At 69.5% G+C, this 57,412-nt stretch carries 54 protein-coding genes (1 of these 54 cut by a window edge); 27 read left to right on the top strand and 27 right to left on the bottom strand.

Annotated elements, in window-relative coordinates:
* Positions 1-293, bottom strand: the 5' end (the start) of a protein-coding gene (locus L2K70_RS01770) for a saccharopine dehydrogenase family protein (protein WP_236398123.1). 880 nt of this gene lie to the left of the window's left edge; only the first 293 of its 1,173 coding nucleotides appear in the window; the start codon lies at positions 291-293; the stop codon falls past the left edge of the window.
* A gap of 88 nt (positions 294-381) precedes the next feature.
* Here L2K70_RS01770 and L2K70_RS01765 point away from each other — a divergent pair, with 88 nt between their 5' ends.
* The 4 genes from L2K70_RS01765 to L2K70_RS01750 all read left to right on the top strand — a co-directional run bounded on the left by L2K70_RS01765 (position 382) and on the right by L2K70_RS01750 (position 3,685).
* Positions 382-657, top strand: a complete 276-nt coding sequence (locus tag L2K70_RS01765; protein ID WP_236398120.1) for a hypothetical protein — start codon at positions 382-384, stop codon at positions 655-657.
* Positions 630-2,213, top strand: coding sequence for a beta-propeller domain-containing protein (locus tag L2K70_RS01760; RefSeq protein WP_236398116.1), 1,584 nt, complete (start codon positions 630-632; stop codon positions 2,211-2,213). The genes L2K70_RS01765 and L2K70_RS01760 overlap by 28 nt, the downstream gene beginning before the upstream one ends.
* A gap of 324 nt (positions 2,214-2,537) precedes the next feature.
* A complete protein-coding gene (locus L2K70_RS01755) occupies positions 2,538-2,807 on the top strand; it encodes a DUF2277 domain-containing protein (RefSeq protein WP_236398113.1) in 270 nt (89 codons plus the stop codon).
* Positions 2,804-3,685, top strand: coding sequence for a Sir2 family NAD-dependent protein deacetylase (locus L2K70_RS01750; protein WP_236398111.1), 882 nt, complete (start codon positions 2,804-2,806; stop codon positions 3,683-3,685). Before L2K70_RS01755 ends, L2K70_RS01750 begins: the two co-directional genes overlap by 4 nt.
* A 74-nt stretch (positions 3,686-3,759) precedes the next feature.
* Here L2K70_RS01750 and L2K70_RS01745 read toward each other — a convergent pair whose 3' ends face one another.
* Entirely contained in the window at positions 3,760-4,440 is a 681-nt protein-coding gene (locus L2K70_RS01745) for an iron-dependent transcriptional repressor DtxR (RefSeq protein ID WP_236398108.1), read from the bottom strand.
* A gap of 63 nt (positions 4,441-4,503) precedes the next feature.
* On the opposite strand from L2K70_RS01745, the gene L2K70_RS01740 reads away from it, so the two are divergent.
* Together L2K70_RS01740 and L2K70_RS01735 are read left to right on the top strand one after the other, a co-directional pair.
* Positions 4,504-5,295: a hotdog family protein gene (locus tag L2K70_RS01740; RefSeq protein WP_236398105.1), complete on the top strand. Its 792-nt coding sequence runs from the start codon at positions 4,504-4,506 to the stop codon at positions 5,293-5,295.
* Between the two features lie 33 nt (positions 5,296-5,328).
* Positions 5,329-6,909: a glycoside hydrolase family 13 protein gene (locus tag L2K70_RS01735; RefSeq protein ID WP_236398102.1), complete on the top strand. Its 1,581-nt coding sequence runs from the start codon at positions 5,329-5,331 to the stop codon at positions 6,907-6,909.
* Positions 6,910-6,911: 2 nt separating this feature from the next.
* Here the strand turns inward: L2K70_RS01735 and L2K70_RS01730 are convergent, their stop codons facing one another.
* The 7 genes from L2K70_RS01730 to pdxH all read right to left on the bottom strand — a co-directional run bounded on the left by L2K70_RS01730 (position 6,912) and on the right by pdxH (position 15,559).
* Complete coding sequence (locus tag L2K70_RS01730; protein WP_236398099.1) at positions 6,912-7,388, bottom strand: MarR family winged helix-turn-helix transcriptional regulator; 477 nt, start codon at positions 7,386-7,388, stop codon at positions 6,912-6,914.
* The gene (locus tag L2K70_RS01725; protein WP_236398096.1) at positions 7,385-8,938 is read right to left on the bottom strand and encodes an MDR family MFS transporter; all 1,554 of its coding nucleotides are present in this window, start codon (positions 8,936-8,938) and stop codon (positions 7,385-7,387) included. Before L2K70_RS01725 ends, L2K70_RS01730 begins: the two co-directional genes overlap by 4 nt.
* 460 nt (positions 8,939-9,398) lie before the next feature.
* A complete protein-coding gene (locus L2K70_RS01720) occupies positions 9,399-11,387 on the bottom strand; it encodes an ABC transporter ATP-binding protein (protein WP_303645845.1) in 1,989 nt (662 codons plus the stop codon).
* The gene (locus tag L2K70_RS01715; protein ID WP_236398093.1) at positions 11,387-13,120 is read right to left on the bottom strand and encodes an ABC transporter ATP-binding protein; all 1,734 of its coding nucleotides are present in this window, start codon (positions 13,118-13,120) and stop codon (positions 11,387-11,389) included. Before L2K70_RS01715 ends, L2K70_RS01720 begins: the two co-directional genes overlap by 1 nt.
* A gap of 20 nt (positions 13,121-13,140) precedes the next feature.
* Positions 13,141-13,713, bottom strand: coding sequence for a TetR/AcrR family transcriptional regulator (locus tag L2K70_RS01710; protein ID WP_236398090.1), 573 nt, complete (start codon positions 13,711-13,713; stop codon positions 13,141-13,143).
* A gap of 188 nt (positions 13,714-13,901) precedes the next feature.
* Positions 13,902-14,849, bottom strand: a complete 948-nt coding sequence (locus L2K70_RS01705; RefSeq protein WP_236398087.1) for an ATP-binding protein — start codon at positions 14,847-14,849, stop codon at positions 13,902-13,904.
* A 71-nt stretch (positions 14,850-14,920) separates the two neighbouring features.
* A complete protein-coding gene (gene pdxH, locus L2K70_RS01700; RefSeq protein ID WP_236398084.1) occupies positions 14,921-15,559 on the bottom strand; it encodes a pyridoxamine 5'-phosphate oxidase in 639 nt (212 codons plus the stop codon).
* 58 nt (positions 15,560-15,617) lie between these two features.
* On the opposite strand from pdxH, the gene L2K70_RS01695 reads away from it, so the two are divergent.
* Complete coding sequence (locus tag L2K70_RS01695; protein ID WP_236398082.1) at positions 15,618-16,721, top strand: citrate synthase 2; 1,104 nt, start codon at positions 15,618-15,620, stop codon at positions 16,719-16,721.
* 330 nt (positions 16,722-17,051) lie between these two features.
* Here L2K70_RS01695 and L2K70_RS01690 read toward each other — a convergent pair whose 3' ends face one another.
* The 3 genes from L2K70_RS01690 to L2K70_RS01680 are packed head-to-tail and all read right to left on the bottom strand — an operon-like array spanning position 17,052 to position 18,698.
* Positions 17,052-17,429, bottom strand: a complete 378-nt coding sequence (locus tag L2K70_RS01690; RefSeq protein WP_236398080.1) for a thiol-disulfide oxidoreductase DCC family protein — start codon at positions 17,427-17,429, stop codon at positions 17,052-17,054.
* Positions 17,430-17,438: 9 nt separating this feature from the next.
* Positions 17,439-18,101 (bottom strand): VldE C-terminal domain-containing protein, encoded by a 663-nt coding sequence (locus tag L2K70_RS01685; protein WP_236398078.1) that lies wholly within the window; start codon positions 18,099-18,101, stop codon positions 17,439-17,441.
* A gap of 51 nt (positions 18,102-18,152) precedes the next feature.
* Positions 18,153-18,698: a GNAT family N-acetyltransferase gene (locus tag L2K70_RS01680; RefSeq protein WP_236398075.1), complete on the bottom strand. Its 546-nt coding sequence runs from the start codon at positions 18,696-18,698 to the stop codon at positions 18,153-18,155.
* A gap of 50 nt (positions 18,699-18,748) precedes the next feature.
* Here L2K70_RS01680 and serC point away from each other — a divergent pair, with 50 nt between their 5' ends.
* Positions 18,749-19,870: a phosphoserine transaminase gene (gene serC, locus L2K70_RS01675; protein ID WP_236398072.1), complete on the top strand. Its 1,122-nt coding sequence runs from the start codon at positions 18,749-18,751 to the stop codon at positions 19,868-19,870.
* A gap of 10 nt (positions 19,871-19,880) precedes the next feature.
* Here serC and L2K70_RS01670 read toward each other — a convergent pair whose 3' ends face one another.
* Both L2K70_RS01670 and L2K70_RS01665 read right to left on the bottom strand, forming a co-directional pair.
* A complete protein-coding gene (locus L2K70_RS01670) occupies positions 19,881-20,876 on the bottom strand; it encodes a DNA topoisomerase IB (RefSeq protein WP_236398069.1) in 996 nt (331 codons plus the stop codon).
* Positions 20,877-20,926: 50 nt separating this feature from the next.
* Complete coding sequence (locus L2K70_RS01665; RefSeq protein ID WP_236398066.1) at positions 20,927-22,231, bottom strand: M4 family metallopeptidase; 1,305 nt, start codon at positions 22,229-22,231, stop codon at positions 20,927-20,929.
* 94 nt (positions 22,232-22,325) lie between these two features.
* Between L2K70_RS01665 and L2K70_RS01660 the strand changes: the two genes are divergently transcribed.
* Both L2K70_RS01660 and typA read left to right on the top strand, forming a co-directional pair.
* Positions 22,326-22,781, top strand: coding sequence for an SRPBCC family protein (locus L2K70_RS01660; protein ID WP_236398063.1), 456 nt, complete (start codon positions 22,326-22,328; stop codon positions 22,779-22,781).
* Between the two features lie 116 nt (positions 22,782-22,897).
* Positions 22,898-24,793 carry a translational GTPase TypA gene (typA, locus tag L2K70_RS01655; protein WP_236398059.1) on the top strand — a complete coding sequence of 632 codons (1,896 nt, stop codon included), beginning with the start codon at positions 22,898-22,900 and terminating at the stop codon, positions 24,791-24,793.
* Between the two features lie 70 nt (positions 24,794-24,863).
* Here typA and L2K70_RS01650 read toward each other — a convergent pair whose 3' ends face one another.
* Positions 24,864-25,427: an SGNH/GDSL hydrolase family protein gene (locus L2K70_RS01650; RefSeq protein ID WP_236398056.1), complete on the bottom strand. Its 564-nt coding sequence runs from the start codon at positions 25,425-25,427 to the stop codon at positions 24,864-24,866.
* A gap of 171 nt (positions 25,428-25,598) precedes the next feature.
* On the opposite strand from L2K70_RS01650, the gene L2K70_RS01645 reads away from it, so the two are divergent.
* The gene (locus tag L2K70_RS01645) at positions 25,599-26,255 is read left to right on the top strand and encodes a hypothetical protein (protein WP_236398053.1); all 657 of its coding nucleotides are present in this window, start codon (positions 25,599-25,601) and stop codon (positions 26,253-26,255) included.
* A 10-nt stretch (positions 26,256-26,265) separates the two neighbouring features.
* On the opposite strand, the gene L2K70_RS01640 is transcribed toward L2K70_RS01645, so the two are convergent.
* Both L2K70_RS01640 and L2K70_RS01635 read right to left on the bottom strand, forming a co-directional pair.
* Positions 26,266-27,621 (bottom strand): MFS transporter, encoded by a 1,356-nt coding sequence (locus L2K70_RS01640; RefSeq protein WP_236398050.1) that lies wholly within the window; start codon positions 27,619-27,621, stop codon positions 26,266-26,268.
* A 67-nt stretch (positions 27,622-27,688) separates the two neighbouring features.
* A complete protein-coding gene (locus L2K70_RS01635) occupies positions 27,689-28,420 on the bottom strand; it encodes a hypothetical protein (protein ID WP_236398047.1) in 732 nt (243 codons plus the stop codon).
* Between the two features lie 459 nt (positions 28,421-28,879).
* On the opposite strand from L2K70_RS01635, the gene L2K70_RS01630 reads away from it, so the two are divergent.
* Entirely contained in the window at positions 28,880-29,506 is a 627-nt protein-coding gene (locus L2K70_RS01630) for a hypothetical protein (RefSeq protein ID WP_236398044.1), read from the top strand.
* Positions 29,507-29,559: 53 nt separating this feature from the next.
* Here the strand turns inward: L2K70_RS01630 and L2K70_RS01625 are convergent, their stop codons facing one another.
* Positions 29,560-30,600 (bottom strand): acyltransferase family protein, encoded by a 1,041-nt coding sequence (locus L2K70_RS01625; RefSeq protein ID WP_236398042.1) that lies wholly within the window; start codon positions 30,598-30,600, stop codon positions 29,560-29,562.
* A gap of 39 nt (positions 30,601-30,639) precedes the next feature.
* On the opposite strand from L2K70_RS01625, the gene L2K70_RS01620 reads away from it, so the two are divergent.
* From L2K70_RS01620 to L2K70_RS21480, 3 genes are read left to right on the top strand one after another with little or no spacing between them, the layout of a single operon-like run.
* On the top strand, positions 30,640-31,656 hold the full coding sequence (locus L2K70_RS01620; protein ID WP_236398040.1) for a DoxX family protein: 1,017 nt from the start codon (positions 30,640-30,642) through the stop codon (positions 31,654-31,656).
* Positions 31,657-31,678: 22 nt separating this feature from the next.
* Positions 31,679-33,520: a glycosyltransferase family 2 protein gene (locus L2K70_RS01615; RefSeq protein WP_236398038.1), complete on the top strand. Its 1,842-nt coding sequence runs from the start codon at positions 31,679-31,681 to the stop codon at positions 33,518-33,520.
* Positions 33,517-34,584 (top strand): glycosyltransferase, encoded by a 1,068-nt coding sequence (locus L2K70_RS21480; protein WP_236398036.1) that lies wholly within the window; start codon positions 33,517-33,519, stop codon positions 34,582-34,584. Before L2K70_RS01615 ends, L2K70_RS21480 begins: the two co-directional genes overlap by 4 nt.
* Position 34,585: 1 nt before the next feature.
* Here the strand turns inward: L2K70_RS21480 and L2K70_RS21475 are convergent, their stop codons facing one another.
* Positions 34,586-35,797: a glycosyltransferase gene (locus tag L2K70_RS21475; RefSeq protein WP_236398034.1), complete on the bottom strand. Its 1,212-nt coding sequence runs from the start codon at positions 35,795-35,797 to the stop codon at positions 34,586-34,588.
* A 63-nt stretch (positions 35,798-35,860) separates the two neighbouring features.
* Here L2K70_RS21475 and L2K70_RS01600 point away from each other — a divergent pair, with 63 nt between their 5' ends.
* Genes L2K70_RS01600 through L2K70_RS01590 form a run of 3 tightly spaced genes read left to right on the top strand, consistent with a single transcriptional unit; the run spans position 35,861 to position 38,432 of the window.
* The gene (locus tag L2K70_RS01600) at positions 35,861-36,481 is read left to right on the top strand and encodes a PIG-L deacetylase family protein (RefSeq protein ID WP_236398031.1); all 621 of its coding nucleotides are present in this window, start codon (positions 35,861-35,863) and stop codon (positions 36,479-36,481) included.
* The gene (locus tag L2K70_RS01595; protein ID WP_236398028.1) at positions 36,478-37,125 is read left to right on the top strand and encodes a WbqC family protein; all 648 of its coding nucleotides are present in this window, start codon (positions 36,478-36,480) and stop codon (positions 37,123-37,125) included. The genes L2K70_RS01600 and L2K70_RS01595 overlap by 4 nt, the downstream gene beginning before the upstream one ends.
* A gap of 20 nt (positions 37,126-37,145) precedes the next feature.
* Positions 37,146-38,432, top strand: coding sequence for a glycosyltransferase (locus L2K70_RS01590; protein ID WP_236398026.1), 1,287 nt, complete (start codon positions 37,146-37,148; stop codon positions 38,430-38,432).
* Here L2K70_RS01590 and L2K70_RS01585 read toward each other — a convergent pair.
* The 3 genes from L2K70_RS01585 to L2K70_RS01575 all read right to left on the bottom strand — a co-directional run bounded on the left by L2K70_RS01585 (position 38,416) and on the right by L2K70_RS01575 (position 41,524).
* Positions 38,416-39,126 (bottom strand): class I SAM-dependent methyltransferase, encoded by a 711-nt coding sequence (locus L2K70_RS01585; protein ID WP_236398023.1) that lies wholly within the window; start codon positions 39,124-39,126, stop codon positions 38,416-38,418. The two genes, L2K70_RS01590 and L2K70_RS01585, sit on opposite strands and share 17 nt — an antisense overlap.
* 239 nt (positions 39,127-39,365) lie before the next feature.
* Positions 39,366-40,526, bottom strand: coding sequence for a glycosyltransferase 87 family protein (locus L2K70_RS01580; RefSeq protein WP_236398020.1), 1,161 nt, complete (start codon positions 40,524-40,526; stop codon positions 39,366-39,368).
* A gap of 47 nt (positions 40,527-40,573) precedes the next feature.
* Positions 40,574-41,524: a beta-1,6-N-acetylglucosaminyltransferase gene (locus L2K70_RS01575; protein WP_236398017.1), complete on the bottom strand. Its 951-nt coding sequence runs from the start codon at positions 41,522-41,524 to the stop codon at positions 40,574-40,576.
* A gap of 59 nt (positions 41,525-41,583) precedes the next feature.
* On the opposite strand from L2K70_RS01575, the gene L2K70_RS01570 reads away from it, so the two are divergent.
* On the top strand, positions 41,584-42,900 hold the full coding sequence (locus tag L2K70_RS01570) for a glycosyltransferase family protein (RefSeq protein ID WP_236398015.1): 1,317 nt from the start codon (positions 41,584-41,586) through the stop codon (positions 42,898-42,900).
* A gap of 27 nt (positions 42,901-42,927) precedes the next feature.
* Here L2K70_RS01570 and L2K70_RS01565 read toward each other — a convergent pair whose 3' ends face one another.
* Positions 42,928-43,974 (bottom strand): acyltransferase family protein, encoded by a 1,047-nt coding sequence (locus tag L2K70_RS01565; RefSeq protein ID WP_236398012.1) that lies wholly within the window; start codon positions 43,972-43,974, stop codon positions 42,928-42,930.
* 125 nt (positions 43,975-44,099) lie between these two features.
* A complete protein-coding gene (locus tag L2K70_RS21470; protein WP_236398011.1) occupies positions 44,100-45,182 on the bottom strand; it encodes a glycosyltransferase in 1,083 nt (360 codons plus the stop codon).
* A gap of 105 nt (positions 45,183-45,287) precedes the next feature.
* On the opposite strand from L2K70_RS21470, the gene L2K70_RS01555 reads away from it, so the two are divergent.
* Together L2K70_RS01555 and L2K70_RS01550 are read left to right on the top strand one after the other, a co-directional pair.
* Positions 45,288-46,415 (top strand): glycosyltransferase family 2 protein, encoded by a 1,128-nt coding sequence (locus tag L2K70_RS01555; RefSeq protein WP_236398008.1) that lies wholly within the window; start codon positions 45,288-45,290, stop codon positions 46,413-46,415.
* A 90-nt stretch (positions 46,416-46,505) separates the two neighbouring features.
* The gene (locus tag L2K70_RS01550) at positions 46,506-48,329 is read left to right on the top strand and encodes an ABC transporter ATP-binding protein (protein WP_236398005.1); all 1,824 of its coding nucleotides are present in this window, start codon (positions 46,506-46,508) and stop codon (positions 48,327-48,329) included.
* A gap of 12 nt (positions 48,330-48,341) precedes the next feature.
* Here the strand turns inward: L2K70_RS01550 and L2K70_RS01545 are convergent, their stop codons facing one another.
* Entirely contained in the window at positions 48,342-49,055 is a 714-nt protein-coding gene (locus L2K70_RS01545) for an alpha-1,2-fucosyltransferase (RefSeq protein WP_236398003.1), read from the bottom strand.
* Between the two features lie 197 nt (positions 49,056-49,252).
* On the opposite strand from L2K70_RS01545, the gene L2K70_RS01540 reads away from it, so the two are divergent.
* Together L2K70_RS01540 and L2K70_RS01535 are read left to right on the top strand one after the other, a co-directional pair.
* A complete protein-coding gene (locus tag L2K70_RS01540) occupies positions 49,253-50,125 on the top strand; it encodes a glycosyltransferase family 2 protein (RefSeq protein ID WP_236398000.1) in 873 nt (290 codons plus the stop codon).
* Between the two features lie 522 nt (positions 50,126-50,647).
* Complete coding sequence (locus L2K70_RS01535) at positions 50,648-51,190, top strand: acyltransferase (RefSeq protein ID WP_236397997.1); 543 nt, start codon at positions 50,648-50,650, stop codon at positions 51,188-51,190.
* A gap of 1 nt (position 51,191) precedes the next feature.
* Here L2K70_RS01535 and L2K70_RS01530 read toward each other — a convergent pair whose 3' ends face one another.
* Positions 51,192-52,109, bottom strand: a complete 918-nt coding sequence (locus tag L2K70_RS01530) for a glycosyltransferase family 2 protein (protein ID WP_236397994.1) — start codon at positions 52,107-52,109, stop codon at positions 51,192-51,194.
* Positions 52,110-52,191: 82 nt separating this feature from the next.
* Between L2K70_RS01530 and L2K70_RS21465 the strand changes: the two genes are divergently transcribed.
* Positions 52,192-53,196 (top strand): CgeB family protein, encoded by a 1,005-nt coding sequence (locus L2K70_RS21465; protein ID WP_236397991.1) that lies wholly within the window; start codon positions 52,192-52,194, stop codon positions 53,194-53,196.
* Between the two features lie 80 nt (positions 53,197-53,276).
* Here the strand turns inward: L2K70_RS21465 and L2K70_RS01520 are convergent, their stop codons facing one another.
* On the bottom strand, positions 53,277-53,501 hold the full coding sequence (locus L2K70_RS01520; protein ID WP_236397988.1) for a hypothetical protein: 225 nt from the start codon (positions 53,499-53,501) through the stop codon (positions 53,277-53,279).
* 6 nt (positions 53,502-53,507) lie between these two features.
* Between L2K70_RS01520 and L2K70_RS01515 the strand changes: the two genes are divergently transcribed.
* From L2K70_RS01515 to L2K70_RS01505, 3 genes are all read left to right on the top strand, one after another.
* Positions 53,508-54,272 (top strand): hypothetical protein, encoded by a 765-nt coding sequence (locus L2K70_RS01515; protein ID WP_236397985.1) that lies wholly within the window; start codon positions 53,508-53,510, stop codon positions 54,270-54,272.
* Positions 54,269-54,949: an acylneuraminate cytidylyltransferase family protein gene (locus L2K70_RS01510; protein WP_236397982.1), complete on the top strand. Its 681-nt coding sequence runs from the start codon at positions 54,269-54,271 to the stop codon at positions 54,947-54,949. The genes L2K70_RS01515 and L2K70_RS01510 overlap by 4 nt, the downstream gene beginning before the upstream one ends.
* 62 nt (positions 54,950-55,011) lie before the next feature.
* A complete protein-coding gene (locus tag L2K70_RS01505) occupies positions 55,012-57,285 on the top strand; it encodes an N-acetylneuraminate synthase family protein (RefSeq protein ID WP_236397978.1) in 2,274 nt (757 codons plus the stop codon).
* Positions 57,286-57,412 lie beyond the last annotated feature (127 nt).

Genomic DNA, 57,412 nt, shown 5'->3' with positions numbered 1-57,412 from the left:
CCGTGCTCGAGGTAGGGGCCGATGGTGGTGATCACGACGCGGGTACGACGGGCCACGTCGGACAGCGCGGCAGGGTCGCTGGCGTCGGCCACCAGCACCTCGACGTCCGCGCCCGCGGCATCGGCCAAGCGACGTCGTACGGCCTCGAGCTTGTCGGCGTTGCGGCCGGCGATCGCCCAGCGCAGCCCGGCGGGCGCGTGCTCGGCGAGGTAGTCGGCGGTCAGCCCGCCGGTGAAGCCAGTGGCCCCGAAGAGCACGATGTCGAGGTCACGTTCTCCTGGGGCGGCGCTCATCGCGCCATCGTGCCACGCGGAACCGCGCTCTCCCGCCCGGCGTCCCACGGCCATGAGCATCCGCACTCTTGTCGGTGGCGTGGCAGCCGTGGCTTCCCTCGCCGCGGCGGTCGGCGCGGGCTACGCACTGGGCGCGGGCCACGAGCCGAACGTGCCGCCGGTCGTCGCGCCGCCCCTCGTGCTCGCCAACGCGGACCTCACTGCCACGCCGAGCTGCGACGAGCTGCTCGACTCCTACGTCGAGCGGGGTCTCGAGCAGGTCGGGCCCTACGGATGGGGCTCGGGCATCGTCATGTTCGACTCCGCTGCCGGCTCCGACGCCTCCTCCCCGACGGCGTGGAGCGCTCGGCCGGCTCCACGGTGACCACGTCGCGCTCGGAGAGCAACGAGTCGGGCACCAACGTCCAGGAGCTGGGTGTCGACGAGTCCGACGTGGTGAAGGTCGCCGGACCGCTGCTGGTGCGGATGCGCGACGGCGAGCTCCTGGCCTACGACGTCTCGGGCGAGGAGCCGGCCCTGCTGTCGACGACCCGGATCGAGGACGCCCGCGGCACCGGCTACCCCGGCGACCCGGGCGGGGAGCTGCTCCTGGTCGGCGGTCGCGCGGTGGTGCTCGGCACCTCGACCGACGGACTGTCGACGACGATCACCACCGTCGACCTCGCCGACCCGACCTCGCCCACGGTCGTCGACGCGACCACCGCCACGGGACGTGCCTCGGCGGTCCGCCTGCACGGAGACGTCGTACGCGTGGTGCTGCAGACGGGTCTGCCCGCGCTCGACTTCTCGTCCCCCAGCGGGACCTTCGGGCAGGTCCGCGCGACGCTGCACAACCGCGCGGTGGTGCGGGGGACCACGCTGTCCGACTGGGTGCCGACGGTCGACGGCCAGCCGCTGGTCGACTGCGCGGACGTGGCCGTGCCCGCCGACGAGGCGGCTCCGCTCGGCACGACGACCGTGGTCGCCTTCGACCCGGCCGCCCCGACGGACCGGACCACGACAGCGGTCGCGACGGACAGTGAGACGTCGTACTTCTCCACCGACCGCTTCTACCTGGCCGCCGGCGGCCCGAGCTGGGGCTTCTGGGGCGACTGCCCGGACTGCGGTCGTCCGTTCCCGGGCAGCATGGCGACCGGGACGACGCCGCTCTACGCCTTCGCGCTCGACGGGACCGGGACGACGTACGTCGCCTCGGGTGAGGTCGAGGGCACCATCGCGGACCGCTGGTCGATGGACGCCGTCGGCGGTTCGCTGCGGGTGGCCGTGGGGCCGAGCAGCGAGACGGGGAACTCCAACTCGGTCGTCACCCTGCGCGAGGACGGCGCCTCCCTCGTCGAGGAGGGCCTGGTCGACGACCTCGGTGTCGACGAGCAGATCACGTCGGTGCGATGGTTCGACGACCTCGCGATCGTGGTGACCTTCCGGCAGACCGACCCGCTCTACGCGATCGACCTGAGCGACCCGGCCGCGCCGCGGCTGCTCGGTGAGCTGAAGATCCCCGGCTTCTCCGAGTACCTCCATCCGCTCGGCGAGCACCGCCTCATCGGGATGGGCCAGGACGCGACGCCTTCCGGCGTCACCCGTGGCGCACAGGCGGCGCTCTTCGACGTCACCGACCTGACCGATCCGCGCCGGATCGACGTCGTCCGCTACGACCGGGACACGTGGGCCGGCGCGGCCGGCGACCCGCGCCAGTTCACCTGGCTTCCCGAGCAGCGCGTCGCGCTCACCGTCGTCTCCCAGGGCTGGGACGGCACCACCGGCTGGGTCTCGGTCCTGTCCCTCGACGACGGCTCGATGACCAACCGGATGGTCGAGGTCGAGCGCGGCAGCGACGTCGCCCAGGTACGGCTCGTGCCGCTCGCCTCGGGCAGGGTCGCCCTCGTGACCGGCGAGGACGTCTCCTTCTTCACCGTCTAGGTCCGGTCTCGTGACGGGACTCCGTCCCTCCTCGACCAGCGGCATCACCGCTCGGGACCACCCGCTGGTCGAGGAGGGCGCCCCGCGCCCGTCACGAGACCGAGGTTCTCGCCGTTCCTCGGTCTCGTGACGGGACTCCGTCCCTCCTCGACCAGCGGCATCACCGCTCGGGACCACCGCTGGTCGAGGAGGGCGCCCCGCGCCCGTCACGAGACCCAAGGTCTCCGCCTCCCTCCTCGACCAGCGGATGATCTGCCATTGCTGGTTGAGGTGCGAGCGCAGCGAGCCTCGAAACCTGCCACGCCGTCGACGTACGGTGGCCACATGTGCCGCAACATCCGCCCGCTGAACAACTTCGAGCCGCCCGCAACGAGCGACGAGGTGACGGCCGCCGCGCTGCAGTACGTGCGCAAGGTCGCCGGGACGACCAAGCCGTCACAGGCCAACGAGGCCGCGTTCTACGCCGCGGTGAAGGAGATCGCCCACATCACCGAGCACCTGCTCGAGGACCTCGTGACGACCGCGCCGCCGAAGAACCGCGAGGTCGAGGCGGAGAAGGCGAAGGCCCGGGCGCGGCTGCGGTACGGCACGTGACGCTGAGCCGCTCGTCGTACGCCGTCGCGCCGGCCGAGTCGTCGGCCCGCGAGACCGATCCCGCGACCACCGAGGCCGCGCTCGACCTGCTCGCCGGGCGGACGCTGGTGGTCCTGACCGGCGCGGGGCTGTCGACGGACTCGGGCATCCCGGACTACCGCGGGCCGGGGGCGCCGGTGCGCGCGCCGATGACCTACCAGGAGTTCGTCGCCACGCCCGAGGCGCAGCGCCGCTACTGGGCGCGCAGCCACGTCGGCTGGCGGCGGATGGGCCGCGCCGAGCCCAACGACGGACACCGGGCGCTGGCCGCCCTCGACCCCCTCCTCCTCATCACGCAGAACGTCGACGGCCTCCACGAGGCCGCGGGCTCGCAGCGGATGGTGGCGCTCCACGGCCGGGTCGCCGACGTCATCTGCCTGGCCTGCCGCGAGACGTCGTCGCGCGCGGCGCTCGAGCGGGTGCTCGACGAGCTCAACCCCGGGTGGATCGAGCGGCACGGCTCGGCGATGACCAAGCCCGACGGCGACGTGGAGCTCGACGAGACCGAGGACTTCGTCGTCCCGACCTGCGGGTGCGGCGGGCCGCTCAAGCCGGACGTCGTGTTCTTCGGCGAGAACGTCCCACCCGACCGGGTCGCCCGCTGCTACGCCGCCGTCGAGGCCCTCGGCACGAGCGGGGCGCTGCTGGTCGCCGGCTCGTCGCTGACGGTCATGAGCGGGCTGCGGTTCGTCAAGCGCGCGGCCGCCGGAGGGACGCCGATCGTCATCGTCAACCGCGGTGCGACCCGGGGTGATGCGCTGGCGTCGTACAAGCTCGAGGTGGGGTGCAGCGAGTTCCTGGGCGAGCTTCGTGACCGAGTCCTACGGTTGTCGGCCTAGATCTCGGCTGACAACCGTTGTGGTCACCGGACATCCGGTGACTCCAGCCACCGCCGCCGACCGCTCCCGGACCGTCAGCGGCGGACGAAGATGTGCTCCGCGGCCTCGACCACGAGCTCGGCGGTCTCGCCGCCGGAGCCGATCAGGATGCCCTCGTCGGTCCGGGCGATGGTGACGGTCTTGCCGGGCAGCGCGCCGACGCGGCGGAGCATGCCCATCAGCTCCTCGTCCTTCTGCATCTCCTCGGAGATCCGCTTGACGTGGACCAGCTGGTCCTCCGCGACGGCGGCGTCGGAGAGCGGCTCGACGTCGGTCATGAACTCCTCGCCGGTCGTGTCGCCGAGCTCCTCGAGCCCCGGGATCGGGTTGCCGTACGGCGACTCGGTGGGGTGGTCGAGCAGCTCGAGCAGCCGCCGCTCGACGGTCTCGGACATCACGTGCTCCCAGCGGCAGGCCTCGACGTGCACCAGCTCCCAGTCGAGGCCGATGACGTCGGTCAGCAGCCGCTCGGCGAGCCGGTGCTTGCGCATCACCCGGGTCGCCAGGAGCTGGCCCTCCTCGGTGAGCTCGAGGTGGCGGTCGCCCTCGACCGTCAGCAACCCGTCGCGCTCCATCCGTGCCACCGTCTGCGACACCGTCGGACCCGACTGGTGCAGCCGCTCCGCGATCCGCGCGCGCAGCGGGACGATGTCCTCCTCGACGAGCTCGTAGATCGTGCGGAGGTACATCTCAGTGGTGTCGATGAGGTCACTCACGGGCGCCATTGTTCCCCATCGGCCCAGTGCCACGCCTCGCTGTCCCGTGGCACAGTGAGGCCGGTGAGCGAACTCATCGTCCCGCGCCGGTTCTGCGGTCCTCCGGACTCGGGCAACGGGGGCTGGACGGCCGGCGCGCTGGCCGCCCTCGACCCGGCGGACTCCCCGGACGACCACACCGACGGCTGGCCGGCGATCGAGGTCTCGCTGCGCCGGCCGCCGCCGCTCGACACCCCGATGCCGGTCCACGTCGAGGGCGTCGTCACCACGGCGTCGTCCGGCGACGCGGTGGTCGCGACCGCCCAGCGCGCCGCCCGCGACCTGCTCACGGTCGAGCCGGTCCCACGCGAGGTCGCAGCGGCCGCCGAGGCGTCGTACCCCGGACACGACTTCCACCCGTTCGCGACCTGCTTCGCCTGCGGTACGGCGCGCAGCGAGGACGACGGGCTGCGGATCTTCCCGGGCCAGACCGGCGACGGGCCCGACGGTGCGCTCGTCGCGGCGACGTGGACCCCGCACCCGAGCCTGCACGAGGACTGGCAAACGTACGTCGACGAGACGCCCCGCGCGTCCGTCGCCACCACCTGGGCGGCGCTGGACTGCATCGGCGGCTGGGCGGGCGACCTCACCGAGCGCCTGATGGTGCTCGGCCGGATGACCACCCGGGTCGACGACCTGCCGGTGATCGGCGAGCCGCACGTCGTCGTGGGCGAGGGGCGCGGCCAGGACGGGCGCAAGACCTTCACCGCCTCGACGCTCTACGACGCCGACGGCCGCGTCGTCGCGACCGCGGAGCACACGTGGATCGCCGTCGACGCCGAGCTGTTCGGCGGCCGCATGCCGTCGGTAGTTTGACCGCCCCTCCCCCGGCGCTGAGAGCATGGGGACATGGCTGACGCGAACGATCCGACCACCGCGTGGTGGCGCAACTCGGTCGTCTACCAGATCTACGTCCGCAGCTTCGCGGACAGTGACGGCGACGGCATCGGCGACCTGCCCGGCATCACCGCGCGCCTGCCGCACCTCGCCGACCTCGGGGTCGACGCCCTGTGGCTCACGCCGTTCTACACCTCGCCGCAGCACGACCACGGCTACGACGTCGCCGACTACACCGACGTCGACCCGCTCTTCGGTCGGCTCTCCGACGCCGACGACCTCGTCGCGCGCGCCCACGAGCTGGGCCTGCGGGTGATCGTCGACGTGGTGCCCAACCACACCTCGAGCGAGCACGAGTGGTTCAAGGCCGCGCTGGCCGCCGGCCCCGGCAGCCCCGAGCGCGCCCGCTACATGTTCCGCGACAGCGAGGACGGCAACCCGCCGAACAACTGGGAGTCGGTCTTCGGCGGTCCCGCGTGGACGCAGGTCGAGGACGGCCAGTGGTACCTCCACCTCTTCGACTCCTCCCAGCCCGACCTCGACTGGCGCAACCCCGAGGTCCACGAGATGTTCGAGGGTGTCCTCCGCTTCTGGCTGGACCGCGGCGTCGACGGCTTCCGCATCGACGTGGCCCACGGGCTCTACAAGGAGGAGTCGCTGCGCAACCAGGTCGTCACCGCGGGCGTCAAGCCGGCGAGCAGCGCCCACGAGATGGTCGAGCGCTCGCTCACCGACGAGCCCATGTGGGACCAGCCCGAGGTGCACGACGTCTACCGCTCGTGGCACAAGATCCTCGACGAGGCCGGGCCGGACCGGATGGCCGTCGCCGAGGCCTGGACGCAGACGGTCGAGTCGATGGCGGCGTTCGTCCGGCCCGACGAGCTCGACCAGACGTTCAACTTCGCCTGGCTCCTCGCGCCGTGGTCCGCGGAGTCCTTCGCCACGGTCATCGCCGACACCCTCGCCTCCGTCGCCCCGGTCGGCGCCTCGCCCACGTGGGTGCTCAGCAACCACGACGTCGTACGGCACCCCTCGCGTTACGGCGGCGGCGAGCAGGGCCTGGCCCGTGCCCGCGCGGCCACCCTGACGATGCTCGCCCTGCCCGGCTCGAGCTACCTCTACCAGGGCGAGGAGCTCGGCCTGCAGCAGGTCGACGTCGCGCCCGAGTTCCGCCAGGACCCGTCCTACCTCCGCACCGGCGAGGTCGGCCGCGACGGCTGCCGGGTGCCGATCCCGTGGGGCGGCACCGAGGCGCCGTACGGCTTCGGGCCCGGCGCGGGGCAGCCGTGGATCCCGCAGCCCGACGATTGGGCGCCGCTCACCGTCGAGGCGCAGACCGGCGACGAGACGTCGACGCTCGAGTTCTACCGCGAGGCGCTGCGCGTGCGGCGCGAGTTCGCCTGGACCGCGGGCGACTCGGTCGAGATCGTCGGCACGAACGACCACGTGCTGACGTTCCGGCGCGGCCCGCTCACCGTCGTCCTCAACTGCGGCGACCACCCGGTCGAGCTGCCCGACGGCGAGGTCCTGCTGGCCAGCGGCCCCGCCGAGGGCGGCAAGCTCGCCCCCGACACCGCCGCCTGGCTCCGCTGACGTCAGTCGTCGGAGAGGGCTGCGTTGTACGCCGCCAGCTGGCGGGCGAACTGCGCGAGCTCCTCGTCGCTCCAGCCGGACAGCCGCCGGTCGAAGCGGTCGCTGCGGGTCCGGCTCATCCGCTCGAGGCGCTGACGGCCCTCGTCGGTGGCGTCGAGCAGGATCGCGCGCCGGTCCTCGCTGTCGGGTCGGCGCTCGACGAGGCCGAGGTCGACGAGCGACTGCACCTGCCGGCTGACCCCGCCCTTGTCCATGCCGAACGCGTCGGAGAGATCCGCACCGCGCATCGGGCCGTTGGCCGCGAGGTGGGTGAGGATGAAGTAGGTCATCGGGTGCAGCTCGGGGTGGACCTCGCGGGCCCGCTCGCCGATGACCCGCTTGACGCGCCGGATCAGGCTGCCGACCTCGGCCTCGATCCGACGCAGGTCGTCGTGCCGGGTCGAGGTCGTCGCCTGGGCGGCGTCGGTGGCGGTGGTCATGCCTGCGGGGAGGTCGGGGAGATCTCGGCCATGAGCTCATCCTCGCGCTTCACCGACGTCCGCAGCGGGACCTCCTTGATGAAGAGCACGGCGATCAGCGCGCCGAGCGCGAAGGGCAGCGCCACCAGGAAGATGTGACCGGTCGCGTCACCGAAGGCGCTCTCGAACACCGCACGGAGGGGTGCGGGCATCGTCGAGACGTCGGGGATGCCGCCGGTCTGGTGCCCGACCGCGTCGGCGTACTCCGGGTGCGTCTGCAGCAGCGCTGCGAGGCCGGTCTTGACGGAGTCGGCGACCTGGTGGGCGAGCACGGCACCCAGGGCGGCGATGCCGACCGAGCCGCCGAGCGAGCGGAAGAACGCGACGACCGACGAGCCGGCACCCATGTCGGCGAGGGCGATGGTGTTCTGCACCGCGAGGACGAGGTTCTGCATCGTGGCGCCGAGGCCCAGGCCGAGGACGGCCATGAAGATGCCGGTGTGCCAGAGCGGGGTACCCGCGTCGATGGTGGACAGCAGCCCGAGGCCGGCGATGACGGCGACCATGCCGCCGACGAGCCAGCGCTTCCAGAGGCCGGTGGCGCTGATGATGCGGCCGCTGATGATGCTCGAGACGAGCAGCCCGCCGACCATGCAGATCGACATCAGGCCGGCCTCGGTCGGGCTCATGTCCTTCGCGCGCTGGAAGTAGAGGCTGAGGTAGACGGTCGAGCCGAACATCGCGACGCCGATCAGCACCGAGGCGATCGTGGCCAGGGTCAGGGTGCGGTCCTTGAACAGGTGCAGCGGGATGACCGGGTCCTTCGCGACGTTGGCCTCGACGTGGATCGCGGCGGCGATCACGGCGATCGAGCCGACCACGAGCGCGAGGCTGGTCCACGAGACCCAGTCGAAGTTCTGGCCGCCGAGCGAGACCCAGATCAGCAGGATCGAGACGCCGCCGACGAGCAGGAAGGCGCCGAGGTAGTCGATCGAGACGTCGCGCTTGACGACCGGGAGGTGCAGCGTCTTCTGCAGCACGACGAAGGCGAGCGCAGCGACGGGAAGGCCCGCGAAGAAGCACCAGCGCCAGCCGACGGTGTCCACCAGGACGCCACCGACGAGCGGGCCGCTCACCGTGGCCAACGCGAAGACCGCGCCGATGTAGCCGCTGTAGCGGCCGCGCTCACGCGGGGAGACCATCGTGGCGATGACGACCTGCACGAGTGCGGTCAGGCCGCCGACGCCGAGGCCCTGGACGACACGGGCGCCGATCAGCACCTCCATCGACGGCGCGAAGCCGGCGATGAGGGAGCCGATGGAGAAGATGACGAGGGCCGACTGGACGAGCAGCTTCTTGTCGAAGAGGTCGGCGAACTTGCCCCAGATCGGGGTGGTCGCGGTCATCGCGAGCATCGTCGCGACGACTACCCAGGTATAGCCGGTCTGGCTGCCCTGGAGGTCGTCGACGATGGTCGGCAGGGCGTTGCTCACGATCGTGCTGGAGAGCATCGCGACGAACATCGCGAGGAGGAGGCCGCTGAGGGCCTCGAGCACCTGGCGGTGGGTCATCTCGCCAGTCTGCTCGGCGCTGATGGGGGGAGCCTGGGTCACGGCAGTTGCCTTCGATTCGGTGGTTGCTGATCGCAATAGTTGTTGACCACAACGATATGCCTGCGAGCGGACGACCTCAACTCCGTACCCACGAGACCTGCGCCACAGCGGACGCACGACCCCGGACATGCAGCGACCCGCAGGGCTGCTGCTCCTCGGAAGGAGCCCCGGTGGATGACGCCGGGAGCCTGCGGGTCGGGTGGCTGCAGTGGATTCGCCGGCAGCTGTCGGCGGACCGGGCTGCCTAGCGGGCAGCCACCTCACTCATCCGAAAAGAATTCATTCTTCGGATCACCTCCCTTCTGTGTACGACCAACGTACGTCGTCACCGGGAGCCGCTCAACGGGATATCTGAGGACGTGAGGAACGAGTTCGGGTCCCGATCCCGTACGCCACGTCCTCAGGTACCGCGACGAGGTCAGGCGACGGGCTCCTCCACCGGCGACTCGAACTGGGAGCGGTAGAGCCGGGCGTACGCGCCACCCTCCGACAGCAGCTCCTCGTGCGAGCCCTGCTCCACGATCGAGCCGTCCTCCATGACGAGGATCAGGTCGGCGTCGCGGATCGTCGAGAGCCGGTGCGCGATCACGAACGACGTACGGTCCGAGCGCAGCGCCGCCATCGCCTGCTGGAGCAGCAGCTCGGTGCGGGTGTCGACCGACGAGGTGGCCTCGTCGAGGATCAGCAGGGCCGGGTCGGACAGGAAGGCCCGGGCGATCGTGACCAGCTGGCGCTCGCCCGCCGACAGGTTGGAGCCGTCCTCGTCGATGACGGTGTCGTAGCCGTCGGGCAGGGAGTGGACGAACCGGTCGACGAAGGTCGCCCGGGCGGCCTCGAGGATCTGCTCCTCGGTGGCTCCCGGCCGGCCGTAGGCGATGTTGTCGCGGATCGTGCCGGCGAAGAGCCAGGTGTCCTGGAGGACCATCCCGATCCGGCTGCGCAGCACGCCGCGCGGGATGGAGGCGATGTCGACGCCGTCGATGAGGATCCGGCCCGCCTGCGGGTCGTAGAACCGCATCACCAGGTTGACCATCGTCGTCTTGCCGGCGCCCGTCGGGCCGACGATCGCGACCGTGCTGCCCGGCTCGGCGGTCAGCGTCAGGTGCTCGATCAGACGACGCTCGGGGTCGTAGGAGAACGACACGTCCTCGAACCGCACCTCGCCGCGGGCGTCTGCCGCCGCGGCCGGGCGACCGATCTCCTCGGCCGGCTCCTCCTCGGCGTCGAGCAGCTCGAAGACCCGCTCGGCGGACGCCACGCCCGACTGCAGCAGGTTGATCATGGAGGCGACCTGCGTGAGCGGCTGGGTGAACTGGCGGGAGTACTGGATGAACGCCTGCACGTCGCCGAGCGACATCGTGCCGCTGGCGACCCGGAGGCCACCGAGGACCGCGATGACGACGTAGTTGAGGTTCCCGACGAACATCATGATCGGCATGATCAGCCCGCTCACGAACTGGGCGCCGTACGACGCCTCGTAGAGCTCGTCGTTCTGCTGGGCGAAGACCCGCTCGGCCTCCGCCTGGCGCCCGAAGACCTTGACGATCGAGTGGCCGGAGAAGGTCTCCTCGATGTGGGCGTTGAGGGTGCCGGTGCGCCGCCACTGCTGGATGAACATCCCCTGCGAGCGCTTCATCACCGCACCCGTGACGACCATCGAGATCGGCACGGAGACCAGGGCGACCAGCGCCAGCAGCGGTGAGATGTAAAACATCATCACCAGCACCGCGACGACGGTCAGCAGCGAGTTGAGCAGCTGGCTCATCGTCTGCTGGAGCGTCTGGCTGACGTTGTCGATGTCGTTGGTGACGCGGCTCAGCAGCTCGCCGCGCGGCTGCTTGTCGAAGTAGCCCAGCGGGAGCCGGTGGACCTTGTCCTCGACCTCCGAGCGCATCCGCAGGACCGTGCCCTGGACGACGTCGTTGAGCAGGTAGCCGCCGAGCCACGCCAGCAGCGACGCCGCGACGTAGACCGCGAGCACGAGGAGCAGCACGTCGGCGACGGCGGAGAAGTCCACCCCGTCGGTGAGCTTCATCGACGCGAGCATGTCGGCCTGCTTGGTCTCGCCCTGCGCCCGCAGCGCCTCGATCGCCTGCTCCTGCGTCGCGCCGCTCCCCAGCACGTCGCGACCGATCAGGCCGGCGAAAATGAGGTCGGTCGCGCGGCCGAGGATCTTGGGGCCGATCGCCGTGGCGACGACGCTGACCAGCGTCAGGACGAGGACGGCGTACGTCTTGTGGCGCTCGGGGCGCAGCCGGGCGAAGAGCCGCTTGAGCGAGGGCCAGAAGGTGTCGGCCTTCTGGCCGATCATCCCGCCGCCCATCGGGCCACGACCGGGTCCGGGGCCGGCCTGGATGCGCTCGGTCTCCTTGAGGGTGCCGGGCTTGGCGGGTGCGTCGGTGCTCATCAGGCCACCTCTTCCGCTGTGAGCTGGGACTGGACGATCTCCTGGTAGGTGCCGCACGTGGCGAGCAGCTCGTCGTGGGTGCCGGTGCCGACGACGGCCCCGTCCTCCATCACGACGATGCGGTCGGCGTGGCGGATGGTCGCGACGCGCTGCGCCACGATCACCACCGTCGCGTCGCGGGTCACCGGCCTGAGGGCCGCCCGCAGGCGGGCGTCGGTGGTGAGGTCGAGCGCGGAGAAGGAGTCGTCGAACAGGTAGATGTCCGGACGCCGGATCACCGCCCGCGCGATCGCCATCCGCTGGCGCTGCCCGCCACTCAGGTTGGACCCGCCCTGGGCGATCTCGGCGTCGAGGCCGTCGGGCATCGCCTCGACGAAGTCCCTCGCCTGCGCGATCTCGAGGGCCTCCCACATCTCGTCCTCGGTCGCGTCCGGCCGGCCGTAGCGCAGGTTGTCGGCGACGGTGCCGCGGAAGAGGAAGGCCTTCTGCGGCACCAGGCCCAGCCTCGACCACAGCACCTCGGGGTCGATCTCACGCACGTCCACCCCTCCGACGCGGACCGCGCCGCCGGTGGCGTCGAAGAGCCTCGGCACGAGGTTGACGAGGGTCGACTTGCCGGCGCCGGTCGACCCGATGATCGCGACGGTCTCGCCCGGGCTCGCCGCCAGCGACACCGAGCGCAGCACGGGCTCGTCGGCGCCGGGGTAGGCGAAGGTGACGCCGTCGAGCGCGAGGTCCACGCGCCCGGGCAGGTCGGTCACCGGGTCGGCCGGCGGTACGACGGACGAGTCGGTGTCGAGCACCTCGCCGATGCGGTCGGCGCAGACGGACGCGCGCGGCACCATCATCAGCATGAACATCGCCATCATCACGGACATGACGATCTGCATCAGGTAGGAGATGTAGGCCGTCAGCGCGCCGACCTCCATGTGGCCGTTCTCGACGCGGTGCCCGCCGAACCAGAGCACGCCGACGGTCGCCACGTTGGCCACCACCATCACCGTCGGGAACATCGCGGCCTGCCACCGGCCGGCGCGGACCGCGACCTCGGTGAGCTGGGCGTTGGCGTCGGCGAACCGGGTCGTCTCGTGCTCCTCGCGGACGAACGCCCGCACCACGCGCACGCCGGTGATCTGCTCGCGCAGCAGCCGGTTGACCTCGTCGATGCGCTCCTGCATCAAGCGGAAGTTCGGCACCATCCTGCGCACGATCAGGCCGATCGAGACGCCGAGCACGGGGACGACGGCGAGGACCAGCCACGACAGGCCGACGTCTTCACGGGCGGCCATGATGATGCCGCCGACCATCATGATCGGGGCGGCAACCAGGAGGGTGCCGGCCATCAGGACGAGCATCTGCACCTGCTGGACGTCGTTGGTCTCGCGAGTGATCAGCGACGGCGCCCCGAACTGCTGCACCTCGCGCGCGCTGAAGGTCCCGACGCGGTGGAAGATCGCGGCGCGGAGGTCACGGCCGAAGCCCATCGCGTTGCGCGCGGAGAACCAGACGGCGATGACCGAGCAGATGATCTGCACGAGCGAGACAGCCAGCATCAGTCCGCCGTGGCGGACGATGTAGCCCGTGTCGCCGGTGACGACACCCTTGTCGATGATGTCGGCGTTGAGGCTCGGCAGGTAGAGAGCGGCCATCGTGCCGACGAACTGGAGCGCGACGACGGCGGCCAGCGGTGCGGCGTACGGCCGGAGGTAGGTGCGGACGAGGCGGAGCAGCATGCAGGACCTTCTTGTCTCTCTTACTTCTTCTTGAGTACGCCGTTGAGGACGGTGTCGACGATGTCCGGGGCGCTGAGCGGGTTGCCGTCGGAGATGTGGGGATGGGTGCCGGAGAACGTCAGCAGCCGGACCATGTGCATCAGCTGGCTCGGCGGCACCCGCAGGGAGTCGCGGTGCGGCTCGGCCAGGCCGACGAGGATCGCCGCGACCCGCTCGCGCTCGGCCTCCATGTGGCGCCGTGCCTTGGGCGGACCGACCATGCCCATCCGGGTCATCAGCTGGAAGACCCGGGCGAAGCGCCGCTGGAACAGCTCGACCACCTCGAGCAGCATCGCGCCGAGCTCCTGGTCGGGGTCGACCTGCAGCAGCTGGGCGATGAACGGGTCGAGGTCCAGCGCGTGCTCGAGGGACGCCTGCACGAGCTCGTCCTTGGAGTCGAAGACCCGGAAGATCGTGCCCTCCGCGACGCCGGCCGCGTCGGCGATCTGCTTGGTCGTGACGGTGCGCCCGTGCTCAAGAAGCAGCGGGACCGTGGCGTCGACGAGGGCGGCCCGGCGGTCGTCGGGCGAGAGCGGCTTGGCGCGAGGTGGCACGTCGAACAGCGTATGTGAGTGAGCACTCACTCACAACCACTTTCGCGATCGCCGCGGCGCTGGGCCTCCCGGGGTCGACCACAGGGAAGGCAGTTCGAGCCGACACGACGTACAGGCACGCTCGGCTCGGCTGATCGACGGCCGAACTGCCTTCACGATGGTCGCTGGGCAGGTGACTGCGTGCGGGATCAGGCGTGCTGTGCCCAGGCCGGCCACGGCACGGGCGCGGCCTCGTGCGTCGTCTGGCCGAGCACCTCGTGCGTCATCCACGCGCGGAGCGCCCGCAGCTCGGGCGACGAGGCCAGCGTCAGCAGTCGGCCCTCCTCGCAGAGCGCGTCGGCCCGCGTCACCGCGTCCTGCAGCCGGACGACCATGTCCCCGAGCTCACGCGGCATGGCCATCTCGATGTCGACCGAGCTCCGGCCCTCCGCACGCGCGCGCTCGGCCGCGCGGCGTCCGGTGAGGCGGGCATGCGTCGGTGAGACGAGGAGGCCGCGGATCTCCTCGGCGAGCGCAGCAGACCCGTCGTTGCCCTCGTCGAGCGACAGCAGCTGCAGCTCGCGCACCAGCTCGTCGAGGTGGCTGTCCTGCTGGAGGCTCAGCTCGACCGGGCAGTCGACGAGGCGGACGAGGGCCCAGCCGGGAGGCAGCGTGACCGGTACGTCGTCCACGTCCGGGACACCGACCGGGTCCGCCACCTCGGCAGCCGCCAGGCCGACCTCGGGATCCGTCAGCTCGGCCCACACACGCTTGCCGACAGCGGTCGGGGCGACCCCCCACTGCGCGGCGATCATCGCGACGATCGCCAGCCCGCGACCGGTGGCGTCGAGGCCCGGCCACTCGACGTCAGCCCGCACGCGCGGACGTACGGCGTCCACGGGGATCGGCCCGTCGTCCTCGACGGCGATCCGGACCCCGGACGACTGCCCGGCGCGCTCGAGGGTGACGCTCATGAAGGCTGCGGCCGCGTGCAGCGCGGCGTTGCTCGACAGCTCGCTGGTCACGAGCTCGGCGGCCTCGACGAGGTCGACCTCGCCCCACGCGGTCAGCCCGTCCACGACGAAACGGCGAGCGGCGGGCACGCTGGCGGCGTCGGCGGCCAGGCGCACCTGCAACCTGCCGGGTGCCTCCTGCATGGACCGGAGGGTAACGCCCGCGGATCACCGGTGGTGAGCGGATTTCGGCAGGGTTCACCTCAGGACATCGACTACGGCGCGAGTCGTTCCACGGTCCACCCGTCCCCCGAGCGTCGGTAGACGAGGCGGTCGTGCATCCGGCTGGGGCGGCCCTGCCAGAGCTCGACGACGTCCGGGCGCACGCGGTAGCCACCCCACTCGGGCGGCACCGGCACCTCGCCGTCAGCGCCGAACCTCTCCTGCGCGGCGGCGTACGCTGCGGCTAGGTCGGCGCGCGAGGCCACCGGGCGGGACTGGGCCGAGGCCCACGCACCCAGCTGGGCACCACGCGGGCGGGAGTGGAAGTAGGCCTCGACCTCGTCGTCGGCCAGCACCGACGCGACGCCCTCCACGCGCACCTGGCGCTCGAGCGGGTGCCACGGGAACAGCAGCGCACACTGCGGGTTCGCCGCGAGCTCGCCGCCCTTGCGCGAGGACTGGTTGGTGAAGAAGACGAAACCGTCCGGGCCGACACCCTTCAGCAGCACCATCCGGCTCGACGGCCGCCCGTCCGGCGTGGCGGTCGCGAGGACCATCGCGTTGGGCTCGTGGACGCCCGCGTCGACGGCCTGCTGCAGCCACCGCTCGAACATCTCGATCGGGTCGTCGGCCAGGTCAGGCAGGTCGAGGCCGCCGCGGCCGTACTCCTCGCGCAGTCCGGAGAGGTCCATAGCCGCGAGGGTAGACGCCGGGTGCACAATGAGCCGTTCCGGGAACCGAAGGAGTCGCATGACCGAGATCCACCACGGCCTCGAGGGTGTCGTCGCGTTCGAGACGCAGATCGCCGAGCCCGACAAGGAGGGGTCCGCGCTCCGCTACCGCGGCGTCGACATCGAGGAGCTCGTCGGGCGGGTGCCCTTCGAGAACGTCTGGGGCCTCCTGGTCGACGGTTCCTACACCCCCGGCCTGCCGCCGGCCGAGCCCTACAACATCTCGATCCACACCGGCGACGTCCGCGCGGACGTCCAGGCCGCGGTCGCGATGCTCGCGCCGATGCTCGGCATGGGCCAGACCTACGACATCTCCGACGAGCAGGCCCGCCTCGACCTGTCCCGCGTCGCCGTCATGGTGCTGTCGTACGCCGCCCAGTCGGCGCGGGGCCTCGGCAAGCCGGTCGTGACGCAGGCGGAGGTCGACCAGGGTGCGAGCCTCGCCGAGAGGTTCCTGATCCGCTGGCGCGGCGAGGCGGATCCCAAGCACGCCCACGCCATCGACGCCTACTGGTCCTCGGCCGCCGAGCACGGCATGAACGCCTCCACCTTCACCGCGCGGGTCATCACCTCGACCGGCGCCGACGTGGCGGCCGCCTTCTCGGGCGCGATCGGCGCGATGTCCGGGCCGCTGCACGGTGGCGCTCCCTCGCGCGTGCTCGGGATGATCGAGGAGGTCGAGAAGCGCGACGGCGACGCGACGTCCTACGTCAAGGAGCTGCTCGACAGCGGCGAGCGGCTGATGGGCTTCGGGCACCGCGTCTACCGCGCCGAGGACCCGCGCGCCCGCGTGCTGCGCCGCACGGCCAAGGAGCTCGACGCGCCGCGCTACGAGGTCGCCGAGGCGCTCGAGAAGGCCGCCCTCGCCGAGCTCCGCGAGCGGCGGCCCGACCGCGTGCTGGAGACCAACGTGGAGTTCTGGGCGGCGATCGTCCTCGACTTCGCCGAGGTGCCGGCGCACATGTTCACCTCGATGTTCACCTGCGCCCGCACCGGCGGGTGGTCGGCGCACATCCTCGAGCAGAAGACCACCGGCCGCTTGATCCGCCCGTCCGCCGTCTACGCCGGCCCGGGCGCCCGTCCCGCGACCGACGTCGAGGGCTGGGACGACGCCTGGGGCTGAGCAGTCTCATCGTCGGTTGAGGTGTGAGGAGCGCCAGCGACGAGCCTCGAAACCGCTCGCAGATGACTGGTTTCGAGGCTCGCTGCGCTCGCACCTCAACCAGCGGTGGGGAGGCTGCGCTCGCACCTCAACCAGCGGTGGGGAGGCTGCGCTCGCACCTCAACCAGCGGTGGGGAGGCTGCGCTCGCACCTCAACCAGCGGTGGGGAGGCTGCGCTCGCACCTCAACCAGCGGTGGAGAGGCTGCGCTCGCACCTCAACCAGCGGTGGAGAGGCTGCGCTCGCACCTCAACCAGCGGTGGGGAGGCTGCGCTCGCACCTCGACCAGCGATCAGTCGGGCAGCGCGCAGGCGGCGGTGCCGCCGGGCAGACGTGACCGGTTGGCCGCGACCCAGTGGTAGGCCCGGCGCGCGACCGGGTCGACCAGCGGGGTGGTCATGACCCGACCCACGACCCGCCAGGGCAGCGGACCGGTGCGCAGGATCGCAGCGAAGGCGCGGTGGCCGTAGTCGACCCGGCCGTCGGGGTGGACGTAGGGCATCTCGACCTGGGCCCGGTCCGCGTCGACGCCGAGCGCGTCGAGGTCGACCGCCTGGATGGTCGAGGCGTCGATGTCGACCCCCAGCCTCGGCACGACGGCCGCCGTACGCATGCAGAAGCCGCAGTCGGCGTCGTTGAGCATGACTCCTCGCTCGCGGGTCTGCTCCATGTACCCAGCCTACGTCGGCGGTGGGACCGCGACCGGCGCCTGGACGGCGTACCAGGAGGTCAGGCCCTTGGCTCCCTGACGGGTCAATGAGATGTGCACGTGGTCGCGGTGCCGCAGGGTCGGCGAGCGGGTCCGCCGGTTCCTGCACCCCGAGCTGAGGTAGCGCTTGGGGACGAAGTGGTCGTAGGAGGCGTACATCGTGTCGTCCCAGATGACGTACATGATGCCCATCCGGCGCGCGAGCGCGGCGGGCTCACCGGTGTCGTCGGGGGCGAACAGCTCGTCCAGCAGCGCGTGCGCGAGCGCCTGGTCGGTCTCGCTGGTCGCGTCGAGCAGCCAGTCGAAGGCTCGCGACTCCTTGTGCTCGCTCGTGCTCGACCCGGCACATGCCCGGAAGATCGGGCCGTAGCCGCCGCCGCGGGCGACCAGCCAGTCGGCGAGCATCAGCACGCCGGCCTTGGGGTTGCGACGGCACGTCGTCTGCGGCTGGTAGCCGGCGTACGGCTCCACCGGCATGAGGTACGGCGCCGAGCTGGTGACGATGCCGCGGGTCGACGTCGTGCCCTCGCCCGCCGACGCCGAGGCCGTGGCGGCCAGCGGGGTCGCCAGCAGCGCAAGGGTCAGTACCGGACGGACCAGGCCCCTTGCCCCTCCCCACGACAGTCGGCGCACGCCGCGACGTTAGGTCGGTGACAGGAGGTGCGTCCGGGGTTCGAGTGAAGATCACGCGTGTAGTTCGAGCCGGCGGCCGAAGGTCCGGCTGAGGGGCGCACCGGCGTAGTAGCCGAAGGCCGGCACGGGCTCGTAGCCGCAGGCGAGGTAGAGGGCGATCGCCTCGGGCTGCTTCAGCCCGGTCTCGAGCACCAACGCCTCGAGACCGGCCGCGGCGGCGGTCGTCTCGAGGTGGGCGAGCATGCGCCGGGCGTGCCCGCGACGTTGCGCGGCAGGGACGACGTACATCCGCTTGATCTCCGCGGTGCGGCTGGTGCCGAGGGCCTCGACGCTGCTGCGACGCCACGCCCCTGTCGCCACGGGTTCCTCGCCGAGGTAGCCGACGAAGAACTGCCCGCGCGGGTCCTCGAAGTCGGCCGGGTCGATGGGCGACTCGTCGCGACCGCCGTAGCGGACGACGTACTCCCCCTGCACGGCCTCGACGAGGAGCATCGCATCGGGGTGCGTGATCGCGACCCGCTCGATGCGCAGGTCGGTGTCCATCGTGCGTCCCCCGTCGTGCGTCGTGTGTCGGCGGATGTCAGGATAGGGACTCATCTGACAGCGTCGTCAGGGCCCACCGTCCACCGCACGTGAGGTTCCCCTTCATGACCGACGCCCTCGAGATCCCTGCCGACCTGCTGCCCGCCGACGGCCGCTTCGGAGCGGGTCCGTCGAAGATCCAGACCAGCCACCTCGACGCCCTCGCCGCGACCGGTGACACGCTCATGGGCACGTCCCACCGTCAGGCGCCGGTCAAGAACACGGTGGGCCGGGTCCGCGAGGGCCTCGCCGCGCTGTTCGACCTGCCCGACGGCTACGAGGTCGTGCTCGGCAACGGCGGCGCGACCGCGTTCTGGGACATCGCCTGCTTCGGGCTCGTCCGGGAGAAGAGCCAGCACCTGGCCTTCGGCGAGTTCTCCTCCAAGTTCGCGACGTCGGCCAAGAAGGCACCGTGGCTGGCCGACCCCACCGTCATCTCGAGCGACCCCGGCTCGCGTCCCGAGGCCGTCGCCGAGGAGGGCGTCGACGCCTACGCCTGGGCGCACAACGAGACCTCGACCGCGGTCATGGCGCCCGTACGGCGCCCCGACGGCGTGGCGGACGACGCGATCGTGCTCGTCGACGCGACGTCCGGCGCCGGCGGCCTGCCGGTCGACCTCGCCGAGGTCGACGCCTACTACTTCGCGCCGCAGAAGTGCTTCGCCTCCGACGGCGGGCTCTGGGTCGCGCTGATGTCGCCGCGCGCCCTCGCGCGCGCCGAGGAGATCGCCTCGAGCGATCGCTACATCCCGCCGTTCTTCGACCTGCCGACGGCCATCGACAACTCCTCGAAGAACCAGACCTACAACACCCCGTCGGTCGCGACGCTCTTCCTGATGGCCGAGCAGCTCGACTGGATGAACGCCCAGGGCGGGCTGAAGGGGATGGTCGAGCGGACCACCGCGTCGTCCGACGCGCTGTACGGCTGGGCCGAGCGGACGTCCTACACGACCCCCTACGTGACGGAGCCCGCCGACCGGTCGCTCGTCATCGGCACGATCGACTTCGACGACGAGATCGACGCGGCGAGGATCGCGGCCGTGCTGCGCGCCAACGGCGTGGTCGACACCGAGCCCTACCGCAAGCTCGGTCGCAACCAGCTGCGGATCGCGATGTACCCGGCGATCGACCCGGCCGACGTGGAGAAGCTCACCGGCGCGATCGACTTCGTCGTCGAGAACCTCTGACCACCGCGCGTCAGGCCGCGAGGAGCTTGAGCACGGCGCGCTCGAGCGCCGCCTGGCGCGCGTCGGCGGTGTCGTACGCCGCGCGCACCTTGATCGTGCGGCCGCGCTCGTAGGCCTCCACGACCCGCGGGTCGACGTACGACGTCCGCGCGAGGGTCGGGGTGTTCCCGAGGAACTCCGAGACCTCCTTCATCGCCGAGGAGACCGCCCGTTTGCGCGAGGCCTTGGTCTCGCCGGGCTCGTCGGTCTCGGCCAGCGCCGCCGCCGCGATGACGGTGGCGTGCCAGGTGCGGAAGTCCTTGGCGGTCGCGTCGATGCCGAAGCACGTGCGGATGTAGGCGTTGACGTCGCTCGCCCCGATGTCGCGCCAGGTCGAGCCGTCCTTCCACGCGAGCAGCTCCTCACCACCGCCGCGCCGCTTGCGCATGACCTGGAGCGCCTCGATGGCAGCCTTGTCGTCGATGTCGATGGTGTGCTCGACGCCCGACTTGCCGACGAAGCAGAACCGCAGGGCGTCGCCGTGCTTCGACACGTGGTCCTTGCGCATCGTGGTGAGGCCGAAGGAGCCGTTGGTGTCGGTGTAGACGTCGTTGCCGATGCGGAAGTAGCCGAGGTCGAGCAGGCGTACGGCGACCGCGCACGCCCGCTCGAGCGACATGGTCTCGGCGCCGATGTCGGCCAGCACCCGCTCGCGCGCCTTCGACAGCGCCTTGCCGAAGCCGAGGATCCGGTCGAACTTCGCAGCGTCGCGGCTCGCGCGCCACTGCGGGTGGTAGAGGTACTGCTTGCGTCCGGCGTCGTCCGTGCCGACGGCCTGGAGGTGGCCGTTGGGGTAGGGCGTGATCCACACGTCGCGCCAGGCCGGCGGGATGACGAGGTCCTTGCACCGCTGGACCTGCTCGGCGTCGAGACGCCCGCCGTGCTCGTCGAGGTAGGTGAAGCCCTTGCCCGACTTCCGCCGGGTCCAGCCCGGCTGGTCGGGGAACGTTCGCCGCAGTCGGGGCATGCCGCAGAACCTACTGCGCCGCCGGTGGCGGCTGGTCACCCCCAAGTAGGTCAGGGGCTCGCGTCGCCCGTCGCCCCTGAGCCGATGACCCGCTCAGCGAGCTCGGCCTGACGGGCGGTCAGGAGGTGCTCCGGGACGCGCACGGGCTCGGCGCCGTCGACGGTGAACGTGTAGACGTACATGTCGGGCCGCGGCGGGTCCGTCGTGGAGGCCCCGGACAGCGACGCCTCGGCGACGAGGCCGCGCAGGTCGTCGTCCAGGTCGACCTCGACCGCCTCGCTCCGACCGATGAACCCACCGCTGCGCTCGACGCGCAGCCGGCCGCCCCCGCCCGACGCGGGCGATCCCGCAAGGGGCTCGACGCCCACCTGGGCCCACGCCTCGCGCACCGCGTCGGCGTGCGTGCCGGCCGCGGCGATCGTGGCGGCGGCGAAGGTCGCGAAGTCGGCGTCCTCCGGCACCGAGCCGCCGACGAGGGCGTCGTACCAGATCCGGCCGGCGCCCTCGATCGCCGTGCCACCGACGGCGACGGCGGCCAGCTGGAACGCCTTGTTGGGGATGCCGGAGTTGAGGTGGACGCCGCCGTTGTCGTCGGTGGTCTCGACGTAGTCGTCCATGTGGCCGACCTGCGGGTCGGCCCCGAGCTGGGGGTCGTCGTAGGCCGTCCCCGGGGCCGCCATGTCGCGCAGTGCGCGCGCCCGCACCGACGAGGTGAAGATGCCCTCGCCGATCAGCCAGTCGCCGTCCGCGGCGTCCTGGCCGAGCAGGCGCTGCTTGAGGCAGGAGGCGAAGACGTCGGCGACCGACTCGTTGAGAGCCCCCGACTGACCCAGGTAGACCAGGCCGGCGGTGTGCTCGACCACGCCGTGGGAGAACTCGTGGGCCAGCACGTCGACCGGCTTGGTGAAGCGCTCGAAGACCTTTCCGTCGCCGTCACCGAAGACGAGCTGGGCGCCGTCCCAGAACGCGTTGTTGTAGCGCGAGCCGTAGTGGACGGTCAGGCTCACGGGCGCTCCCTCGTCGTCGTACGAGCTGCGGGCGAGCACCTCGGCGAACATCGCGAGAGTGGCCTCGATCCCCGTCGCCGCCTCGTCGACGGCGACGTCGCCCGCCTCCGCGTCGCCGGCGCTGCGGACCGCCTCACCGGGGAGCGTCGTGGTGGAGCCGGCGTCGTGCACCGTCCAGGCCGGCCCGTCGGTGACGGCGACCCGCGCCGCGGTCCTCGCCTCCACGCCTCGGCGCGTGCGCAGCGCCTCGTCGAGCGCGGCTCGCTTGGCGCCGTCGACCCGCTCGGCGAGCCAGGGCGGGATGAAGGTGCAGTGGACGGTGGTGGGCGCCGGTTCCCGAGAGGTCATGCCACAGGTCTACCCCGCGGGTCCGACAAGCGGAAGCGCGGATGAAGCACGGTGTCCCGGGTACGGGCAGGGTCCTGCGACGGAGGGAGCACCCATGCCGACGATCGACCGCACGATCACCGTGCCGGGCGGGGCCGAGGAGGTCTTCGCCTACCTGTCGGACTTCACGACCACCGAGGAGTGGGACCCGCCCACCCAGACGACCGACCTCGTGTCGGGCGACGGAGGCGTCGGCACCCGCTACCGCAACGTGTCGAAGTTCCTCGGCAGGGAGACCGAGACGGTCTACACGGTGGTGACCCTGGACGCGCCGCGTCGGCTCGAGCTGGAGGGCGACGCGTCGTCCATGCGCCTGCACGACACCATCACGGTGGAGCAGAAGGGCGACGACGTGCAGGTGAGCTACCGCGCCGAGTTCCACCCCGAGGGTGCGGCCAGGCTGGCGACGCCGCTGCTTCCGCCGGCGCTCAAGGCGCTCGGTGACGCGGCCGCCGAGCAGATGGAGGAGTGCCTGCGACGCCTCCCGGGAGCGAGCGCGCGGGCCTCGTAGGGCGCCGCGACGAATCAGCGTTTCGCGCCTGCGGCACTAGACTTTCGACGCTGCGGCCGTGTCGGTCGCGCCCGGCCCTCGCGGCCACTCGTCTGTCTCCACCGGAAGGCCCCTGCATGCCCACCCAGTCCCGCTCCGACCTGCGCAACGTCGCGATCGTCGCGCACGTCGACCACGGCAAGACCACGCTGGTCGACGCGATGCTCCGCCAGGCCGGCGCCTTCACCGCGCACCAGGCCGAGAGCGTCGCGGACCGCGTCATGGACTCCGGCGACCTCGAGCGCGAGAAGGGCATCACGATCCTCGCCAAGAACACCGCGGTCCACTACGCCGGTCCCGCCGCCGAGGGCAAGCCGATGGTCATCAACATCATCGACACCCCCGGCCACGCCGACTTCGGCGGCGAGGTCGAGCGCGGCCTGTCGATGGTGGACGGGATCGTGCTGCTCGTCGACGCGTCCGAGGGCCCGCTCCCCCAGACCCGCTTCGTGCTCCGCAAGGCGCTCAACGCCGACATGCCGGTGATCCTGGTCGTCAACAAGACCGACCGCAGCGACGCCCGCATCACCGAGGTCGTCGACGAGTCCTACGAGCTCTTCATGGACCTCCTCGACGAGTCGCACAGCCAGGACGCCCTGGACTTCCCGGTCGTCTACGCCTCGGGCAAGGCCGGCATCGCCTCGCTCGAGCAGCCCGAGAACGGCGAGATGCCCGAGGGCACCGACCTCGAGCCGCTCTTCAGGACGATCCTCGAGACCATCCCCGCCCCGCAGTACGACGAGGGCGCGCCGCTGCAGGCCCACGTGACCAACCTCGACTCGTCGCCGTTCCTCGGCCGGCTGGCGCTGCTGCGCATCCACCAGGGCACCCTGAAGAAGGGCCAGACCGTGGCCTGGATGCAGCGCGACGGCAACGTGAAGAACGTCCGCATCACCGAGCTCCTCGTCACCGAAGGCCTCGAGCGCAAGCCCGGCGAGTCGGCCGGGCCCGGCGACATCGTCGCCATCGCGGGCATCCCGGACATCACCATCGGCGAGACGCTCGCCGACGCCGACAACCCGATCGCGCTGCCGCTGATCCACGTGGACGAGCCCGCCATCTCGATGACGATCGGCACCAACACCTCGCCGCTCGTCGGCAAGGTCAAGGGCGCCAAGGTCACCGCGCGCCTGGTGAAGGACCGCCTCGACGCCGAGCTGGTCGGCAACGTCTCGCTCCGCATCCTGCCGACCGAGCGTCCCGACGCCTGGGAGGTGCAGGGCCGCGGCGAGCTCGCCCTGGCGATCCTGGTCGAGCAGATGCGACGCGAGGGCTTCGAGCTCACGGTCGGCAAGCCGCAGGTGGTGACGCGCGAGGTCAACGGCAAGCTGCACGAGCCCTTCGAGCGGCTCACGATCGACGCCCCGGAGGAGTACCTCGGCACGATCACCGAGCTGCTCGCCGTCCGCAAGGGCCGCATGGAGGGCATGACCAACCACGGCACCGGCTGGGTCCGGATGGACTTCATCGTCCCGGCCCGTGGCCTGATCGGCTTCCGCACCGACTTCCTCACCGAGACCCGCGGCACCGGCATCGCCCACCACATCTCCGAGGGCTACCACCCGTGGGCCGGCGAGATCCGCTCGCGCGCCTCCGGCTCGCTGGTGGCCGACCGCGCCGGCGCGGCGACGGCGTACGCGATGACGTCGCTGCAGGAGCGCGGCGTGCTCTTCGTCGAGCCGACCACCGAGGTCTACGAGGGCATGATCGTCGGCGAGAACTCGCGCGCCGACGACATGGACGTCAACATCACGAAGGAGAAGCAGCAGACCAACATCCGGTCCGCCACCTCCGACAACTTCGAGAAGCTGATCCCGCCGAAGAAGCTCTCCCTCGAGCAGTGCCTGGAGTTCTGCCGCGAGGACGAGTGCGTCGAGGTCACCCGCGAGACCGTGCGGATCCGCAAGGTCGTGCTCGACGCCAACGCCCGCGCCAAGACCGCCTCGCAGGCGCGCAAGGCCAACCGCGGCTGACGCCGTCGTACGACGCAACAGCCCGGCTCCGCGATGCGGAGCCGGGCTGTCGTGCGTCTGCGCGCCGACCTCAGGCGGGGTGCGTGTGCTTGCTGCCGGATCCCCAGCTGATCGGCCCGACGGTCTGCGACACGTAGGTGGTCGAACCGACGTACTTGATCTGTGCCGTCGCCTGCACCGTGCCGGCTGCGTTGTCGCCACCCGCGAAATCGGTGTGGAGGCGGTAGGTCGTGTTCGCCGGGATGTCGTTGAGGTGCGTCGCCGTCAGCGTCGACGTCGGCGCGGTGATGGTCGGGTAGGTCCAGGTGTTGTCGCGCGGACCGGATGTGGCGGCATAGCCGTAGATCTCGAACGAGGTGAACGGACCAGTGCTGGTCGGGTTGTACGTGAAGGTCAGCAGGATCTCGTCGATGGCCACGGGGCCGTTCGTGAACTGGAGGTCCCACGACACGTGCTTCTCGTTGCCGTTGCTCCACTTCTCCGCGGTGCCGGCGACCCCGGTGAACCCGGTGGTCGCGGCGGAGGCGGCGAAGGCGGGCGCCGTGGCCGCGATGGCCACGACCGGGACGCTCCACGCGGCGCCGCGGACGAGGGCGCGCCTCGTCGGTCGGGCCGTAGGCATGCTGGTGCTCATTCGATTCTCCCCTTACATCTCCCCCACAGGAGAATTAGTCAAGTCTTCGACGAGATTAGGGAGGGCGTGGAGTCAGAATTGACACGCAGAATGCACGCCGGAGTAACACCTGTCGTGGTCCAGACCACCGAAATTGGGCGCTCGTGACCGGGTCTGCCTACAGTCCACGACGTGCCGGACTCCCATGATCTCGACCAGGGCGCGGCGGACGCGCTCGGTGACCGGCTGGCGCTCTGGCTGGAGCAGCTGGCCCTCGCGGACCAGCTCGCAGCCGCGGGCCTGCCGACCTTCGACCGTGACGACGCGGGCCGTGCGCACTGGCACGACACCTCGGGCGAGCCGCTCTCCGACGAACGGCTGAGCGAGCTCGAGACGCTGCTCCGGTCCGTCGGCGACGACCCGACCCATGCGGTGCCGGTCGAGCTGGTCCGGCTGCGGCGCGAGAGCGCCCTGCGCGCGACCCTCCTCGCGGGTGGATGGGTGGACTACGCCGAGGTCGGTCGCCGCCGCGGAGTCTCGGAGAACGCGGCGCGGTTCGCCCTGCACAAGGCGGCGGAGCGTCGCGCGGTCCTGCTCCTGCAGCACGACGGCGGCACCCTGGTCCCGGCCTTCCAGCTCGACGACGAGGGACAGGTCCGTGAGGAGCTGCTGACCGTGCTCGAGCCGCTCCTGGCCGCCAAGGTCGATCCGTGGCGCGTGTGGACCTGGCTCACCTCTCCCGCCGCGCTGCTCGGCGGCGCGGTGCCGCACGAGGCCGCGCGCGACCCCGAGGAGCTGCCGCTCGTCCAGCGTGCCGCCGTCGCACTGGCCGAGCGATCGCGGACCTGAGCGACCAGGGTCAGAGACGGTCGCCGGACAGCGTCGGCGCCAGGACGACCAGGCCGAGCAGCGGCAGGGCGGCGAGCACCAGGAGGGCCACCGGCATGCCGAGCGGGCCGCTGATGCCCGCCACCACCGCCGAGCCGATGCTCCCCCCGATCAGGAAGAGCAGCGTCGACACCCCCAGCGCCACGCCGCGCACGTCCGCGTGGACCGCGTCGCCGACGACCGCGCTGAGGGCGGGCTGGCCGAGCCCGAAGGCGAAGGTCACCAGCACGATCGCCACCACCAGCACCGGGGCGCTCGTCGCCCAGGCGCCGACGGTCGCGACCAGCAGCGCCGCCGAGGCGACCAGGCCGGCGATCGCGAGCGCCCGTCCGGGCCCGACGCGGGCGAGCAGCGGCCCGGTGACCTGAGGCACGGCCAGCGCGACCACCGCGCTCGGCACCATAGCCAGGCCGACCTGCCACGCCTCCCAGCCGTGGGACAGCAGCACCGCCGGCAGGGCGATCAGCAGGGCGAACCACGACGCGGGGACGGCAGACGCGGCGACGGCGCTGCGCACCACGGTGGCGTTGCGGATCACCTCGACCGGGAGGAACCCGTCGGGGCGACGCCGTACGGTCGCGCGGACGGCCGGCACGCCGAGGACGAGCAGCAGGGCGCCCACCGCCGCGACGACCAGTCCGCCCGAGGGCGACTGCACGAGCAGCACCATCCCGGCCGCCGTCAGGGCGACGAGCACGGCTCCGACGATGTCGAGCCGCGCGCCGGTGCCGTCGGTGGAGAGGGCGCGCCAGAGGAAGGGGAGGACGAGCGCCCCGAGCACCGGCAGGGCCATGACCGCCCGCCAGCCGAACGACGCCTCGACCACCCCGCCGACGAGGGGGCCGAGGCAGCTCACCGCGGCAGCGACGCCGGCCAGGCGGCCGAACGCGAACCCGCGGACCTCGCCGCTGTAGCGCGCGGACAGCACGGCGACGCCGAGGGTCGGCACCGCCGCGGCACCGGCGCCCTGCAGCACGCGCGCGCCGAGCAGGACCTCGAAGGTCGGGGCGATGGCTGCGACCAGCGCGCCGACCGACATGAGCACGAGCCCCGCCAGCAGTGGGGCGCGGACACCCACGAGGTCCGAGATGCGCCCGTAGAGCGCGGTGGTGACCGCGAGCATCAGGACGTAGAGGCTGATGGTCCAGGCGGCCAGACCGGCGCCGACCCCCAGGTCGGGACCGAGGAGCGGCAGGGTCACCGCTGCGCTGGAGGAACCCATACCGGCCAGGCCGAACAGCAGGCCGAGCAGCACCGAGATGCGCTGCGAGTCGTCAGGGACGGCGTCCGTCGGGGTGTCGGTGCGGGCGGCGGTTGGAGAAGTCATCGAAGGACGACAACCCCGGCCGCAGCCGCTCCATTCCGACGGCGCGTCGGAGCGCGCGTGCTACGGGTCAGGCGCAGGTGCGGAACGACATCTGCCGCAGTCGCAACAGGTGGGTCGCCGACGTCGAGGTCTGCACGGTCGACCAGAACTTGAGCCGGACCTGGGTGATGCCGACGGCACCGTTCGCGTAGGTCACGGTGACCGACTGCGACGGCAGGTTGTCACCTCCCGAGGTCGACGTGGTGCGCCACGGGTTCGCATCGGTCCCTGCGCCCGTGATGCTCGTCGGACTGCCGTAGCTCCCCGACGGCGTCTCGGTCGGAGTGGCGGTGAGGCTCACGTAGTCCCAGTATCCCGTGCCGCGATCGATGTCGTCGATCGAGAACGTCAGGCCGTAGACGGGCTGCACAAAGGTGAACGTCACCGTCTGGAAGTTGGTCGCCGGGTCGCTGACGAGGGTCGCGGGGGAGTTGTTGACGATGGCGAAGGAGTCGCGGACGCTCGTCGCGGTCTGGGCGCTGAGGTTCCCCGACCCGAGGGAACCTGGGGCAAGCCCCGCCTGCGTGTAGGCAGCGCTGACAGTGACGGTGGCGCCGTTCGTCGCCGTGCCCACCTGACTGGTGGGGGTCGAGGTCCCGGACCAGGTCACGGGGAGCAGCGCTGTCTTGTTCGGGCAGGGGGACGCTGCATAGGCGGGCGCCGACACGGCCGCCGCCACCGCCGGCACCGTCCATGCCGCGCCGCGTACGACCGTGCGGCGGGTTGCTGCGCGCGCGGGGGTCCTATTGCTGTCGGTCACGTCCTGGCTCCGAGATAGACGCTTGACTATTGCTTGACTGATTCTAGATAGAAGAGCTGGCGGTCGAAACTCGGAAAACGAAGGTGGGCCGCGGCCACCGTGAGAGGCGCGTCACACCGGCGCGCTCGAACACCGCTCGGGCCTTCCACATCGCTCGTCTTGCCCGGATCACGCCTCACTGGAGGCGAGGACGAACTGTGTCCTCCCCGTTCCAAACCGAGGAACAGGTGTGCACCGAATGGCGTGGGACCCGACCCCCAAATCCCTATGTTTGGTCAAGCAATCTAGTTGAACGCTCATCGAAGGATCGTCATGACTCCCCCGCCCTGCCCCACTCGTGCTCTCCCTCGCCGCACCCTCATCGCCGCTGGCGCCTGGACTGTGCCCGTCGTCGCTGCGGCGACCGCCGCGCCGGCGTACGCCGCCTCGCCCTGCACTCCTGTCAACGTGAACAGCCCAGTGACGTGGGCCGCCAACAACAACAACGCCGACAGCAACAACACCACCCAGTCCGGGACGGTGGCAGGGAACACGATCAGCGTCGTGACGTCCTACACCGGGACACTCGGCGGGCTGGCCCCCGGCAACATGGCCAACAACAGCACCGGCGGGGTGGGCCTCAACAATTTCGAGCTGGTGAACGTCATCCCGCAGCTCTTGAGCAACGGCAGTCAGCCGACCGGCATCGCCGGGAACTTCAGTACCACTACCTTCACCTTCACCAAGTTGGTGTCATCGCTGACCTTCTCCATCGAGGACATCGACCACAACTACAACCCCCAGCCGAACGGCGCAGCTGACTCCACGACCCAGTTCTTCGACCAGGTGGCGATCTTGCCCGCGACCGGAGCCACCGTCTCGGCGGTGCTGGGCAGCCAGCTGACCGGGTCGGGGACGTTGGCCAGCCCGTGGCGCACGACTGGCAGGGCGAACTCCTACATCGCGGAACAGACCGCCACCGTCACCATCACCGGCGGCTTCAAGAGCTTCTCCATCCGCTACTGGACGACAGAGGGCGCCACCAGCGCCAACGCCAACATGTGGGTCCGCATCAGGTCCATGACGGTGAGCAGCTGCTCGACCTGACGCATCCACGCATGCGCGTCGAGCGGTGACCCACCGCTGGGCTGCCGACCCGTCTAGCTCCTGGCGTTGGGAACGTGCGGCAGACCGAACAGCCAGGTCCAGCGCAGCCTCTCCGCCAGGGCGGCCACTGCCAGCGGCACGACCAGTCCGAGGACCGTCCCAGCCACCAGGTGAACCCAGACGTCGGTGACCTCGAGCCTCACCAGCGCTATCCGTGTGCCCGCCGTGACGACGATGTGGGCGAGGAAGATCTCGAGCGACCGGCGGCCGACGAGGGCGAGCACCCGGGCGGCGGGTGACCTGCTGAGCAGCGCCGCCCAGGCCAGCACCGCCACGGTGCCCGCCGTGCAACCGACGACCCCCAGGGCCACGGTCGCGGTCGTCCGCACGTCACCGCCGGTCGTGGGCGTCGTGGCCACGGTCGTGAGACCGATCCACAGCCAGGCCGCGGTGCCCACGACGGCCGCTCCGGCGGCGAGCGGCAGCCGCCTGGCGAGGCCCGCATGCCGTGACTGCGTCACCACGCACCCGATCAGGAAGGGAAGGAGCAGCGCCCAGCCGCGCGTGAAGACGTACGGCGGCTCGAACCCCCACACGGCGAGCGCCAGGACGGCGGCCGCCGTCAGCATGACTCCGCCGCGTACGACGCCACGCCACGGCCGGGCCGCTGCCGCAATGGCGGTGACCGCTATCAGCCACGGGAGGAACCACAGCTGGCCCTCGGGCAGCCACAGCCGGAACACGTCGCTCACCGCGATGGCGGTGTTGGAGGCCGACGAGGCCGCGACGCGGGTGAAGCCCTGGATCAGGCTCCAGAGCAGGTAGAGCCACACCAGCAGCGTGGTACGGCGCACCACCATCCGTCGCGGTCCGTCGCGCTCGACGGCCCGCCGGACGAAGAGTCCGGACAGGTAGGCGAACGTCGAGAGGTGGACGAGGTAGACGACACGGTCCAGCATGACGGCCGTGTCGTACGGCATGAGGAGGGCGGCGCTCAGGCCCCGCTCGACGTGCCCCACGACGATCGCGACCATCGCCAGGGCACGGGCGACGTCGACGCTGCGGTCACGCGCGGTCGTCCCCTCGGTCCTCACGGGGCACCACTATGGCCGACGCGCCGTACGATTCCTGCCATGTCGTCGGCACCCGTCGCTGCGCTCGTCCTCATGCTCACGCTGGCCGCCGTGCTGCTGACGAGCGGTGCGGCGAAGCTGCGCGACGCCCGGGCCACCCAGGATGCCTTCGTCGCGCTGCGCGTGCCGCGCGTGGTTCCGGTCGGCCCGAGCGCAGCCGCGCTGCCGTGGGTGGAGATCGTGCTCGCCGTGCTGCTGCTGGTGTCGCCGACGTCCGTCGCGTGGCTACCGGCGGCGGTCGTCCTGCTGCTGATGCTGGCCTACACGGCCCTCATCGCCCGGGCCCTCCGGTTCGACGAGCCCGTCTCGTGCTCGTGCTTCGGCAGCATCGGCAGCCACGACGTGGGACCGCGGACGCTCGGTCGCAACATCCTGCTGTCGGTGATCGCCGCCGTCGTGCTCTGGTACGACCTCCAGGGCGGCTCGGCCGTCGACGCCGTCGGCGAGCTCGGAGCTGCCGGCTGGTGGACACTGCTGGCGACCGTCGCCGCCGTTGCGGTTGCGCTGCTGGTGGCCGTGCCCGCGGGGTCGGGGTCGGCTGCGCACCCCGCCGGGCACGATGTCCCGCAGGATGCCGAGCTGGCGGACTACGAGCGGCACCCCATCCCCTACGGGGTCGTCCACCGCCTCGACGGACACCCGCTCACGCTCACCGAGGCCGCCACCACCCAGGCGCGCCTGGTCATCGCCCTCAACGCCAACTGCGGCCCGTGCGTCCGGACGGGCGAGAAGGTCGACGAGTGGGCCCGGCGCCTCGACCCGGCCATCGGCGTCATCGTGGTCTACCCCGACGAGCACGCGGCACGGGCGCAGACGGGGCACTCGCCGGACCTCTCGACCTGGGAGCCGGACTGGAACGTGCGCCGGGTCTTCGCCCTCGCCCCTCCGTCCGCCGTCCTGCTCGGCGCCGACGGGTTCCTGGCCGGCGGACCGGTGTCCGGCGAGGACGAGGTGCTCGAGCTCGTCGAAGCAGTCTTCGCCGCGATCGAAGGCACCGAAGAGCCGGTCCAGCACTGACCCCGCCTCCTAGGATCGTCGCGTGACCGACCTCGCCGTCTCCGTCGTGGTTCCCACCCGGGGCGGCGCGAGCCGACTGCCGGTGCTCCTCGATGCGCTCGCGGCTCAGGTCATCGACGCGCCGTGGGAGGTGGTCGTGGTCATCGACGGTGAGGTCGACGACAGCCGTTCCCTGCTCGAGTCGTACGTCGACCGGGTGCCGCTGCGCGTCATCGAGCGTGCTGGAGGGGACGGGGTCGCGGCGGCGCTGGCGCAGGGGTACGCCGAAGCCCGCGGCGAGTACGTCCTCCGCTGCGACGACGACCTCACGCCACCGCCCGGACTCGTCGCCGGACACCTCGCCCGCCACCGAGACCGCACCAGCGACGCCGCCCCGCTGGGCGTCATCTCGCTGACCCGTGACGTCTTCCCCGACACGCCCTACGCCGCCGCCTACGGACGGCCCGCCAACGAGCGGCTGCTCGCCGAGGCCTACGCGCGCCCGAGCGATGAGCGGTGGCGGCACTGGGCCGCCTGCAACTCGGTGTCGAAGGCGGCCTACGACGCGGTCGGCGGGTTCGACACGACCATGGGCTACCGCGAGGACTCCGAGCTGGGGCTGCGCCTGGCGAAGGCCGGCGTGGAGATCGTCATCGACCCCGACCTGGAGGTCGAGCACCGAGGCCCCGCTCCGGACACGGCGACCCGGGCCGCGCGGGCGTTCACCTCGGGAGCCTCGACCCGCGACTTCGACGAGCGGCATCCCGGGCGTCACTCCGCGGCGGCCAGGCCCTCCTCCGCGTGGGAGCGCGTGGTCGGGACGGCAGCCGCCCGGATCGACTCGCGGACGTCGGCCCACGCCCTCGGAGCCCGCGTCGACGCCGCACTCCCGCGACTGCCGCGGAGGGTCCGCGGGAAGGCCGTCGCCCTCGCGGTCGAGGCGGCCGCTGTCGCCGGGCGACGCGTGGGGGACGCGCAATGGGTCAGGGACACGACCACCGACGTCACGTCCGTCAGCGTCGTCGTACCCCACCACGGTGACCCTGCTCCGACCCTCGCCCTCCTCGACCAGCTGGCCGCCCAGACGCATCCGGTCCAGGTCATCGTCGCCGACGACGCGTCCCCCGAGCCGTTCCCCGATCGCGCCGGCGTCGAGGTGGTGCGGCGGGCGGTCAACGGTGGTTTCGGTGCAAACGTGAACTCGGGTGCCGCTGCCGCGACCGGTGAGGCGCTGCTGGTCCTCAACAGCGACCTGACCGTGGAGCCCACCTTCGCGGCGGAGATGGTCGCCGCCGCCCGCGTCCACCCGCACGCCGTCCTCGCACCGCGGATGGTCGACGAGAACGGTCGCGAGGCCTGGGTGGGTCGTGACTTTCCGCGGGTCCGGCACCAGGTCGCCGCGTGGCTCACTCCCCTGGCCCGCTTCCGTGACACCTCGGCGTGGCACCGCGCGGTCGGCCACGACGTCCGCGCCCATCGTTCCGAGGGCGAGGTCGACTGGGTGGTCGGCGCGGCGATGTGGATCCCGCTGCGCGACTTCCGCGAGGTGGGTGGCTTCGACGAGCGCTTCTTCATGAACTCCGAGGAGGTCGACCTCCAGCGACGCCTGCGTGATCGAGGCCTGTCCGTGGTCGCCCTCCGATCCCCGACGGTGGTGCACGCGGGCGGCGGTTCCTCGCCCTCGGAGTCCCGTCGCCGGTGGCTGGTCGAGGGCCAGCTGCTGTACGCCGAGAAGTGGGGCTCGCGGCGCCGGTTGCAGGCCGGGCTGGTGGCAGCCACCGCGCTCAACTTCGTCGCCAACTCCGCACGTCGGGCCGCGGGGCGTGAGGTGGACGCCCGCGCGATCGCCCGGCACGAGCTGTCGCTGGTCAAGGGGGAGAAGTGACCCGCGCCCTCGTGCTGTCCGAGCATGCCCTCGACGTGTGGGCCGATCGTCATCGGGCTGGCGAGGTGCCTGCGCCCCTGCCGTACGGCGTCAACGCGCTGAGCGACGAGCTGGGATGGCAGCTCGCTGGGTCTCGACGAGCGGTCGACCCGCGCTGGAGCCGCTGGCGGGACCTCGTCGAGCACCGGAGCGGCTATCCGATCGAGCAGACCCTGCGTGGCGCGGGCGCGGCTCGCCACAGCGACGTGATCATCGCGCTCCTCGAACGACAGGGCGCCGCCGCATCGGTTCTGCGCCATCGCAGGGTGCCGCCGTGGGGATCGACACCCTTGGTCGTCTGGTCCTGCTGGCTGGCCGACGACCTCCGCGCGGCCGGTGCCGATGAGCGCCGACGACTGGTCGAGAGGTTCGCGGGGGCCGACCTCATCACCCACCTGTCGCGGCACGAGACCGAGATCTTCACCGACCTGGGCATCACGGAGGACCGTCTGTTCCCGGTGACCTACGGCGTGAGTCACGACTACTACGTGCCCGGCGACGGCCAGCGCGACATCGAGCTGCTCGCCGTGGGCCAGGACCGGGGGCGTGACTACCGCACCCTCTTCGAGGCGGTGAAGGGCACGGACCTGACGCTCGACGTCGTGTGCAAGCCCGAGAACCTCGCGGACCTGGATGTCCCTCACAACGTTCGCGTCCACGGTGTCGTACCGCTCCCGGTGTATCGATCTATGCTCCAGAGCGCCCAGGTCGTCGCGGTGCCGACGCGCGACCTCGCCTACCCGACCGGCTCCAGCGTGGCGCTCGAGTCCGCGTCGTCCGGTGCGTGCGTCGCCGTGACCGGGACTCGCGCGATGCGGGACTACTTCACCGATGCGGTCGACGCGCGGCTCGTGGACGAGGGTGACGCCGACGACTGGCGCACGGTGCTCACGGAGCTACGTGAGGACGTGGAGCAGCGCGAGCGTCTCGGAGCTGCGGCCCGGCGGAGCGTGGAGGCGAGGTTCAACGCGCGGCACATGTGGACCGAGCTGGCCGGCGTCATGGCGGAGCGCGGACTGGTGTGACCTACGAGGTCCAGGTCGTGCGCACCGTTGCTTCGAACCGTCGTACGCCGTAGGCGTCCTGAGCCCAGTCCTGCACGCGGTCGGCGCGAGGCTGTGCGGCCTCGGTGTCCGCCAGCACCGCGCACAGCGACTCCGCCAGCTGCGCGGGGTCGTCGGTCAGGCCCGCGAAGAGGTCGTCACCGTCGATGCCTTCCGCTCCGACAGTGGTCGTCACGACCGGCACCCCGTGGCACATGGCCTCGACGGTCTTGAACTTGACGCCCGCCCCCTGGAGCACAGGCACGAGCGCGACCGCGGCAGCGTCGTACTCCGCATCGAGGTCGTCGACGAAGCCGGCCAGTACGACGCCGCTGTCCGGCCCGAGTGTCGCGACACGGGCTCGCAGGTCGTCGCTGGCGCCGCCCCCGACGAGGCGGAGCTCCGCGTCAGGCTGGTTCGCGCGCACCAGCGGCCAGACGTGGTCGATCGTCCAACGCGCGGCCTTGTCGTTCTCGTCGCGCGCCAGGTAGGACACCACGACGACGATCGGGGCCGAGGCCGGGCGGTGTCGCGGCTCGTTCCCCGTGGAGAGCGGCGGGTGGACGATCGTGTGCGGCGGGCTGCCCAGGAGCTCAGCGTCCTTGCGCGAGAACACCAGCACCTCGTCGAGCCGGGCGACCATCGCCCGCTCCTGCCCTCGTGAACGCTCCGCCACTGCCTGCAAGTGGCGCTTCTCCTCGGGGTTCTCCCGAGGCTCCCGCGCGAACGACTGGCTCATCACGTCGTGGAACGTGCCGGTGATCCGAGCCCGCGGGTTGATCCGGCGCAACAGGCGGACGAGGCGGATGGACTCGGAGTACTGGAGGTCGATGACGTCGGCCTCCCGGACGGCAGCGCGGGCCTCCTTCGAGCGAAGCAGGCCGAGGATGAAGGCTGCCGACGGCATCCCCGGGTCGCGGCGGTGCCGCCAGGAGGTGTCCAGCCACAGCGCCGCGCGGTTCAGGAGCTTCGCGACGGGACTCCGACCCGGCTCGTGTCCCAGGAGGAGCAGGCGACGCGGCACGCCGGCCCTGGTCGCTGCTTCGTGGTTGAGCCGGTTGCCGACCGTGAGCATGGTGAGGTCGGTCTCGGCGTCGAGGAGCCTCTGGAGCTCGAGGAGGTAGCGACCGCCGGCGTGCGGCACGCCCTGATGGCCGACGTACATGCTGATCAGCACCACGCGCGGTCGGCTCACATCCGCATCCTCGCAGACCTTCGGGCACCTAGACTCACGTCCCGTGACCCTCCGAGGAGCGCGATGAAGCGGCTGATCCTGGCCCCCCACATGGACGACGAGGCCATGGGGTGCGGCGGCCTGATGTCCAAGCACCCCGACGAGTGCATCGTGGTGGTGATGACCGACAGCGGGGAGGTCCGCACCCAGGAGCACCTCACGGCTCTGGAGATCCTCGGCGTGGCGGACTCTCGCCGCCTCGACTTCCCCGACGGGCAGACGCCCCAGCACATGACCGAGATGGTCGGGGCCATCGACGCGATCATGGCCGAGCTGCAGCCCGATGAGCTCTACCTCCCCTACCCCTCACTCCACCAGGACCACATCGCCGTCTACGAGGCCGGAATGCGCTCGTGCCGGGTGTCGATGTCACTGGACCACTGGTTTCCGCCGAGCGTCTTCGTCTACGACATCGCTGTCTACGACGTGAACCTCTACCCGACCGACCTCCGGTGGAACGTCTTCGAGGCCCTCACCGAGGAGCAGATCACGGCCAAGGAGGCGGCGTGCCAGGCCTACCAGTCGGAGATCCCGACGGAGGTGCATCCGATCAACAGCGTTCGCCAGATCGCGGGCGCCTTGGGACAGGTGCGGTTGGTGCCCTACGCCGAGCAGTACGCGCTCGTCCGGACGGTCCGCCGGTGAAGGTCGCGATCCACCAGCCCGACCTGCTTCCGTGGCCCGGGTTCTGGTTCAAGATGGTGAATTGCGACCTCTTCGTCCTCGCCGTGCACGACCAGCTCCAGAAGCACTGGGTGCAGCGTCGCGTGATGATGCGCGAGACCTGGGTGACCCTTCCGCTCGAGACGAAGCCCCACCTGATCCCCATCAACGAGACGATGGTGAAGCCGGGGTGGCAGGACCATCTCGAGGCGTCCATCACCGGGCGCTACCGCAGTGCGCGGCACTGGAAGGACCGCAGCGCCGACGTGCTCGGGATGATCCACGCGGTGGACTCGCACAACCTCGCCGAGATCAACCACCAGCTGATCTTGGCGATGCGCGACTACCTCGGGATCCCGACCGAGGTGGTGGTGACCGACCCTCCGCAGGCCAAGGCAGCGGACCGGGTGCTCGAGCAGCTCCAGATGGTCGGCGCGACGTCGTACCTGTCCGGCACGGGCGCCAAGGACTACCTCGGGGACGCGGAGCGGGCCAAGTTCGACGAGCTCGGTATCGGGCTGGAGTTCTCCGACCACCACAAGACGACCGGGGACTCGATCGTCACCGTGCTGATGGACTACGACGACCCGATGGAGATCGTGACGAAGGCGGCGGTAGCGCAGTGATACGCGGTCGGCGTGCAGCCTTGCGCGACGAGGTCCGTTCCTCATTTGGCGTCAACGTGTTCGGCTACGTCACCAGCAACCAGAGCCAAGGGGTGATCGCCCGCAACTTGATTGCCACACTCCGTCAGCGTGGAATCCCGGTTGCTGTCACGGACGTGGTGCCGGAGTCGGGCGGCACTGGTCACGATGAGACTGAGTGCGTGACGGGATGTGACGAAGCGAGCACGCAGCCCCACCCCGTCACCATTTTCTGCTTCAACCCGCTCGACTCTGAAGAGTTCTTGCGGAGCAACCCACGTCTCGTTCGACGAGACCGCCTGACTGCCGTTGTCGTCTTCGTCGAACACCAGAAGTTGAGATCGGAGTTCCGCCCGTTCTTGGCCGCCGTCGATCTCGTGCTGAGTCCCACCAAGTTCGTCTCTGACGCCGTCCAAGCCGGAGTTCCTGGAAGCATCACGGTTCCCTTTCGCCAGAGCATCCTCGTGCCACCTGGTGTCACGTCGGACCGCATGCGATGGAACATGAGTGAGACCGACATCGTTTTCGCGTTCGGTTTCGACACCCTTAGCGACTCGACCCGAAAGAACCCCGTCGGTCTTGTTGCCGCATTCCAAGCTGCCTTCCCGGATCGCAGCGACGTCGCATTGGTGTTGAAGATCGGCCACCTCGCCGCTGACAAGTCCCTGGGTGGGGAGGCACTTCGCGCGGTCGCGCTCGCCAAGAATGATCCGCGCGTGAGAATCATTGAGGAGGAACTGACCTACCTCGAGGTGCTCAGTCTGTACGCCTCGGCTGACGTTGTGTCATCCCTGCATCGGAGCGAGGGACTAGGCCTCTTGATGATGGAGGCAATGAGCGTCGGAACCCCCGTCATGGCTACGGCGTATTCCGGAAACCTGGATTACATGACGCCCGAAAACTCGGTACTGGTCGAGTGCGAATTGGTCAGCGTAGAGACGAAGTACCCCGGGTACAGCGAGATGGTAGGGGCCGCGGTATGGGCTGAGCCCAAGATCTCATCAGCGGTAGCGGCCATGAGGCGTCTCGCGGACAACCAAAAACTTCGACGGACCCTGACCACGCGTGCGCTTCGAGATATGGAGATTCGACGGGAGCGGGTGGGTTCGGGCGACCTCCTACGAGAGCTCGACCGCGCCCTCGCGCGGCCAGACGTGTGGCGCAGCCACACAAGCCGACGGCTGCGTTTGTGGTGGTGCGCTTACCGACCGAAGCCGAAGTACGGGGTAGGCGACCTTCGACACGTCGTTGCGGTCAGAGTCAAGCGCGTCGTCAATCGCCGTCCCTGACGGGCCAACCCCACGCTGGGTCTAGAGGAAAGTCGACGAGATCCTCTGAGTTTGCGCTGTCCAGCGGGTGCGTAAGGCTGGTCCGTCGGGTTCGACTTAGTACGCGGTCCTTGCGCAGAAACGTGGCTTCGACCACTGGATGCAGTTCAAAACCGTTGAACGGCACCGGGTACTCGTGATTGTTCGGATGGACGTGAACCAGGTCGAACCGTGACAGCAGTTTCTCAAACACTCCTCCGATCACCAGGAACCCCGAGTGGCGGGCGAGGTGATGGAGGTCGTGCATCTCAACCACGATGATGCGAAAGCGATCGAGGACGCTCTCAGGTGCTGCAGACAAGGCGGCCCATTCGGAGCCCTCGATGTCCATCTCAAGAAGCGCGTCGCCGCCCGTCATCCCTCGACGGCCGACCCAATCCTGCAGCGTCGTCCATCCGGGTTTCGTCCGGGCGCCGAGAAAGAGCGGCTCGAAGTCAATCCTCGGGTGCGTCTGGGGCAGACCATTTACCGACGCGTCGATCATGTGCACGTCGATCCCTCTGTTGGCCAACGCCAGGTCAAACCCGATCTCGTCGGCCACCCCAGGGGAAAAGCACGTGTTGATCCCGTCGAGGTCGTCCGGCAGCAGATAGCCCCCGTCGCCGGATGGTCCGACGCGGATAAGGGGCACTCCCGGATCGATCACCTCGAACATAGAGAAGAACTTCGCGAGTGCTTGCCTCGAAGTCTCGTAAGGGTCCTCAGCACCGCTCGCCAGCGACCTCTGCCGGTCTTGCATCTGACGGACCTTCTGCCGGTGCGCTTGTCGATTGTGCGAAGAAAGCAATGCGCGCTGAAGTGACCTTCGGTGTTTGGCACGTTGATAGGCCGGCCACAGAGGGGTCCCTTTTAATGCATTGCGGGCCGCCTGGCGGACCGCGTTGTGCCCAAGTGTCATTGATCGACCATAAGCGGAGTTCGGTCGGAGGTCGGCGTCGACGTCGGTCGCCCGGGGGCGAGGCCCAAGACGCACACCGCGGCGAACATTGCAAAGTCGATGTTGTCGAAGAACCAACCGGTGCCGTGGGCGTCAGACCACCTTGTGATAACGATGTGCAGGTAAGCGAACCCCAGGACAACGAGCCCGAGCACCTGGGGCAGCCATCTCGTGCGGGTCGCCAGCACGATGCCGGCGAGCGGCAGCCAGATCTGGTGGTGCGGCCACGCGATCGGCGTCGCGATCACGGCAGCGCACCCCAGGATGATCGCCGCGGCGACGTGGTCGCCTGCCCTCCGCGCCCGGCGGGCGTTCCAGTACGCCGCCAGGACGAGCACGCCACCCAGAAGCAGCCACAGCACTGAGCGAGTGGCTCCGTCGAGGCCGGCGCGGGCCAGCACGCCCATCACCGACGAGTTGAACCGGAGCTCGACGTCGCCGACGCGACCGGTGTCGAAGACCGCCTCGGTCCAGAAGCGTCGGGAGTCGCTGGGCAGGACGACCCAGGCGAGCAGGCCGCACCCCACGAAGGTTCCTACTGATATGGCCAGGGCTCGCCATTGGCGGGTGACGAAGAACCAGCCCCAGACGATCATCGGCGTGAGCTTGATCGCCGCCGCGAGCCCGACGAGGACCCCACGGAACCGGTCCGGGACGAAGCGCCCGACGTCGAGGACGACGAGGAGCGCCAGGACGAGGTTGACCTGTCCGGTGATCAGGTCGCTCTGCACCTCAACGGACCCGAAGAACAGACCGACCGCCAGTCCGAGGACGACGAACCGGCCGACGACGGATGTCGGCCAGGGGCGCGACGCGACGACCAGCGCCACCACCACGATCCCGATCGCGATGCACGCAGTCATCCACGAGAGACCGGTCGTGCGCGGGTCGGCCCAGGTCAGGGGCTGGAGCACGATGGACGCGAACGGCGGGTAGGTGAACCCGTAGCCACCTTCTAGCGGGTAGTCGTAGAGCGCGCCACCTGAGTTCAGGAAGTTGATCGCGCCTATGTAGACGGAGATGTCGCCGTCCGGCCCGAGGTTCCCGCTGGCCGCGAGTCGCCAGTCGCTCACGAGGTGCCGCGCAGCGACGAGGCCGGCAACGACGATGAGTAGCACCTCCCACCATGTAGGCCGACCGACTCGCACCTTCGACATTGCCTCCCTCACCGGACACTCCCCTGATCCACCGCCGCGTCCACGGCATCTCGAGCTTCGTCGCTGATCCCAGCCAGGAACTTGCGGGCGAACAGCGTGTGGTCTGGCATCTCAAGCAATGTGGGCACGTCGGCCGTCGACATGACTCGCGGCAGGTCCCAATCACCGTCTGTCCAGTCGACATGGGTCAGCGTCGGTCCGACCCGTGTCGCCAGGTCAGGGTCCATGGCGCTGAGGACGGTCTGGAAGAAGGACTCGTCCGGGAACTGGCTCCACCGAAAGAACTCGGCGTACTCGGGGTGCGACTCGTGGAAGACCATCATTTCTTGAGCCGTGTGCCACGGCATGGCCCACCACTGCGAGCCGCCCACGATCTCTGCGCGCACATCCGGGCGATGACGACCAATGACGTGCAGGACCTCAATCGCCCGACGCACTCCCGTCTCACGCACAAGCCTGCGCGTCCAACCGATGAGCTCTCGAGCGTTCATCTCCCGGCGCGGCCGCAGGAGACGGATGTTCCCCTTGTCCTCGGACATCGGAATACAGAAGTAGTCGAGCCGATCGCGATAATTGTCCGGCCACCTCTCCTCGAGATTCCAGAGGTCCATGCTCACGATGTCGGCCGTCGATGAGAGGTAGGCGTCGATCTGCCAAGAGTTCTTGATCGGGTAGCTCTGCCCGCTCAGCATCACGAGGTGCCCGGGCTGGTCGTCCCCCAGACAGGCGCGCACCATGGCGAGCGTCGCCTCGACCATCGACCAGGTTCCCCACACACAGCGCACGCGCGGCGTTACTGCTTCAACATGAGGTCGAGCGAGGACTGCGCGCCACTCGGCGTCGTCTGCCCGGGCGTCGAGGTGGATCCAGAACGTCACCTCACCGTCGTCGAGACGCTCGACGAGACGTCCGACGTGGTCAGGCTGGTCATGGGCGAGCACCAAGTAGTGCTTCCTCACCACGCGCTCCTCCCCTCGAACCGGTGTCGTCGGTGAGCATCCTTCACTATCCTCGGCCGATGCGAGGCGACCTTGGCAGGACTGACGCGTCCGTCGACCGATCGGCGGTGCCGTTCGTCTGGCTGCTGGCAGCCACGCTCCTCACCGTGGCGTCAGTCGTGCAGAAGCTTCCCTGTCTCCGGAAGGTCGACACCGACGTGCTCGCGACCGCGCAGTGCTACAGCGACGTACCGCTCTTCTACGTCGGGCGTGGCCTTGCGGCCGACTTCGGCTGGCTCGGCCACCTCAATCCTGGGTTCCGAGACCTCGAATATCCACCGCTCATCAACCTGTTCATCGAGGCGAGCGCCAAGCTGACTCATCTCGTCCTAGGAATCCCTGCCAGAGAGCTGGACGAGCGTTCGTCGATGTCCGCCTCCGAGCTCTCCGAGCTGCCAGGGATGGCTGCCGAAGAGCGTGCCTTCTTCCTCGTCACGTGCGCCCTTCTGCTCATGGCCGTGCTAGCCACAGTATGGATCGCCTGGCGAGCAGGGTGGACGCTCGGGAACCGGGTGTCGTGGCTGCTGGCCGCCCCTCTCATCGTTCTCACGTTGACGATGAACTGGGATGCGCTCGCCGTGCTTGCCGCAGCGCTCGCGATTGTGGCGTGGCAGCGCCACCATCTGGCGTGGTTCGCGGTCTTCGTCGCGCTCGGCACGGCCACCAAGCTGTTTCCCCTCGTCCTCCTGGCGGCCGGGCTGATCCTCGTGCTCAGGACACGCAACGTCCGCGGGCTCGCGACGATGAGCGTGGCATTTGTAGTGACCACGCTGGCCTGCAACGCCCCGCTTTACCTCTCGAACGCTCGCGCTTGGGGAGAGTTCTGGAACACAAACACCGACCGGCCGGCGTCTTTCGGCTCGGGCTGGATGGCGTTACGCATGGTCGGCATCCCTTCGGGTGCTGACCAGCTCAGCCTGGTGCTGGGCGGGGGAATACTCACGGCATGGGTCGTTCTCGGCGTCCTCACATGGCGGCGCCTCATCGAGCCAACCCTTGCAGAGCTGTCCTTCGTGCTCCTCGTCCTGTTCTTCGCCCTTGGCAAGGTCTACTCGCCGCAGTACTCGTTGTGGGTGATCCTCGGCCTCCTCCTAGTCACTCGCAGCAGGTGGCTCGTGGCGGTCGTGGCCGCTGCCGAAACCTGGCACTACGTGGCGACGTGGCTCTACATTCGCGGGATCACCACCCCGGAGGTGGGCGTCGACAAGCCCTACTGGTCGTCCATCGTCCTCAGGCTTGCAGCTGAGCTCGTGGCCGCACTCGTCGTGCTGGAACACGCGCGACGACGCGCGCGCCGAGACAGACAAGACGGCGTTCTGGCAAGTGCACCGCTATAAGTGAGGTGCACCGCAACCGAGATCCACTCAGGGGTGGTGCTGGCCGAGTGTGATCGGCACGGCTTGGGAAGGTGCCGCCCTGGGCAGCCACCGACGCTCGACGAGTACCCATGAAGCCCACGCGAACGGGATCACGAGGACAAGCGCGAGAGCTTGATAGACGAAGATGCCCCAAGCGGTCGCGCCAAGGTTGACGAGAGCCTGCTGGACGGGCCAGCCGTAGATGTAGATGCCATAGGAGATGTCGTTCGTTGCTCCGATCCGGATCGGGAGCAGTCCGCCGACCGTGAGCAGTCCAACAGCCGCAGGCAGTTGGCCGTACCACTGTCCGTCAGATACGAGAGACAGAACAAGAATCGCTACCGCACAGGTGACGACCATCCACCAGCGGCTCGGGATGCGGTCACGCAAGAACCAGCACAGAACCCCCGCTGTGAAGTACGACCCCAACCGAACGGTGTTGTGCCAGAGAGCCGGGACTTCTTCGTTCAGGATGATGAACGGATGCAAGGCGCAGAGAGCAATCAGCAGGGCGCCGCAGATCAAGCCCCCGTGTCGCCTGACCCCACGAGCGCTGAGCAACAGGCCAAACGCGATGTAGCAGCCAGCTTCGTACGCGAGCGTCCAGAGGGGACCGTTCCAGATCGGCGTGTTTGGTGCTCTGGTGAGCGTGTCGGCGATATAGCCCTGTCCGGCAGGAAGGTAGAAGTTGTCGAGCACGTAGGCCACGGCTGACGTGGGACTCCAGTGCTCGCCGGAGAGTGCAGCCACCACTGGCGCAAACCCGAAGGCAACGACCACGAGGACGGCCCAAAGGCCTGGGAGAAGACGACGAGCCCGCCGCTCGATGAAGGTCCCGAAGGACAGTCGAGTGCGCGATCCGGCAATGAGGTAGCCAGACACACAGAAGAAACCGTTGAGACACCAATCCTGCAGGCGCGGATTTAGCCACAGGCTGGGGGCCGGGATGTTGCTCAGCTGGTACGAGTGACCCACGATCACCCCCGCTGCCAGGAGAAGCCGGATGAAGTTGAGCGCGTTGTCGCGTCGCGCCAGCGCTCCTCCGATCGTCACTGCTGGAGACTAACTGCGTCGCAAGGTGCGCGCGGCTGCCGAGCCAGGACACGAGTTCGCAGTAGATCAAGGCTCCGAAGCTGCCAGCCCCTCGGCGCACGGGAGAAGTGATGATAGTTCACCCCTCAATCCGCCCGGCGAGCCGCACCGACCGTCCGGCGGGCCAGGTGTCGCAGCGCCACCCGAACGCGGTTGTAGGGGTCTGTGGGCCCCCCGAAGGCCTGATAGTGCTTCATCGTCGCAGCCACGGGCAGCAGGGATGGCGAGTCCGGGGCGGTGATGACGCTGAACGCGGCGCCGAGCCGCTCCCGTACAAGCTCCGCGCTGTGTCGCGATCTGACCCAATTGCGCCCGGCGTCCGCGCGCCGATGGAGGACCTCAGGAGTCTCCTCGAACCACGCCATCGCCTCGAGCGTGCGGTCGCACATGTCGACCACGTCGGAGTCGGCGATGACCGACGAATGCTCAGGCAACATGTACTCCTTGGCGCCGTCACCAGTGAAGCCGACGACATAGCAGCCCGACGCCATCGCCTCGGCACCCGGCAGGCCGACCCCCTCGCGCTCGGCTCCAAATAGGAAGATCGCGGCGCGACCGAGCTCCTCGGCCACCTGCTGCTGGGTCATGCCGTCGATAAGCACAATCTCCCAGTCATTGAGACGTCCCGAGCGTCGGACGAGTTGTACCGCTCCGAGCAGGTCCTCGCGGCGGCGCCGCGGCATCAACGCGATGCGCTTCCCCTTCACCTGGGGCTGAAACCAGTCCTCAATCTGAACGGGCACGTTGTGCAGCGGGAAGCCGTTGTGGCAGGCGCGGTCGAGAAAGGTGTGGATTGCGTCCGAAACGGTGATCGCGGCGGTCGCGTGCGGCCATCCCGGGTAGTCGCCCGGCTCGTCTGTGAGGAAGTCGGAGTTGGCGAAGACGAAGTCCATGCCCTGACAGAGCATCACGACCGGCTGACCCTCCGACAGGAAGCTCCACTTCGAGCCGCCCGTCTCGGGCATGACCAGGACGTCGCCTGCCGCAAAATCGAGCGACAGCCCCGTATCGACTGGAGCCGTCGAACCCCACGACTCGTAAGCGAAACCTGGCGCGCCGTGCCAGACGCGAGCGTCGTACCCGAGGGCGCAGAGGTGCTCCACGAAGCGGTAGATCACCTTGATGCCGCCGCTAGGGCTCGCGAGGTCGGGCGCCATGAACCGGATCACGGAGTCATTGAATCAGGATTGGCAACGGCCACTTCGGAGCGAGAGCGGCGGCGCTTGGGCTTGATACGGCAGGATTGCGCCAGACGAGCACCCGGAAGGCAGCACATGAGCCGAGCACGACCGTCGTTGACGTTCGCGTGCGTCTACAACGACGAGGACACTCTTCGCGAATGCCTGGCGGCGTCACTGGCCCGAATTTCTGACGCCCCGGACATGGAGCTCATCACAGTGGACAATCGCGATCACTCGTTCGCGTCCGCGGGTGCTGCGCTAAATCATGCGGTTCGACTCTCGACCAAAGAGGTGGTCGTCATGGCACACCAGGACGCCTATGTCCATAGCCCCGACCTGATCCGCGAGACGGCGCGCCACCTGTGGGACGGCACATTCGGCTTGCTCGGTCCGGTGGGCGTTGACAGTGCCGGATTCGTCGTCGGGAGGATGCGTGACCGCACCGCCCTGATCGGCCGCCCTTCCCCGGAACCGACTGCGGTCGACTCGCTCGACGAGGTCCTGATGATGGCGAGGCGGGAGGTTCTGCTCGAGCACCCTATAACCGAGGACGCCGACCTCAGTTGGCACGCGTACGGCGTCGAACTCTCGGCCCGCCTGCGCCGGTCGAGTATCGGCACCGCCGCGTGCGACATGGCGGTGACCCACAACAGCCGAAACCTGAACCTGGCTCGCTTGGAGGATGCGCACGCACGCATCGCGGAATTGAACCCGGACGTGCTGCCCCTGCGAACGACCTGCGGCACGATCGGCGACGCGCCGGCGCCGAGAGCATCGATGCTGCGACGCGCACGTCGCTTGGCGGGACGGAAAAGGCGCGCGCTACTGATTCGTGTCCGGCAGGCACGTGCGCGTCAGTCACGGCCGCCCCAGGTCGACCTCAGGGAGACCCTTCAGGACCTGGCTTGGACCGACCACCCACTCGCCATCATCAATGTGGATGCGGTCGGGAGGTTCGACGAGCAAGCCGGTGGCACGATCAGGCTGACGAGGGACGGCCGCCCGGTGACCTTCGCCGCCGTCGGCGGCGTTGACGAGGCGCTGCGCGTGATCGAGGCGGTGCCTGAAGATCAATCCGCCCTCGTCACCAATCTTTCGGTTGAGGACCTGAGTGCGATTCGACGAGCGGGTCGCCGCCACCTTCTCGGTGGCTACGCGGGGGAATATTGGCTTCTATTCGGGCCAATTGTCGACACAGTTCCGCCACATTGGTTCAGGTGACCAGGCGATGCACGCGGGTGACCGCATCAATCTGACCATCTGTCCCGACATGTCCCACCCAGTCGAGCGTGACCCTGCAGACTTGTCCCCGTGCTGAGCCTGACCGGAACCCCGCTGCGTCGCGTCGCTGGCCTCCTCGGGTTCCCCCCTGGAGCGGGCGAGTTGATCGACCACCCCACGCGACGCCGCCTGGTCGTCTCAATCCTGTTGTCAGCCATGCTGGCGGTGCTCGACACACTCGGCGTCGTGGCCATGCTGCCGATGATGCAGTACGTCACCGGACAAGAGGCCGATACCGGGGCCCTGGGTCGGGTCAACGACCTGCTCGGCAACCCGAGCCCCCGCACGCTGGTCCTATCGCTCGCCCTCGTCATCTTCGGGACGTTCGTGTTGAAGGACGTCGCTTCGCTCTTGGTCAAAAGGTGGCAACTACGATTCATGGCCAGGCAGAACGTCCAGGTGTCGACGTTGATGCTCGAGGGCTATCTCACTGCGCCCTACTCATGGCACCTGCGACAGAACACCGGTGACAAGCTGTGGACCATCCAAGGTGCTGTGACCATGGGCTACGCGGGCGGGCTCTCGTCCGCTCTCAGCGTCCTGACCGAGATTCTCACGATCACCTTCATCTTCGGTTCCCTGGTCATCATCTCCCCCGTGACCGCACTGTCCGCTGCTGCCTACTTCGGGGTGGCGTCCTTTGTGGTGCAACGCGTCATCCGACCTCGCATCCAGCAGGCAGGCGAGAGGACGCGGGAAGCCTCACAGGCTGTTGGCAAGTCTTCACTGCAGGCGCTGACGGCCGTGAAGGAGATCAAGCTCCGACGCGCACAACAGCCCTTCGTCGACGAGTTTCGCGAAAAGAGCGCAATGGGCGCCGAGGCCAACGTGCAGGCGCAGATCCTCACCATCCTGCCGTCCTACTTCCTCGAGATCGTCTTCATTCTGGGTATCGGCATCTTGGCAGCGGTCGCAACCAGCGGGGCGAGCGCTGAGGAAGGTCTGGTGGTGCTCGGACTCTTCGTCGCGGCGGGAACCCGCATCCTGCCCAGCTCCGTGCGGCTCATCAGCGCCTTGTCAGGTGTCCGGTTCGCGCATGCGCCCCTCAACCAGCTCGTACTGATGAACCGCCTTATGCGCGATGCCAGAACATCCGAGCAAGCCGCCGTCACGACCGACGAGGTGCCACGCGGCGACCTGGTCGTCCGGGATGTCGAGTTCTCCTACGCCGACCGACCCGACGCCAAGGTTCTCAGGGGTGTCTGCCTCGAGGTGCCGCAAGGATCGTCCCTGGCGATCGTCGGGACGAGTGGTGCGGGCAAGAGCACATTGGTTGACCTCATCCTAGGTCTGCACTCGCCGACGTCTGGGGACATCACCGCGGGCGGGCTGTCCGTGTTCGCCAACCTTCCCGCTTGGCAACGGGGCCTGGCCGTCGTGCCGCAGGAGGTCGCCCTGCTCGACACGACAATCGCGGAGAACATCGCATTTGACGAACCCCTAGAGGGCTACCGGCTTGCGGCGGCCGTCGAGCGGGCACAGCTCGGAGACCTGATTGATGACCTTCCACTCGGACTGGAGACCGAGGCCGGCGAACGCGGTATGCGGCTCTCCGGCGGCCAGCGGCAACGTGTGGGCATCGCACGGGCGATGTATCGCAACCCAGGCTTGCTCGTACTCGATGAGGCGACCTCGGCATTGGACAACATCACGGAGCGTCGAATCACGGAGACGATTGACAGCCTCCACGGAGAGGTCACCGTCATCGTTGTAGCGCACCGGCTATCGACCGTGCGGCAGTGCGACGCGCTTGCCTACATGGAGGGTGGGCAGGTCGTCGCCTACGGCACGTTCGACGAGGTGCGTGCCTCGAACGCCCGCTTTGCCCGCCTCGTCGAGCTGGGCTCGCTCTGAAGCTGAGACACCTCAGCGGGTGTCGATCATGTGCCAGATTGGGTCGAGTTGCCACGCATAGCCGTCATTGATGTCGACAGCGTGGAAGGCGGGCGCGACCACGGTTGGGGAGTCACTGCGAACTCCGGCGAGGTAGGCGCCCCAGTAAGAAAATGTGGAGTTCGCCAGTACGAGGTGGCGCGCAGAGGACAGGAAAGCCAAGTGATCTGCAGGATCGCCCGACACAATTCGGACCGGACCGAGGCCACCCAAGAAATCCAGGTGATCAAGACACCAACGCGGATCGTCCGACACGATAGCTACGTGTGAGATCGAAGCTCGCGCAGCAGCGAGGTCCACGGCACGTCGAACGTAGCGGGCGATGTCCATCGCGTAGCGCGCTCGGTACTCATCATTGGAGTAGTAGTCCCCCCGCCTGACGTTCACCACGAGCAGGTTGGGGTCCGGATCCGGCGCGAGAGAAATGAATTCGGGCGTCAGGAGCCTCGTTCGGACGAACGCATCCAATTCGGACCGACTGAAGTCGCGGCCGAACTGCTGGAAATGAGTCGGCGGGACGTTCAAGAGCCGGTCGGTCCGTCTGACGACGTCAGCCCCAAATCGAGGGCGCAACTCCGGCCAGATTGGATCCCACGCAGCGACGTGCGCGTTGTGCAGCACGCGCACGTCGCGGCCGGCGGCCGCCTGGATGTCGGCATGCAGCCAGAAGTAGAGAAGGTTCCCCACGCGAGTGCTATGGGGTGTCAACAGGACCGTACGACTGCCTCGACGCAGTTGACGACCTACCCACGATCGCGCACGGATGCGAACGTCGTTTAGCACAGGCACGCTCCTGATCGACCGGCTACGGACAGGACAGTCGGCATCCTAGGAGCGGCTGGGATCCACGACGGCGGACACACCACATTCCCTAGGCTGCACGGGTGCGCCCCGACGACATCGCGTGCTCGATCGTGATTCCGACCCTCAACGCCGCCGATCTCATCGGCGAGCAGCTCGAGGCATTGGCCGATCAACCGGGCGCTCCGACGTTCGAGGTCCTTGTCTCTGACAACGGCTCGACGGACGACCTAGCTGGGGTGGTCGAGCGTTACTCCGAAGTGCTCCCGGGTCTGCGCCGAGTCGATGCTTCACGTGGTCGCGGCGTGTCCGTTGCTCGCAATGTAGGTGTGGAGGCAGCCGCATCGGACCGTGTACTCATCTGCGACGCCGACGATCGTGTGTCGCGCGGCTGGGTTCGGGCCATGCATGCTGCTCTGGACAGCGCGCCGCTGGTCAGCGGACCCGTCGAGACGACCGAGCTCTCTGGGCGTTCGGCCGGTTGGGTGCCGATCGCAGAACGGACCGAGGGACTCTTCGAGGTCTGGGGGCACTCGTACGGTATCGGCGCCAATCTCGGCCTACGACGATCGGTGTGGTCGGAGGTGGGCGGATTCGCCGAGGACTACCCGGCTGGAGCCGAGGAGATCGACTTCGCATGGCGCGCCGCGGACCGCGGTCACCTCTTCACCTACGTCCCAGACGCCTTGGTTCATTACCGCATTCGAACGGACCTGCGAGGAGTGCTTCGCCAGCAGTACAACTCCGGGCGAGGCACGGCGACGCTCTACTCAAGGTTCAAGCCGGAGAGCGTCGTACCGAAGTCTGTCCTCCGGCGAACGCACCACGAGCTCATGCTCCTTCGTCAGTTCCCTTTGCGCGGCGGTCCCGACGCCCGACGGCGCTGGCTCACGTTGACGGCGTTCGAAGCAGGCAAGCTGGTCGAGGCGCGTCGGCTCGGGATCCGCGCTCCCTGATGCCTGACGCGCCGAGCGTCAACCGAGGCCCGGCGCCGGCAGTCCGACTCGTCGTACCTCCGACTACGGGCGATGAACGCCAGCATCCGTTCCACCGCGTGAGCCGCCGTCGGGTGCTCGAGCACGTCCATGCAGCAAGTCAGGTCTAGCTTGTCGCAGTCCGCGGGCATCACCCCCGAGAGATAGTCGGCCACGATCTCGTTGAATCGTGACAGGCTGAAACGACTTTCGCCTGCGTCCAGATGAATCGATGCTGCTGATTGAACCGTCTTACCCCGAACCGCTTGCAGAGGGTGCGTCCGAAGCCACCCTTTCCGCAGCCAATATCAACTGCCCGCCGAGCGGCTGGAGGGATGAACTCGGCGAACTCCTCGCGGGGGTCGTCCAGGTAGGCACCCTGCCGGGGCAGATCGTCCACGGCTACCCTCTGTCGCGTCCGACTGGAACGAGTTCAGAGACTAGTCTCACGGACACCGGTCCACTTGCCTTGTGGCAAACACGTCGTTCGGTCGGAGGTGGCAGATGGGGCACGTCGCTCGCTCCCTGGTGTCCGCGCCGGCAAGTCTCCGATGGCGCCTCGCAGCCGTACGTACGAAGCTCGTCTACCGCCGCGCCTTCGGAACCCTCGGCGAGGGCACGGTCATCGTGCGACCCAACAAGCTCCAGGGCGTCGAGCGGATCCACCTCGGAGCAGACTGCTCGGTCTTCGAAGGAGCGTGGCTGGCTACCGAGGCCGGCGGCGAGCTCCGAGTAGGAGACAACACCTATCTCGGCCACGACGTACACCTGCACGCGCTGGACCCTGTGACGATTGGCTCCGGATGCGTCATCGCCGACGGCGTCTTCGTCGGCTCCTCCGACCACGATCGCGACGACCGGCACCGCGTGCACGGCACCGGCAGCATCACGATCGGCGACCGCGTCTTCCTCGGCCAGCGGTGTGTCGTGCTCGGCGGGGTCACGATCGGCGACGGCGCGACGGTCGGCGCGCACGCGGTGGTCACCAAGGACGTCGCCCCGGGCCAAACGGTCGTCGGGATCCCGGCCAGGCCGCTGTCGGCCTGACTCAGCGGCCGTCCCGGGGATCCTGCCGTGACCAGCCGTATCGCAACATCGACCATTCATAATGAAGACGCTCGATCGGCCGGACGTCTCGACCGGAGGCGCGACGAGCTGCGTTGTAGAGAAGGTTGACCAGCGAGGCAGCCGCCAGACCTGTTGCCAGGCGACCTCGAAACCCCCACTTCTCGGCGTACCGAAACCGGGAAGCGGCCGCCCACAAGCTCACCTTGGCGAGATCCGACGAACCACCGTGTGCGTGCACCAGCTCCACCGTTTCTGCATGAAAAGACCGCACGCCGACGTCTTTCAGCCTGCGGCAGAGGTCGATGTCCTCGCTGTACATGTAGAAGCCCTCATCGAACCCCCCGACGCGGCGATAGTCCTCAGTGCGCACGAGCATGCAGGCGCCGGCGACCCATGCCGTCTGTTCATCCCCGTGGGTCACCCGCGTTCGCCCGGGTCTCCGCTGCCGCCACGCCACGACGGGCATCATCGCGTTCAGCACCTGTGGCATCGCCGATGGGAACGCTGCGGACGCAGTCGTCCCTCGCCGCTCGCCTTCGACGAGATTGGGTGAAGCCACGCACGGCATGTGCGGTCGGACAGCGGCCACGAGGTCGTCGATGAAGTTGGGCTCCGGCACGACATCGCTGTTGAGGATCATCAGCAGCGGGTGGGTCGCAAGTTCCGCGCCACGGTTGACGGCGGTACCGAATCCCCGGTTCACCGGCAACCGAACAACGTCCACTCCGTGTTGTTGCGGAAACGCCATTGGTGAGCAGTCGTCGGCGACGATGAGTTGCATAGGTCGCTCAGTGCGTTGCGCTCGAAGAAGGTCGATGAGCGACAACGTCAACGCGGGGTCGCCATAATGGGGAATGACGATCGAGAGGGCGGCCTGGCTGTCGAGATCGTCGCTCACGGTCAGATCCTAGGGACGCACCCCGTCGAAAGGCCTCAATGCACTCGGTGAATGCCCGCGACGCACGCTATGCGCCGCTGCCGTGAGAGTGCTTCTGGTCAGCCCCGGCTTCCACGGCTACCACTCGGCCATCTCAGCCGCGCTGGTCGCCAGGGGTCACGACGTCACCACCCACGTGTACGACGACCACGGTGGCTTGGCGGGTCGAACGTGGCACCAGCTGCGCCACCAGCTCCCGCACCGCGTCGGCGCCGGTTCGCTGCGCCGGCTGGCCAGGGAGGAGACGACACGAGCTGCGGCCATGGTCGACCAGACCCGCCCCCAAGCCGTGCTGGTGGTGAAGGGCGACCGCCTGGGTGAGCAGTTCTGGGCCGCGATCCGGAGGGTGCCGCGGATCACCTGGCTCTACGACGAGCTCCGACGCACGCAGTGGACCTCCGAAAGACTGCAGCCGCTCGGTCCCGTGGCGACGTACTCCGCCCTCGACGCGGCCGACCTCCACGCGGCGGGTCTCGACGTGCGTCACGTCCCGCTGGCCTTCGACCACCGGCTCGTGCCGACCCCCACACGACGCCGCGACCAGCCGGTCACCTTCGTCGGGGCCCGGTACCCGTCACGCGAGCACGTGCTTGCGGCGCTGGTCGCGGAAGGCGTGCCCGTCAGGGCCTACGGTCGCGACTGGTCGGGGCACCCCGTGGACCGGCTCCGCACCTGGCGGGTCGGCGCGCCGTCGATCCCGGCAGGACGGGACAGGTCCCGCGCCGAGGCATACGACCTGATGACCGCCTCGGTCGCGACGCTCAACCTGCACGGCGACCAGGACGGTTTCACCATGCGCACCTTCGAGGCCGCGGGCACTGGTGCCGTCGAGCTGATCGACCGCGCCGACGTCGAGGGTCTCTACGAACCCGGCGTCGAGGTACTTCCGTGGAGCCAGCCTGATGAGCTCGTCGAGCTGTGCCGACGCAGCATGGCCGACCGAGCGTGGACCGACACCATCCGCGCCGCTGCTCGCTCGAGGACTCTTGCCGAGCACACCTTCGACCACCGCGTCGCGGTCCTGGAGGACGCATGGGACACGGCCTGAGGCATCCCGGTGACCTCGTTGCGTGGCGCCGCTGGCACGAGTGGCGCCACCCCGTCCGCCACGCCGTCCGCACACTACGGTCACGTGTCCGCACGCCCGCCCCAGCCGTGGTCGACGTCCTCGAGCCCCCTGGCGAGCCGGACATCCTGGTCGCGGTCGAGGCGACCCACGCCAGCGTCCGGGAGGCCGTCGCGTCGCCGCTCGAGCACCTCGATCCCGGCCGCACCGTCGTCGTCGTACCCGTGGGTTGGCAGCCGCCGGACGCCTACACAGGCCATCGCAGGCGTACGGCAGTCCTTACCCATCTGGCCATGCCGTCGGCTCCCCGGGCGGTCCTCGCAGCGGGCCACTACACGCCGATAGGTTCCGCCGCCTTCGACCTCGCCGAGCAGTGTGGCGCGACCTTCTTCGTCTCGCAGCACGGCGCCCTCACCCCGTTCGCCCCGCCCCTTCCTCGCGCTGCGCGCCTGCTTGCGTGGACCGGGGAGGACGCGGCGTTCTGGACCGCGGGGCGTCAGGACGTCGAGGTGTCGGTCACCGGGAGCCAGCTGCTGTGGAACGCGGGTCTCGTGACGGGCGCTAGCGCGCCCTCCTCGACCAGCGGTGGGGCGAGCGAGCACCCCTCGACCAGCGGTGGGAGCCCCAGCGCTCCGCTCGTCTACCTCGGACAGGGCCACGCGGCGGAGATCTCCCGCGCCCGGCTGGCCCACGCGGCCCTGACGACCTGCCGCGAGCGCGGGGCCGTCTACCGCCCGCACCCCTCCGAGCGGGACGTGGTGTCGCGGGCCGTGCTGGCGTCGTACGCACGTGCCGGCATCCGCATCGACACGAGCGGTCAGCCTCTCGTGGACCTCGACGCGCCGATCGTCAGCGTCTTCTCCACGGGCTTGCTGGAGGCCGCCGCGCGTGGCCGAGAAGCGTGGGTCGACTTCCCCCGCCCTCCTGCATGGCTGGGCGAGTTCTGGGAGCGTTACGGCATGCATCGCCTCGGGGACGTCCCCACCGCCGCGCCGGATCGCCCAGCCGTCGAGCCCGCACGTCGGGTCGCCGAGCTCGTCACCGAGGCGGCGCGATGACCCTCTGCGTGATCCCGGCTCGCGGCGGATCGAAGGGGGTGCCGCGCAAGAACCTCCTCGACGTGGCCGGGAAGCCGCTCATCGTCTGGACCATCGAGCAGGCGCTCGCAGTGCCGGGCCTTGATGTCCTCGTGTCCACGGACGACGAGGAGATCGCAGAGGTCGCGCGCGCCTCCGGCGCACGGGTGCCATGGCTCCGACCCGCCGACCTCGCGCAGGACACCACTCCGACAGAGCCCGTCGTGCGGCACGCGATCGAGCAGGTGAGCGCCGAGCGCGGTCGCCCGGACGTGGTGATGCTGCTCCAGGCGACCTCGCCGGTCCGGCACGACGACACCCTGCCGCGGGCGCTGGCCGAGTTCACCGAGACCGGGGTCGACTCGATGGTCGGCGTCGTCGAGCAGCCGCCGTTCATCTGGCAGGCGGGCGACCCGCCGACAGCGGCGTACGACGTCGCCGCCCGTCCCCGCCGGCAGGACCTGACGGACCGGACGCGGCGCTACCGCGAGACCGGGTCGCTCTACGTGACCCGCACCGGGATCTACGAGCAGCACGACAACCGGCTCGGTGGTCGCATCGGCCTGTTCGTCATGGCGGAGGACGAGGGGATCGACATCGACACCGAGCTGGACGTCGCCCTGGCCGCGCGTCTGTTGACGGCACGTACCTCAAGGTGACCACGCCATGGCTGTCTCCTAAGTACGGTTGAGGCGCACCGACATCCACGGAAGGCCCTGCGTTGATCATCGAGCGTGACCTCACGCCCTACGTCGTCTACTCCGGCGACCCCGTGCTGCGCGCCCTGGAGAAGATCACCGCCAACCAGGCGCGGGTGATCTTCCTCGTCGACTCCCACGGCCACCTCGACGGCGTGCTGTCGGACGGCGACTTCCGCCGCTGGGTGAGTGCTGCGGCGAGCCTCACGGTCGACGTACCTGCGATCGAGGCTGCCAACACCTCACCCCGGAGCCTGCCCGTCGGCAGCAGCCCCGCGGAGATCTCGCATGCCTTCGGTTCCGGGATCGACCACGTCGCGCTCGTCGACGAGCGCGGGCATCTCGTGGCCATCGCGATCAACCGGGCCGACGAGCTCCGCATCGGCCGCCACCGGGTCGCGGCCGACGCACCTTCTCTGCTGATCTCCGAGATCGGCATCAACCACCAGGGCGACGTCTCGCTGGCCAAGCAGCTCGTCGACCTGTCGGTCGAGGCCGGCGCCGACATCGTGAAGTTCCAGCTGCGCGACATGGAGTCGGTCTACCGCCAGGGGTCGTCGGGCTCCGGGGGCGAGGACCTCGGCCCGCAGTACACCCTGGACCTGCTCGCCAAGTACAACCTCGAGGCGGACGAGCTGTTCGAGGTCTTCGACCACTGCCGCGACGTCGGCATCGAGGTCATGTGCACCGCGTGGGACCCGGTCAGCGTCGACCGCCTCGTCGACTACGGCGTCCCGTCGCTGAAGGTGGCCTCGGCGGACATGACCAACCACGCGCTGCTGCGTCACATGGCCGCCACCGGGACGCCCATGGTGATCTCGACGGGCATGTCGACCGAGGGAGAGATCCGCGAGACGGTCGAGGTCGTGCGCAGCACCGGTGTGGCGCACGCCTTCCTGCACTGCCAGTCGACCTATCCGGCGCCCTTCAAGGACATCAACCTCGCCTACCTCACCCGGCTCGCCGAGCTGACCCAGGCGCCGGTCGGCTACTCGGGACACGAGCGCGGCTTCCACGTCCCGGTCGCCGCCGTCGCCCTCGGCGCCCGCATCATCGAGAAGCACTTCACCGTCGACCGCGGCCTCGAGGGCAACGACCACAAGGTCAGCCTGCTGCCCGGCGAGTTCAAGGAGATGGTGCAGCGCGTCCGCGAGGTCGAGGAGGCGCTCGGGACCGCCGCGCCGCGTGCGGTCTCCACCGGCGAGATGATGAACCGCGTCAACCTCGCCAAGTCGCTCGTCGCCGCCCGTCGCATCGAGGTCGGCGAGACGCTCACCGACGCCGACATCGACATCAAGAGCCCGGGCCGGGGCCTCCAGCCCAACGCGTACGACAAGCTCGTCGGACGCACCACGACTCGTGCCCTCGAGGCCGGCGACTTCTTCTACGCCACCGACCTCGGCGACGCCGCGCCCCGCGGTCGGGCCTACAACTTCCGGCGTCCGTGGGGCCTCGCCGTCCGCTACCACGACATCGACGCGATGACGAAGGACACCACCCCGGACTTCCTGGAGTTCCACTTCTCCTACAAGGACCTCGACCTGCCGGTCGAGGAGGTCTTCGCCAAGTACGCCGACGGCCTGCCGATGGGCTTCACCACCCACTCCCCCGACCTGTTCGCCGGCGACTTCCTGCTCAACCTCGCCTCGACCGACGACGACCACTGGGAGCGCTCGATCCGGGAGCTCCAGCGGGTGGTCGACACGACGCGGGAGATGCAGCAGCACTTCACCCGGAGCGCCGACGCCCGGGGTGAGACCGAGGGGCCGGTGATCGTGGCCAGCCTCGGCGGCTTCACCACCGACGCGTTCGTCTCGCCGGCGGAGCGCGAGGCCATGTACGAACGGGTCGCCGCCGGTCTCGCCCGCGTCGACGACTCCGGCGTACGCCTGTGCGCGCAGACGCTGCCGCCCTACCCCTGGTACATGGGCGGACAGCTCTACTGCAACCTCTTCGTCGACCCGCGCGACACCGCGGCCTTCGCCGAGAAGCACGGCCGGCGGCTCTGCTTCGACGTCTCGCACTCCAAGCTCTCGGCCAACTACCTCGGCATGTCCTTCGCCGAGGCGACCGACCTGCTCGCGCCGCACACCGAGCACCTCCACCTCGTCGACGCGACCGGCGTCGACGGCGAGGGCGTCCAGGTCGGCGACGGTGAGATCGACTGGGCCGTCCTGGCCCAGCAGCTCGACGCGATGGCGCCGGGCGTCAGCTTCATCCCCGAGATCTGGCAGGGCCACGTCAACGACGGCGAGGGCTTCTGGATCGCGCTCGAGCGGTTGGAGCAATGGTTCTGACGCCATCCGGGTTGCCGACCGCCCTCTGGGTGGTCCCGGTGAGCGACCTGGCGGGGGTGGCGGGGGGCCCCCCCCCCCGGGGCCCGGCCCCCCCCCCCCCGCCACCCCGCGGGAGCAGACACAACAC

Source organism: Nocardioides potassii (assembly GCF_021648885.1).
Classification (GTDB): Bacteria; Actinomycetota; Actinomycetes; order Propionibacteriales; family Nocardioidaceae; genus Nocardioides; species Nocardioides potassii.
Note: the sequence above shows the minus strand (reverse complement) of the source record. Positions and strands in the feature narration are given on the sequence as shown.

Bases quoted from the DNA above. Each gene is read 5' to 3' on its own strand.
- L2K70_RS01755 (WP_236398113.1), top strand. From the start codon at position 2,538: ATGTGCCGCAACATCCGCCCGCTGAACAACTTCGAGCCGCCCGCAACG.
- L2K70_RS01735 (WP_236398102.1), top strand. From the start codon at position 5,329: ATGGCTGACGCGAACGATCCGACCACCGCGTGGTGGCGCAACTCGGTC.
- L2K70_RS01730 (WP_236398099.1), bottom strand. From the start codon at position 7,388: ATGACCACCGCCACCGACGCCGCCCAGGCGACGACCTCGACCCGGCAC.
- L2K70_RS01725 (WP_236398096.1), bottom strand. From the start codon at position 8,938: ATGACCCACCGCCAGGTGCTCGAGGCCCTCAGCGGCCTCCTCCTCGCG.
- L2K70_RS01720 (WP_303645845.1), bottom strand. From the start codon at position 11,387: ATGAGCACCGACGCACCCGCCAAGCCCGGCACCCTCAAGGAGACCGAG.
- L2K70_RS01715 (WP_236398093.1), bottom strand. From the start codon at position 13,120: ATGCTGCTCCGCCTCGTCCGCACCTACCTCCGGCCGTACGCCGCACCG.
- L2K70_RS01705 (WP_236398087.1), bottom strand. From the start codon at position 14,849: ATGCAGGAGGCACCCGGCAGGTTGCAGGTGCGCCTGGCCGCCGACGCC.
- pdxH (WP_236398084.1), bottom strand. From the start codon at position 15,559: ATGGACCTCTCCGGACTGCGCGAGGAGTACGGCCGCGGCGGCCTCGAC.
- L2K70_RS01695 (WP_236398082.1), top strand. From the start codon at position 15,618: ATGACCGAGATCCACCACGGCCTCGAGGGTGTCGTCGCGTTCGAGACG.
- L2K70_RS01690 (WP_236398080.1), bottom strand. From the start codon at position 17,429: ATGGAGCAGACCCGCGAGCGAGGAGTCATGCTCAACGACGCCGACTGC.
- L2K70_RS01680 (WP_236398075.1), bottom strand. From the start codon at position 18,698: ATGAGTCCCTATCCTGACATCCGCCGACACACGACGCACGACGGGGGA.
- serC (WP_236398072.1), top strand. From the start codon at position 18,749: ATGACCGACGCCCTCGAGATCCCTGCCGACCTGCTGCCCGCCGACGGC.
- L2K70_RS01670 (WP_236398069.1), bottom strand. From the start codon at position 20,876: ATGCCCCGACTGCGGCGAACGTTCCCCGACCAGCCGGGCTGGACCCGG.
- L2K70_RS01665 (WP_236398066.1), bottom strand. From the start codon at position 22,231: ATGACCTCTCGGGAACCGGCGCCCACCACCGTCCACTGCACCTTCATC.
- L2K70_RS01660 (WP_236398063.1), top strand. From the start codon at position 22,326: ATGCCGACGATCGACCGCACGATCACCGTGCCGGGCGGGGCCGAGGAG.
- typA (WP_236398059.1), top strand. From the start codon at position 22,898: ATGCCCACCCAGTCCCGCTCCGACCTGCGCAACGTCGCGATCGTCGCG.
- L2K70_RS01650 (WP_236398056.1), bottom strand. From the start codon at position 25,427: ATGAGCACCAGCATGCCTACGGCCCGACCGACGAGGCGCGCCCTCGTC.
- L2K70_RS01640 (WP_236398050.1), bottom strand. From the start codon at position 27,621: ATGACTTCTCCAACCGCCGCCCGCACCGACACCCCGACGGACGCCGTC.
- L2K70_RS01620 (WP_236398040.1), top strand. From the start codon at position 30,640: ATGTCGTCGGCACCCGTCGCTGCGCTCGTCCTCATGCTCACGCTGGCC.
- L2K70_RS01600 (WP_236398031.1), top strand. From the start codon at position 35,861: ATGAAGCGGCTGATCCTGGCCCCCCACATGGACGACGAGGCCATGGGG.
- L2K70_RS01585 (WP_236398023.1), bottom strand. From the start codon at position 39,126: ATGTTCGAGGTGATCGATCCGGGAGTGCCCCTTATCCGCGTCGGACCA.
- L2K70_RS01570 (WP_236398015.1), top strand. From the start codon at position 41,584: ATGCGAGGCGACCTTGGCAGGACTGACGCGTCCGTCGACCGATCGGCG.
- L2K70_RS01555 (WP_236398008.1), top strand. From the start codon at position 45,288: ATGAGCCGAGCACGACCGTCGTTGACGTTCGCGTGCGTCTACAACGAC.
- L2K70_RS01535 (WP_236397997.1), top strand. From the start codon at position 50,648: ATGGGGCACGTCGCTCGCTCCCTGGTGTCCGCGCCGGCAAGTCTCCGA.
- L2K70_RS01520 (WP_236397988.1), bottom strand. From the start codon at position 53,501: ATGGGTAAGGACTGCCGTACGCCTGCGATGGCCTGTGTAGGCGTCCGG.
- L2K70_RS01515 (WP_236397985.1), top strand. From the start codon at position 53,508: ATGCCGTCGGCTCCCCGGGCGGTCCTCGCAGCGGGCCACTACACGCCG.
- L2K70_RS01510 (WP_236397982.1), top strand. From the start codon at position 54,269: ATGACCCTCTGCGTGATCCCGGCTCGCGGCGGATCGAAGGGGGTGCCG.